This is a genomic window from Haloferax sp. Atlit-4N (assembly GCF_003383025.1).
Lineage (GTDB): Archaea > Halobacteriota > Halobacteria > Halobacteriales > Haloferacaceae > Haloferax > Haloferax gibbonsii.
In genome coordinates this window covers 1651394-1704126 of the sequence record NZ_PSYY01000001.1, presented here as the reverse complement: position 1 = coordinate 1704126, position 52733 = coordinate 1651394, and the positions used below count along the sequence as shown (strand labels likewise).

The following is a 52733-nucleotide window of genomic DNA, read 5'->3' as shown; positions in this document are numbered from 1 at the left end:
TCGCCGCCCTCCACGCCCATCGCACGGAAGAGCTTGCGCTTTACCGCTTCCTCGGTGAGTTGGAGGAGCGTGTCGCGGTTGTCGTCGTTGGATTCGATGCCCGTGAAGATGCCGAGCGGAATCTCGACGGACCCCTGCGTGGAGTGGCCGCCGGCCTCGCCGATGCCGGTGAAGGCGTCGCTCAGAATCTTCCCGATGTTCATCCGGATGTCCTTCGACCGCGCCGCGAGGTAGATGGTGTCGTCGGCGATGCCGAAGACGGCGGTCGTGGTGATGCCCTCCAGGTTGAGGAGGTGTTGGGCCGCCTGCGTCAGCGCGTCGCGGTCGCGGATGAACCCCGCGTTCGAGACGAGGTGCGAGCCCTGCACGTCGCGGTTCTGGATGGCCTCGGCGAGCACGTCCAGCGTCTCGGGCGACATCGACGGCGACTCGACCTTCTCCAGCGTGTCGTGGTCGGCGAAGGGGTAGAGGTACGCCGCGGCGGTCAGGTCCGCGGGCGTCGTATCGCGCTTGAAGTCGAGCGTCTCGGCGCGGATGCCGTAGAGGAGTGCCGTTGCCACCGCCTGCGACGGGCTGAGGTCGAACTCCTGGATGTACTTCGTGAGAATCGTCGAGGTCGAAGAGACGTTCGGCCGCACGTCGGTAAAGCGGGCGTCGATGCCGTCGTCGGGCTCGAAGTGGTCGATGAAGACCGTGATATCGGCGTCACCGAGGTCGGGCATTCCCGACTTCATGTGGTCGACGAGCGCGACCGCGCCGTACTCTTCGAGCGGCTTCGAGTCGGCCCGCGGGGTGAGTTCGATGCCGAGGATGTTCACGAACGCCCGGTTCTCCTGGTGGCCCATGTCGCCCGAATAGAGGATGTCGGCCTCGACGTCGTATTCGCGGGCGATGGCCTGTAAGGCGACCGCCGACGCGAGCGAGTCGGGGTCGGGGTTGTCGTGGGTGAGGATGGCCATCCCGTGGTCGGTGTCGCGCAGGAGGTCGGCCAGTTGGCGGGCCTTGTATTCGAGTTCGCCGGACTCGACGCTCCGGAGCGCCGAGTCGGCGATGACCTCGGAGGGGTTGATGACCACGTCGGCACCGAGTTTCGTCAGTTCGTCCTCGGAGACGGGGTCCGACGCGCGGACGACGATGAACTGGTCTTCGCCGCGGTCGCGGATGGTCGAGACGGCGGCTTTGTTGGCCTCGACGTCCGACGAGAGGATGAGAATCACGTCGCGTCCGGTGACGGCGCCGGCCAGTTCCGGGTCGGTGATGTCCGTCGTCTGCGCGTTCAAGTCCTGGTCGCGCAAGGCTTCGACGCGGCTTTCGTCCTTGTCGAGGATGAGGACGTCTTTTCCCTCGTCTGTCAGTTCCTCGGCTACCGCGTGCCCGACGCTCCCACAGCCGAGTATCGCGTACGTAGACATCGAGGAAATGCTGACCCCTGCGCTCATCGTTGCCCGCTACTCCGGTCGGCCGCCACTTAACACCCACCGTTTGTCCGTTGTTTCGTGCGTGTGCGTCCCTCCCGTCGTCGTACAGAAAGGAAAGTCATTTTACCTACCGGCAGTTACGAGAGATTGCAAGGGCCGGTAGCTCAGTTAGGCAGAGCGTCTGACTCTTAATCAGACGGTCGCGTGTTCAAATCGCGTCCGGCCCACTACCTTTCCGATGGAATCACAGTCCCCAGAGAGCGGCTGGGCTTTCAGTGTGTGCCCACGTGGACTGTGCGATTTGAACTAGGGAGCGAAGCGAACGAAGTGAGCGGAGAGAGTGGAGTTCAAATCGCGTCCGGCCCATTCCTTCATCCCAGACTTACTCCGGCAGTCGGGGCTCCGGCTCGGCCGTTCGTGTCGGCTCCCCGACTCGCTCGCCACCCTCGGGTGTTTTATGTCCCGCTCCGAACGCTACCGAGTATGAACCAGAGCGACAGGACCGAACTGGTCCTCGTCTTCATCACGCTTCTCGTCGCCGTCGTCTTCGGGCTGGCTACGGGCGTCGGGGAGCGCTTCGACCCCGACCGGTTCGTCGCCGCGCTCACCCCGGACTTCGGTGTGTTGTTCGGGGCCGACGTCGTCGCCGGCGCGGTGCTCGTGACGCTCTTCGGCGGCCTCGCGGTCGGCGCAAAACTCCTGTTCGATTCCTGACTCAGCGCCCGAGTGCGACCCACGAGTTCCCGCGGCCCGGCGAGGGCGCGAGCCGTAACGGGAACTCCGACCCTACCGTCGCCGAGGCCAGTCGGGCCCGAAGGTCGGAGGTCGCACACGCCACCACGGTGCGGAGCTCTCCGGTTTCGGCCACGCGGACGGTCATCGCCCCGTGGTCGTTCATCTCCCGTTCCACTCGGATGAGGCGCGTCTCCACACCTCTCGCCACCGTTTCACCATCCACCAGTTCCATGGTAATATGTCTCTCGCCGTGAAGGATAAAGCTCACCACCGTTATCCGGGGGCTTTAGGTCAGCTTCGTCGACGGCCGGTTCCGGAACTTCTTTTCGCCGGTTAGCCGCACACAGCCCATGGACCGCACCCGTCTCAGGTTTTGGACGCTGTATCTCACTCGGTTCGCCGGCGGCTTCGGCTTTATTACGCTCGTCACCCTCCTCCCGAAGTACATCAACGAACTCGACCCGGGTGCGGTCGCCGTCCCCGAACTCGCGCTCGGCGGACTCGCGCTCGGCGGCTTCTCCCTCTCTCGCGGCTTCGTCATCGGGATGTTCACCACCGGCTTCACGCTCGCCCAGACCGTCGCCGTCGTGCCCTTGTCGTGGGCCGGCGACCGCTACGACAAACGTCTCGTGCTCGCGGGGACGGTCGGCCTCGGTGCGGTCGTCTACGCCGCGTTCCCGCTCGTCGACTCCAGTCTCTCGTTTATTCTCGTCCGAGCCGCACAGGGCGTCGCCGTCACCGGCGCGGGGCTGATGTCGCTCGCGCTCGTCGGCGAACTCGCCCGCGAGGGAACGCGCGCGAACCACATCGGGAAGGCGAACGCCGCCCGCTTCGCGGCCTCCATCCTCGGGAGCATCAGCGCCGGTATCCTCTACGACCTGTTCGGCTTCACGCCCATCTTCATCGTCATCACGATTCTCCTGACCATCGCCGTCGTCGCCATCTGGGTGTTTCTCCCGCCGGACGAGACCCGCGTCCACGGCTTTCCGTTCACGGACCTCGCGCTCAACGAGCGCATCCTGACGATGGCGACGTTCCGCGTCCAGTACGCCGTCGCGGTCACGCTCGTCCGGACGTGGGTCCCCATCTACGCCGGCGTTTCCGCGGCCTCCGGTGGCCTCGAATACGGCGGCATCGCCGTCGCCGCAACCGTCGTCGCCGAGAAGTTCACCAACATGCTCTGTCAGCCGTACACCGGGCGCATCTCCGATTCGTACGGCCGGGCGCGGTTCGTCTTCGTCGGCGGCGGCCTCTACGGCCTCATCGCGCTCGCCGTCCCCTTCTCGCCCGCGGTCGGCGAGGCGCTCGCGCTCCCTGCCGCCTTCCCCTTCCTCGGTCCGCTTTCGCCCGCGTTCCTCCCGCTCGTCGGTCTCGCCGGCTTGCTCGGCGTCGCCGACAGCCTCCGCGAACCGGCCAGCATGGCGTTGTTCGCCGACGAGGGTTCCGGCGGCGCGGGGGTCGCCAGTAGCTTCGGTATCCGCGAACTCCTCTGGCGGCCCGGCAGCGTCGTCGCGCCCCTCCTCGGCGGCTACCTCATGGCCGAAGTCGGCATGGAGTGGGTGTTCTTCGTCGGCGGCGCGTCGGCCATCACCGGCGTCCTCGCCTTCCTCGCCGCTCTGACGTGGTCCCACGGGACCGACGCGCTCACGACGTGGTAGGGCTCAGCGCTTACTCTCTCGCGGCCCCTCTTTCTCTCATGCCCGACGACGCGCCGCCCGCGACGACCCGCGACCGCCCGGTGACCGAACCGAGTTACGGCATCCCCGAATCGGAAGCGGGGCTCTTGGAGTGGCGCGTCGTCGAGACCGCGTTCGCCGACGACGAGGTGTTCTGGGTCACGACCACCCGCCCCGACGGCCGACCGCACGCCCGCCCGGTCTGGGGCGTCTGGGTCGACGGCGCGTTCCACTGCGGCGGCGGCGAGCGAACCAGATGGGTCAGGAACCTCGCGCGCGACCCGCGCCTCGCGGTCCACACCGAAAGCGGGACCGACGTAGTCATCCTCGAAGGCGTCGCCGAGCGACTGGACGAGGAGACCGCCGACGACGCCACGCTCACCCGCGTCGACGACGCCTACGAGGCGAAGTACGGGATTCGCCACGGGACGCCGGTGTTTCGGATTCGACCCGAGCGCGTGCTGGCGTGGTCCGGTTTTCCCGCCGACGCGACGCGGTGGCGGTTCGATTCGGCCTGAGCGCCGTCGTCTCGTTCCGCTTCGATTCGTCTGTTTTCCCCGCGAATCGGATTTCATATCGCGCTATTTGATTTAGTAGTTCGAGAGGCCGGTCCCGGTACCACTCCGGCCGTTCTCACTCCCTGACATGCGGGCCTAGGGTCATTATCGTGTCACTCGTATCACACTGCATGGACCACCTCGAAACCCCGGCGGTACACCGGTTGCTCACCTCGCCCGCCGGCCGATTGTTGACCTCGCGCCCGTTCGAGGCGTTCAAGACTCGCTCGCTCCCCCGCGAGTTCGGCGTCGTCCGCGCTCGCGCCGCGGCCGACGTCGCGCTCTCGGAGGGCCCGGAAGCGTACCTCCGCGAAGTCGGCTCGCCGCCGGCACCGCACCTCCACGACCGAATCGAACGCGCCCTCGCGCAGTACGCCCGCCTCCGCGGCGCGTACGACGAAACGATGGAACGTTGGGACAGCGTCTTCTGGGGCGACGCCGAGTCGACGCCCGACGAGCGCGTCGCCGTCGAGCGCGAGCGCCGCGAGGTGTCGGAACGGCGGGCCAAGCCGACCGACATCTTCGGCTTCCTCCCGAAGGAACACCTCGTGCCGCCGGTGAAGTTCGAGACGCCCTCGCCCGAGGACGCGCGGACCCGCTGGCACCACGAACTCGCCGAACCCGAGCGACTGTACGGCTTCGCCGAATCCAGCGCGGCCGAGGAGTTCCCCCGCGTCGAGCGCTCTGCGACGGTTCGCGGGCCGGGAACCGTCGAGTATCTGCTTCGCTTCCGCTCACCGTCGCCGCATCTCAGCGACCGGGCGACCGCGCGGGTGTACGAACCCGTCGACGCCGCCGACGACCTGCCGACGCTCGTCTTCCACTCCGGCTGGGGGATGTTCGACGACCAACTCACCTACTGGCCCGAAGAGGAGTACGTCGCCCGCGCGCTCGCCCCCGAGGGGTACCGGGTCGTCCTCCCCGACGCGCCGTGGCACGGCCGGCGCGAGCTACTCGGTCGATACAGCGGCGAGCCCTACATCGCCCGCGCGCCCGTCGGCCTGTTCACGCTCTACTCGGCGGCCGCGCTGGAGACCGCCGTCCTCACCGACTGGGCGCGGACCGAGGGCGCGCCGGCCGTCGGCGTCGGCGGCGTCAGCCTCGGCGGAACCGTCGCGCTCCACGTCGGCGGTCGGTGCGGCGACTGGCCCGAATCGATGCGCCCCGACCTGCTGTTTCCCGCGGGGATGCCCGGCGCAATCGACCAGACGCTCCTCGCTGGCGGCCTCACGAAACTGCTCGACATCGACGCCGCCCTCGACGCGGCCGGCTGGACCGGCGAGGCGCTCCACGAGTTCGCGCCGCTGTTGAATCCGCCCAAAGACCCGTGTCTCGCGCCCGAACGCGTCTTCCCGTTCGTCGGGACCCGCGACGAGATGGCTCCCGCGTCCACGGCCCGCGGGCTCCTCGACGAGTGGGGCGTCCCGAGGCCGAACCGCCGCGAGTGGGACTGCGGACACTTCGGCGTGCTCGCGAACCTCATCAGAGACGAGTCGTTCCGGACGACGGTCCGGCGAGAGTTGGACGCGGCGGCGCGGAACCGCCGGAACAGAAAATCAGTTACTGCCTGAGTCGGCCGCGTTCCTCACTCCGCGTCGGCGAGGAAGTCGGGCTCGGGGCGCTTTTCGTCGTACTCGCTCCGGAGGTGGTCGCGGAACGCCTCGACGCTCACGTCCTTGGCCTCGCGCTCCTTGCGGTCGCGGACGGAGATGGTCCCGTCTTCTTCCTCGTCGCCGCCGACGATGACCATGTACGGGACGCGGTCGGTCTGGGCCTCGCGAATCTTCCGGCCGAGCGTCCACGAGCGGTCCTCGATGTCGACCCGGAAGTCGCCGAGTTCGTACTGGAGCTTCTTCGCGTAGCCCATCTGGTCGTCCGAGATGGGCAGGATGCGGACCTGCTCGGGCGCGAGCCAGAACGGGAACTTGCCGTTGAAGTGCTCGATGAGCACCATGAAGAAGCGCTCGTAGCTGCCGTAGAGCGCGCGGTGAATCATCACCGGCTGGTGGTCCTCGTTGTCCTCGCCCGTGTACGTCAGGTCGAAGCGGTCGGGCATGTTGAAGTCGAGCTGGACCGTCGGGCCGTCCCACTTGCGACCGAGGGCGTCCTTGAACGCGAAGTCGATTTTCGGGCCGTAGAACGCGCCGTCGCCGGCCTCGATGCCGTAGTCGATGCCGCTGTCGTCGAGGACCGCGCGGAGCTGCGTCTCCGCCTGCTCCCAGATTTCGTCGCTCCCGACGGACTTCTCGGGCCGCGTCGCGAGCGCGACTTCGGCGTCGAGCCCGAACGTGTCGAAGACCGTCAGGATGTTGTCGATGATGAGGTTGATCTCGTCTTCTATCTGGTCGGGGCGGACGAACAGGTGGCCGTCGTCGATGGTAAAGGACCAGACGCGCGAGAGGCCCGACAGCTCGCCGCGCTGTTCCTTCCGGTAGACCTTCCCGTCCTCGAAGTAGCGCACCGGCAGGTCGCGGTAGGACCACGACTGCTGGTCGAAGATGGTCGCGTGGCCGGGGCAGTTCATCGGCTTCAGGCCGTACTCCTCGTCGTTCACGTCGAGGAGGAACATGTCGTCGACGTAGTTCTCGTAGTGGCCCGACTTCTTCCACAGCTCCGTCCGGAACAGGTGGGGCGTTTCCACGGGGTCGTAGCCCGCGTCGAGGTTGAGTTGCTTCGCGTAGTCCGCGAGCTCGTCGAGGATGCGCTTGCCGTTCGGCTGGTACAGCGGCAGGCCCGGTCCGGTCGTCTCGTCGATGGCGAACAGGTTCAGTTCCTGTCCGAGCTTCCGGTGGTCGCGCTCCTTGGCCTCCTCGCGCATGTCGAGGAACGCTTCGAGGTCGGACTCGGACTCGAACGCCGTGCCGTAGACCCGGGTCAGCGTGTCGTTTTCCTCGTCGCCGCGCCAGTAGGCCGCGGAGATGTTCAGCAGTTTGACCGCGCCGATTTCGTCCGTCGATTCGACGTGCGGGCCCTTACAGAGGTCCTCGAACTCGCCCTGCTGGTAGAACGACAGCTCGTCGTCGCCGGCGGCCTCGTCCTCGAGGATGTCGCGCTTGTAGGGGTTGTCGGCGTACTTTTCGAGGGCCTCCTCGCGGTCGACGAGGACGCGCTCGATGTCGAGGTCCTCCTCGATGATGTCGCGCATCTCGTCTTCGATGGCTTCGAGGTCCTCCTGTTCGAGGTCGACGCTCGTCACGTCGTAGTAGAAGCCGTCGTCCGTCCACGGGCCGATGGTCAGTTTGGCCTCGGGGTGGAGCCGCTGGAGGGCCTGCGCGAAGACGTGGGCCGCCGAGTGGCGAAGCACGTCGAGATACTCGTCGGACTGGTCGGTGACGATGACGAGGTCCGCGCCGTCGTGGAGCGGCGTCTCCTTGTCCACGAGTTCGCCATCGACGACGCCGGCGACGGTGTCCTTGCCGAGGCCGGGGCCGATTGCGAACGCGGCGTCTCGCACCGTCGCACCCTCCTCGACGGAGAGTTCCGTCCCGTCGGGGAGGATGACAGCGATATCACTCATACGCGCACGGAACGGACGGGGGAGAATAAGTGTTGTTGAGACGAGCGCGAGCGACGCCCGCTCGCGACCGATTTCGTGCTGTTTGCTAGCACGACAGAGAGTGAGTCGGCGGTCCGACGTGGCCCCGTCCCCGCGCTCGCGGTCTCCTCGTCGGCCCGCTGTTTCGACCCAAAGTACCAATTGGGTCGCACGCGGACCCTGTGGGTATGCGACTTTCTCGACAGAGCGGGGTGTTCATGCACGTCACCTCGGTCCCGGGGCCCCACGGCATCGGCGACCTCGGCGACGGCGCCCGCGCCTTCGTTGACTTCCTCTCCGACGCCGAACAGTCGATGTGGCAGTTCTGCCCCCTCGGGCCGACGGAGCCGGCCATGGCGAACTCGCCGTATCAATCGAACTCCTCGTTCGCCGGCAATCCGCTTCTCATCGACCTCACGGACCTCGTAAAGCGCGGTTGGCTCACCGAGGACGACCTCGAACCCGTTCCCGACTTCGACCCCCACGCGGTCGACTACGAGCGCGTCGGCGAGTACAAGCGCTCGCGGCTCCGCACCGCCTTCGACCGCTTCGAGGCCGAGGCCGCCGAGGACGACCGCGCCGCCCTCGACGCCTTCCGCGAGCGCGAGGCCGGGTGGCTCGAAGACTACGCGCTGTTCGCCGCCCTCAAAGACGAGTTTCGGCGGGCGTGGATAGACTGGCCGACCGAGTTGAAGACCCGCGACCCCGACGCGCTCGCCGACGCCCGCGAGGAGTACGCCGACGAGATTCGCTACCGCGAGTTCGTCCAGTTCTGCTTCGACGAGCAGTGGCGCGCCCTCGCCGACTACGCCGACGAGAAGGGCGTCACCCTCGTTGGCGACCTCCCCATCTACGTCGCGCTCGACAGCGCAGACGTGTGGGCCGCGCCCGAGGCGTTCGACCTCACCGAGTCGAACGAACCCGCCGTCGTCGCCGGCGTCCCGCCGAACCCGAACGACTCCGGCCAGCGCTGGGGGAACCCGCTGTACGACTGGGAGACGCTCCGCGAGGACGGCTACGGCTGGTGGCTCGACCGCCTCCGCCGCCTGTTCGACCTCGTGGACGTGACCCGCATCGACCACTTCAAAGGCTTCGACGAGTTCTGGGCCATCGACGCCGACTCCGACGACCCCGGAAACGGCGAGTGGCGCGACGCCCCCGGCCACGACTTCTTCGAGACGGTCGAGCGCGAACTGGGCGACCTCCCCTTCATCGTCGAGGACCTCGGCTTCCTCGACGCCTCGCTCGTGGACCTCCGCGACCGGTTCGCCTTCCCCGGCATGCGCGTCCCGCAGTACGCCGACTGGTGCAGCGAGGGCGACATGTACCAGCCGATGCACTACCCGGAGAACTCCGTCGCCTACACCTCGACCCACGACACCGACACGTTCGTCGGCTACTACCGCGACCTCGACGACCGCACCCGCGACTGTCTCCACTACAACATCGGCGCGGACGGCTCGGAGATTCACTGGTCCATCATCGACGCCGTCTGGAACTCCGCGTCCGTCCTCGCGTTCACGACGACGCAGGACCTCCTCGGACTCGGCTCCGACGCCCGGTTCAACACGCCCGGCACGCAGACCGGAAACTGGGAGTGGCGCGTCACCCGCGAGGGCCTCGACGACGGCGTCGCCGACCGCCTCGCGAACCTCACGGACCTCCACATCCGCAACTGAGGCCGCCGCCGACCCTCGGCTCGGTTCGACTACACCTTTTTCAGTCGCCCACCCGACGGCAACGGTATGTCTCGCCGCCTCGGCCTCGGCGCGTTCGCCGCCGGGCTCATCGCTGCGGTTCTCTCGGCGCTCGTCCGCGCGACGACCCCCCTTTCGGACTTCGACGTGCCCAACGCCGACCTGCTCCTCTCGAAGGGGCTGTCCGCCGCCGCGGTCGCGCTCGTCGCCTACGGCGTCTACCGGTTTCTCGCCGCGTTCTTCGTCGGGCGCATCGCCGACCGCCGCCGGGCCCACGACGTTCGGAACGTCCTCCGACTCACGCTCGGCGGGGTCGCGCTCGTCGGCGTCCTCGGGGCGTTCACGGAGCAGTGGCTCGGCCTGTTGGTCTCGTTCGGCGTCATCGGCTTCGCCGTCACCTTCGCGCTCCAACAGCCGATTCTCTCCTTCATCGGCTGGTTCTACATCCTCGCGAAGCGACCGTACGCGGTCGGCGACCGCGTCAACATCGGCTCGGTCTCCGGCGACGTGGCCGAGGTCGACTTCCTCGTCACGACGCTCTGGGAGACCGGCGGCACCCTCGCGTCGAACCAGCCGTCCGGCCGGACCGTCACCGTCCCGAACTCGCTCGTCCTCTCGTCCGAGGTCGTCAACTACGGCGCGCTGTTCGACCGCGTCTGGACCGAGGTACCGGTGCAGGTGTCCTACGAGACGGACCTCCCGTTCGTCCGCCAACTCCTCTTGGACGTGGCCGACGAGGAACTCGGCGACGACATGGACGCCGCGATGAAACGCTACCGGGCCAGGCTCGCCGAGTCGCCGCTGGACCTCGACGTGGCCGGCGGCCCGACCGTCAACGTCGCACAGGAGGAGTCGTGGGTCGTCTTCCGACTCCGCGTGCTCGTCCCGCCGACCCGCGCCCAGCGCGTCAAAAACCGGCTCTACGAGCGCATCCTCGACCGGCTGGGCGACCACCCCGACCGCGTCAGTTTCCCGGTGAGCCGAAACCGCTGAGCGCGACGCGGCTCGACGTGGCGCGACGCGGCGCGCCGGCATCGAAACCCGCAAATCCCCCGCGCCCAACGTCGAAGCGATGGAAACGGGTGTTATCGACCTCGCGAGCCTCGACGGAGCGTTCGACCTCCAATCGACGCTGGAGAGCGGCCAGTCGTACCTCTGGGACCGCCCCGACGGCCGGATGTACGAGCGCGACGCGGCCCACGGCGGCGACGCGTGGTACCAGACGGTCGTCCCGCCGCTCGACGGCGTCGCCGACGAGTCGGCCGTCGTCAGGGTCCGCCAGACCGACGGCGCGCTGGAGTGGGAGTCGAACCTCGACGCCGTCCCGCTTCTCACCCACCTGCTCCGCCTCGACGACGACCTCGACGCCATCGTCTCGGAGATGCCAGACGAACCGCTGGTCCGGCGGGCCTACGAGGCGTACCCGGGCATGCGACTCGTCCGCGACCCGCCGTTCGGCTGTCTCGTCTCGTTCATCTGCTCGGCGCAGATGCGCGTCTCGCGCATCTTCGGGATGCAGTCGCGGCTCAGAGAGACCTACGGCGAGCGCGTGGAGTTCGACGGCGAGACGTACTTCGCGTACCCGACGCCCGAGCGACTGGCCGAGGCCACCGAAGACGAACTCCGCGACCTCAGCCTCGGCTACCGCGCGCCCTACGTCCGGCGGACGGCCGAGATGGTCGCCACGGGCGAGGCGACGCCCGCCGAGGCCCGCGGCCGCGACTACGAGGACGCCCGCGACTTCCTGACGACGTTCGTCGGCGTCGGCGACAAGGTCGCGGACTGCGTCCTGCTGTTTTCGCTCGACTACCTCGAAGCCGTCCCGCTGGACACGTGGATTCGGTCGGCCATCGAGGAGCACTACCCCGACTGCGACCGGGGGAACTACGCCGACACCTCGCGGGCCATCCGCGAGCGCCTCGGCGGTCGCTACGCCGGCTACACCCAGACGTACGTCTTCCACCACCTCCGCTCTGGCGGGGAGTGAGCGGGCGCGAGACGGAGTGGCAAGAAGGTTGATACCCTTCGGCACACAACCTCATCGTAACCATGGACTGCAGAGTCGTCGTCGAGGCCGCGGTCCCGGTGTACGACGTGGAAACCGTCGACGAGGCGATTCGTATCGCCATCTCGAAGACCGGCGAGATGCTCAATCCCGACCTGAAGTACGTCGAGATTAACATGGGCTCTCGGACCTCGCCCGGCGGCGAGGAACTCCCCCCCGCGTTCATCGCCGCGGACGAGGCGCTCGTCGCCCTCGAACTGGAGATGACCGTCTTCAACGTCGAACAGGAGGAACACGCCTCGCGCATCGCCCGCAAGGAGATCGGCCAACGCCTCGAAAATATCCCGCTGAAGGTGCTGTCGGTCGAACGAGTCGACGACGATTCGGTCGAGACGGACGGCGAGGGCGACACCCGCGCCGAGACCGGCGCTTCGGACGACGACGCGCTCGTCGACTTCGACGACCTCGTCGACGACCGCTGAGGCCGTCGCGTCCCGCGTCGTCGCGTCGTCGTCCCGGCCCCGCCCGACTGTTGTTTCTACCCGCGCGTGGAACTCATCCAATTAGCTCGGCACGGCGGTCGCTCGGGAGCGTCGTCGCGCGAGAGAACGGCGCGGTCGCTCTCGGATGTGTAGGGTCGTAGAGGAGAACGCGTTTCTTTTCTCGGTTCAGTCGGCTTGCGGTGCGAGCGGCTCTGGTTCTGCCTCGCGCATCGCTCCGGTGATTCCTTTCGCCAGTTTAAACACGGCTGCTTTGTGGTCCGTTTTGGACTTGTGGATGGATGTCGGTCGTACGCCGAGTTCGTTGTACTCGACGAGACTGATTTCCTCGTCCTCCCAGGCCTCAATCTGGGTGTGGACTTCTGCGAGCAGACCGTGCAGGTGGATGAGTTCCTGCTTCTTCATGAGCAACCACGGCTTGAGACCGGAGGGATATAGTATTATCTTGAGTCACGTTAGCATCCGACTCCCTTAAACCGCCGATTATGGGGGTCTCAGCGGAAATTTCGTGTTCGAACGTTTTCAATTCGTTTGTTGTTTCGCTCCTCGATAGCGAGCGTCGGCGGAATCTCACGAGTGGTTTATATAGCTATGTAGGGCGCGCGCCGAGCGCCGGTCGCGCGCGCCGGGGGTCGTGAGAATTTTACCCCGGCGTGTGCGTACTGTCGCGCATGGACTACGACGACCAACTGGACCGCGCGCTCTCGGAGTCGCCGGACGTCGCGGAAGGTGGCGACCGCTTCAGCGTTCCGGAGCCGACGGTCCGCCAGGAGGGGAACGTCACGGTCTACGAGAACTTCGCGGCGACCCACGACCGCCTCGCGCGCGAGGCGGCGCACGTGCTGAAGTTCTTCCAGACGGAGTTGGGGACGAGCGCCCAGATCGACGACAGGGGCCGCGCGCGCTTTACCGGCGAGTTCCGCCAGCGCCGCATCGCCGACGCGCTCGACGAGTACGTCGAGTCGTTCGTGCTGTGTAGCGAGTGCGGGTCTCCGGACACGAAACTCGTCACCGAACAGGGTGCCGAGGTGTTGAAGTGCGACGCGTGCGGCGCGCTCTCGGCGATTCCCGACATCTAAAAAACGAACGCCAGCCGGGGCCGCCCCGGTCGTGCGGCGACCCCTCTCTCGCTCCTCGCTACTCGAACTGTTTGAGCGTCTGGAGGTCGCGCTCCGTCCGCATGAACTCGGCCGTGCGCCGCGTCGCGCCGCATCCCTGACACGAGTAGTTGTCGCGGTGAGCGGGGAGGTCGGTCGGATTCGTCTCCCAGTCCTTTCCACATTCGGGGCACAAGAGTCGGACGAACGCTTCAACCATACCCCGTATATGCTTCGGGGGTGCGGATAAATGTTGTTACGGTTTGGCACGACCGAGAAAAAGTGCGGGCCACCGAGCCCACCGAGCGTTTACGCGAACAGGGTACCGTCTTGGACTTCGAGCAGCTCCTTGTAGCGGTTGCGGATGGTGACCTCGGAGATGTCCGCGACCGTCGAGACCTCGCTTTGGGTCACCTTCTCGTTGGTGAGGAGGGCGGCGGCGTAGACGGCGGCGGCGGCGAGGCCGACCGGCGACTTGCCGGAGTGGATACCCGTCTCCTTCGCGTCGCGGAGGAGCTTGCGGGCCTGCCGCTCGGCCTCGTCGGAGAGGCCGAGTTCGCTGGCGAACCGCGGGACGTACTGCTCGGGGTCGGCGGGCTTGATTTCGAGTTTTAGCTCGCGGACGACGTAGCGGTACGTCCGGGTGAGTTCCATCTTATCGACGCGCGAGACCTTCTCCAGTTCGTCGAGCGAGCGGGGAGTGCCCGCCATCCGGGCCGACGCGTACAGCGCCGCGGTGGCGACGCCCTCGATGGAGCGGCCGGGGAGCAGGTCGTCGTTGAGCGCGCGGCGGTAGATGACCGAGGCGGTCTCGCGGACGTTCTCCGGGAGACCGAGGGCCGAGGCCATGCGGTCGATTTCGCCGAGCGCCTGCTTGAGGTTGCGCTCCTTGGAGTCGCGGGTGCGGAACCGCTCGTTCCACGTGCGGAGCCGCTGCATCTGCTCGCGCTGGCGCGGCGAGAGGGACTTGCCGTAGGCGTCCTTGTTCTGCCAGCCGATGTTGGTCGACAGCCCCTTGTCGTGCATCATCTTCGTCGTCGGCGCGCCGACGCGGGACTTGCTGTCGCGCTCTGCGGAGTCGAACGCGCGCCACTCCGGGCCGCGGTCGACCACGGTGTCCTCGACGACGAGGCCGCAGTCCTCGCAAATCGTCTCGCCGTGTTCCTCGTCGGTGACGAGGTGGCCGCTACACTCGGGGCAGACCTGCGCTTCGTCCTGCTGTTTTTCGTCTCGCTCGGACTCGCGGGGACGGACGTCCCTGGCCTTTGCGTCGGTACTGTAGGTTCGGGTGGTTATGGTGTCGCTCATGGTGGGGTGGAAGGCGCGGATACGTCTCGGCCGGGAAGACCACAGAAGACGAAAGAATAATCCGGCTTGGACTGGCCTTACCATCAGTAAGTCCGAAAAGCATATAAACCTTTCGCCGAAGTCATGCGGGTCAATCGCACGATGTAGCCGCTCTGTCGTCACCTCGCCGACGCGAACCGAGCGCCAGACGTGAGCAATCGGGTAGTATATCTCTTTCGTCGCTCAGAGCCAGCTCTCCCGTCGGAAGTAGACGAGCAGGACGACGGAGACGAGCGCCATGCCGAGCATCGTCGCCGGATAGCCGTAGGCCCAGCCGAGTTCGGGCATGTTGAACGCCGACGCGCCGGGGTCGAAGTTCATGCCGTAGATGCCGACGACGAGCGTGAGCGGGAGGATGATGGTCGCGACGACGGTGAGCGTCTTCATCACCTCGTTCGTCGACTGCGAGAGCGTGTTGAGGTAGATGTCCCGCGCGCCGCGCGCGAGGTCGCGGTACGTCTCCGTGAGGTCGACCAACTCGACGAGGTGGTCGTACACGTCGCGGTAGTACTTCTCCGTCGACTCGCGGACGTAGTCGGGGTCGCCGCGGGAGAGCACGCCGACCGCCTCCCGCGTCGGCCACACGGTCTTTCGGAACGACAGCAGGTCGCGCCGGACCGCGTTCAGCCCTTCGAGCACCTCCGGGTCGGGCCCCTCGAGGATGATGTCCTCGATGAGTTCTATCTCCTCGCCGACCTCGTCCAACAGGCCGAAGTACTCGTCGACGATGCGGTCGATGACGCGGTAGGCCACGAAGTCCGGCCCGAACCGGAGCATCCGGGGCTCCTCCCGCTCGATGGCGTTCCACACGTAGTTTATCGGCTCTAACTCCCGGCGCGTCAGCGTCACGAGCCAGTCGTCGCCGAAGCAGAGTCCCACGGGTCTGGTCTGGACCTCCTCTTCGAACACCTGTTCGCCGGCGCGGAGCGTCGCCACCCGGACGACGACGAACGTGTAGTCGTCGTACTCCTCGGCCTTCGGGCGGGCGTCGTTCCGAACGTCCTCGACCGAAAGCGGGTGGACGCCGAACGCCTCGGCGACGCGCTCGAACTCCTCCGCGGCGGTCGCGCGGACCCACGTGGTCCCGTCGGCGTCGCGCGCCGCGTCCAACGCGGTCTCCTCGTAGGCCGACACGCCGTCGTCGCCGTAGACGAGCGCCGAAATCACCGCACGTCACCCCCGATTGCCCAGAGCGTGATGCCGACCATGACGGCCGTCACCGAGAACGCCCGGCCCGGGTAGGCAACGAGCGACCCGACGCCGTAGCCGACGACGCCGAGCGCCGTCACCGCGATACCTGCGGTCCGTACGCGAGTCATGAAACCACCGACCCGCGGCGACGAGAAAAAGGCTCGCCCGAGGCGGCTTACGCTTCAGACGGGTGTTCGACCGACCGAATCAGTTCGAGGACGTTCTCCTCCTCGCCGTCGAGCTGTTGGGGGTACAGCCCGATTGCGATGACGAAGTCCTCGTTGTGCTGGACTTTCGTCACGTGGACGTACACGTCGACTTCCTGGCCGCCGAACCGCGCGGTGGCGCTGTACTTCGTGACGTTGGTCGTCTGCCCGAGCATCTGGACGTTCCGCGAACTGACCTGCTGGACGTCGCTGAGGCCCTGATACCGGTTGTCCACGAGGCGGATGAGGTCGTCGTTCGAGTAGTCGCCGATGGGGTTCCGGGGCTGGCCGGCGACCTCGACCGCGGGCGTCGAGATGACGCTGAACGAGCCGAGTTTGGCCTCGCCGAAGAAGCCGAGGTCCAGCGTCTTCTCGTACGTCGTGATGTGGTTGCTGGCGGCGATTTTACGCTCCTGTCCGCCGAACGAGAGCGTGCGGTTCACTGCGAACGTCTCGGTCCCGTTCGTCTCGTAGCCGGCGTTCTCGGCGACGGTCGCGTCCGTCGTGGCCGGTTCGGATTCGAACGTCAGCGTCTCCTCGCCCGTCAGAAAGCCGATACAGCCGCTCGTGAGCACGAGCGCGGCGAGCGCGAGCACCGCGACTACGCGTCTGGAAGTCATTGCCCCGCCATTTCCCCTCGCCGGGCATAAGTTCGGTGGCCGGGCCGCCGCACCCTCGACGCGACCTCTCCGAGCGGTCCGCGGGTTTTCGCCTCAGTCGTCGAGGTTCCGCGACTCGTTTTCGCGGCGAATCACGCGGCCGCTGTAGAGGTAGTAGGCGGGCGCGACGAACGGGAGCGCGAACGCCGCGCCGAACCAGAGGTGCCGCGACGCGCCCCAGCCGATGCCCTGCCCGCGGAGCGACTTGATGTCCGCGCGGATGAGGCCCGCGTAGAAGACGTGGGTGACGAGGTAGACTGCGAACGCCGGCTCCGGCCCGATGTACAGCGAGACGCCGGTGAACATGACGAACCCGATGGCGTAAATGACCGGCAACACCCCGCGGTAGCGGCCGCGCGCCGGGCGCTGTTTCTGCTGACGCTCGCGCTCGACCGCCGTCCCGCGGCGGTACTCGTCGGTGCTCATGTCGCTACGGTGTGCCCCGCGGGGAAAAAAGTGGTTCGCTCAGCCGAGGTACTTGACGTCGACCTCGTGCGGGCCGTCGTCCGTCGGGAGGGCGACGGCCTCGCAGAGGTGCTCGCGGACCGCCGAGCGCCACGCTCGGACCGCCTCGGTGTGGCGCTCGTGGTGCGTTTCGACCTCGTACGGCTCGGGGCGCGTCTCGTCGGGTTCGGGGTACGCGGGGGCGTCGTCGGCGACGAAGACCCGCGGGTCGAGGTGTATCGGCTCGGGGTCGGCGTAGTCCGAGGCCTCGCCGCCGGTGCGGTGAATTCGCGCCCGCATCCGCCCGTAGAACGGCGGGGTGACGCGAAGAACGACTGGGTCGTCGCCCCGGCGGTTCGCCTCGAGGGCGGTCACGAGGTCGTCGGTCGTGACTGCGAGCGAGCGGACGGCGCTCGGGTCGGACGACCCGCGCGCGTCGTTCAATCTCCGGCGCGTCGGCGGCTCGTCACCGACGTGGGCCGAAGCTCACCGCTGCACTCGGGGCAGGTCGAACGGTACGACGCGGCGCTCACGGTCGTTTGACACTCACGACAGACGTACGAAGCGCGTTCCATCGAGCATTCGTACGAGACATGGTGTGTTAAAACTTACCACAGTATGCCGCGAGCGCCGAACCGCGCCCGCGGGTCCGTGTCCTTTTACCCGAACGGGGCGCAATCCGCCAGTATGACAGACGCATGGTTCGCCGGCGCGGACCCCGACGACCCCGAATCCGGGGCGACGCGAGTCCGAACGGGCCGCGCCTCCGCCCCCGCCGATTGGCCGGCCGAGGCCGTCGACGCCGGGTTCGCCGCCGACGACACCGACTACTACGCCAAGCTTCGCTCGGCGACGCTCGCCGCCGCCAGCGAGGCCGTCGCGGAGCGCGAGCGCGCCGACGACGTGCAACTCGCCCACGCCGTGCGCGCGATGGACGACGCCGAACGGACCGCGAACGAACTCGCCGAGCGGGTCGTCGAGTGGGCCGGCACGCTCTACGAGGACGTCCCGCGCGGCCTCGACGGCGTCCGCGACATCGCCGCCCGCGACCCGAAGACCGCCGCCGAAGAGCGCGTCGTCTCCTACGCCACCCGCGCGGTGGACCTGCTCGACGAGCGCGACGACCTCCGGGCGTTCATCGAGGAGCGCGCGCCCACGACCGCGCCGAACCTCGCCGAGATGGCCGGGCCCGTCCTCGCGGCGCGGCTCATCGCGCTTGCGGGCGGCCTCGAAAGCCTCGCCAAGAAACCGAGCGGAACGGTCCAGGTGCTCGGGGCCGAAGACGCCCTCTTCGCGCACCTGAAGGGTCGCGCCACGTCGCCCAAACACGGCGTCATCTTCACTCACGAGTACGTCCGCGGGACGCGCCCGCAGGACCGCGGGTCGGCCGCCCGCGCGCTCGCCGGGAAGCTCTCTATCGCCGCGCGCATCGACCACTACTCGGGCGACTACCGGCCGGACCTGCACGACGAACTCGCCGACCGGATGGCGACGATTCGCGCCCGCGCCGACGAGGAGGCCGACGAATGAGCGACGACTCCGCCGCCGGGGCCGAGGCCGACCTCCCCGAAGGCGTCGAGCGCCGGACGTTCGGCGGCCGCGAGCGCCTCTCGACCCGGGGCGCGCAGGTCTACGGCGAACCCGTGGACGCCGAGGGCTGGCGCGCGTGGGACGCCGGGCGCTCGAAGCTCGGCGCGATGCTCGAACTCGGGATGGACACGGGTCTCGTCGGCGACGAGTCGGTCCTCTATCTCGGGGCCGCCTCGGGAACGACCGTCTCGCACGTCGCCGACTTCGCCGGGCCGACCTACGCCGTGGAGTTCGCGCCGCGACCCGTCCGCGACCTCGTCGGCGTCGCCGAGGACCGCACCAATCTCTTCCCGCTCCTGAAGGACGCGCGCGACCCCGAATCATACGCGCACGTGGTCGAATCCGGCATCGATTGCCTCGTCATGGACGTGGCGACCCGCGGGCAGGCGACCGTCGCCGTCCGCAACCGACAGTTCCTCGCGGACGACGGTCGGCTCCTGATGGCCGTCAAGGCGCGGAGCGAGGACGTGACCGCCGAGCCGGACGACGTGTTCGACGACGTGGTCGCCGAACTGGAATCCGCGTACGAAATCCTCGACACAGCCCGTCTCGACCGCTTCCACGCCGACCACCTCGGTATCGTCGCCCGCCCGAAGTAGACGGGCGGCGGCGTCACCGTCATCGCTCCGTCTGACGACCGTTCCGAGAGACCTGATTTTCGACCGTCACTATCGTCCGATTCGCTTGCCCGCGGTCGTGCGACGCGTTCGCCGGCTCCCACGGTGTTTTTAATTCGGCGCAACTTACGCCGTTGCGATGGAACTAGGGTCGGCGGACGCCTTCGACCGAATGGGGACGCTCGGCGTCGAAGAGGAATTCTACATCGTCGATGCCGACGGCCGCCCCACCTCGGGCATCGACGACTTAGTCTACGGACCGGAGCCTCCGGAACCGCTCGCCGGACGGCTCGACCACGAGCTGTTCAAGTTCACTATCGAGACGCAGACGCCGCTCATCGAGGTCCCCGACGAGGCCGGCGCGGCCGTCGAGACGGTCCGCGAGGCGCTCGTCGACCACGCCGCGAACCACGGCTACCGCATCGCCGCGGCCGGGCTCCACCCCGCCGCCAAGTGGCGCGAACTCGACCACGCGACGAAGCCCCGGTATCAGGCGCAACTCGACCGAATCCAGTACCCGCAACACCGGAACACGACCGCCGGCCTGCACGTCCACGTCGGCGTCGACGACGCCGACAAGGCCGTCTGGGTCGCCAACGAACTCCGCTGGTATCTCGCGCCCCTGCTCGCGCTCTCTGCGAACTCCCCGTTCTGGAACGGCTTCGATACCGGTCTCGCCTCCGCCCGCGCCAAGGTGTTCGAGAACCTCCCGAACACCGGCATGCCGACCGCCTTCGACGACTTCGAGGACTTCCAGCGCTTCGAGCGCCGGATGGTCGAGTACGGCTCGATAGACGACCGAGGGGAACTCTGGTACGACGTGCGCCCACACACGGGCCACGGGACGGTCGAAATCCGAACCCCCGACGCCCAGACCGACCCCGAGCGCGTCGCCGACTTCGTCGAGTACGTCCACGCGCTCGTCTTGGACCTCGCCGACCGCTACGAGTCCGGCGAATCGGGAACGACGGTCCGTCGGGAACTCCTCGACGAGAACAAGTGGCGCGCGACCCGCTACGGGCGAGACACCGACTTCGTCGCCCCGGATTCCGAGGGCGTCGTGAGCCTCGAATCGTTCGTCGAAAGCGAGTCCGACCGCCTCGGCGTCGACGGCCTCCGGTCGCTTCTCGACGCCGAATCCGGCACCGCCGTCCAGCGACGGATTCACGAGGAGTCCGGGCTCGACGCCCTGTGCGAACACTTGACGCTGGACTGAGTCGCACGCCGACGACCGACAGGAAACATTTTTTAGCGCCCCAGTTTTGACCTTTGCCGTAGCACAAATGTCTGCGGACCAGAGCACAGAGGGGAGCGCGGAGTCGACGGACGAAGAACACTCGGGCGGCGCGGCCGACTGCGCTGTCTCCGAGTTCGACGACGGGTTGGTGGACCTGCTCGCGTGGATTCTCGACACGGAGACCCGCGCGCGAATCTACGTCTACCTCCGACAGCACCCCCACTCGACGAGCGAGGAAGTCGCCGAGGGGACCGGCCTCTACCCCAGTACGGTTCGGGAGGCGCTGGCCGAACTCACCGACGACGAGACGGTCGAGCGCCGCAAGCGGAAGAGTTCCGGCGCGGGCAACAACCCCTACGAGTACGTCGCAATCGCGCCGAGCGACCTCGTGAAGGGCGTCTCCGGACAGGTGCAAGAGCAGTTGAACGCCGTGTTCAACCTCGACCGACACCTCGGAACCGACCGCACCGACGAGACCGAACCGGTCACGATTACGGTCCGCGAGGAGTAGCTCCGCGGTCTGCCGGCTGCTGCGGTGCCTCGCCCGATTTCGGGAGCCCTTCGCTCGCCGCGGGTGCTGGTCCGTTAGGCTAACCCGACCCGCTTAAGTCGCGCCGCATCCACCGCGAGAGTATGCACGTCGCGCTGGGCGGGACGTTCGACCCTGTCCACGATGGACACCTCGCGCTGTTCGAGCGAGCGTTCGAATTGGGTGATGTCACGGTCGGACTCACGAGCGACGAACTCGCGCCGAAGACGCGACACGTCGACCGCTACGTCCGGCCCTTCGACGACCGCAAGGCCGACCTCGAATCCGAACTCCGACCGCTCGCCGGGGAGTACGACCGCGAGTTCGAGGTCCGCGAACTCGACAAACCGACCGGCATCGCGACCGAGGAGGGCTTCGACGTCCTCATCGTCTCGCCCGAGACGCGGGGCGGCGGCGAGCGCGTCAACGAGATTCGAGAGGAGAAAGGCCTCAAACCCCTCCGTATCGAGGTCGTCGAGCACGTTCCCGCAGAAGACGGCGAGCGAATCTCCTCGACCCGAATCGTCTCCGGGGAGATAGACCGCCACGGCAACCTCACGCCCGACCGCGAGGGTCGCGGCCGGACGCCCCCGAGCGACGAATAGTTTTCACGCTCACCGTCGTATCGCCGCCCATGCGACACCCGCTTTTCGCCAGCTTCGCCGTCGGCGTCGTCGCCGCGGTCCTCGTCGGTATCGCCGTCACCGAACTGGCCGCTCGGTGGATTTTCTTCTCGCTTTTCGTCGGTATCCCGGCGGGCCTCGTCGCCGGCGTTCTCGCCGTCGCGGTGACCTACGCGGTCTTGACCCGGCGGATGGCACCGACGCGCTCCTCGGAGTGACCGGCTACCAACTCGGGGGTCGGAAGCCGGCCTCCCGCAGGAGGTCCTTCCAGCGCTGTTGGATGCTGAGCCGCGATACGTCCATCGCCTCGGCGACGGCGGTCTGCGAGCGCTCCTCGCCGGCGATGAGCGCGCCGGCGTAGAGGCTGGCGGCGGCGACGGCCTTCTTCGAGCGGTCCTCGTCGGGCAACTGCGTGAGAAACATGTCCGAGGCGTACGAGCGGGCCTCGCTACCGAGTTCGAGGCCGTCGGCGGCGGCGTCGATGCGGGCCAGCCACTCCTGATTGTCTCGCTGGTCTCGGGCGCTGTACATGGTCGTCGTTGCGGCCGCGGGAGCATAATCCCCGCGGCGAGCCCTCGTGACGTTTATATATCGTTGCGGGAAATGTCAGGCCGAAGGGCGAGCGTCGCCCGATTGCGCGCGGGTAGCCAAGTGGCCAAAGGCGCAGCGCTTAGGACGCTGTGGTGTAGACCTTCGCAGGTTCGAACCCTGTCCCGCGCATACCGTCTCGAACACCGTGAGAGACGTGTCTGCGCGACAGAAGGGTTCGAATCAGGGAGCAACGCGACGCGTTGCGACCGCGGTTCGAACCCTGTCCCGCGCACTGACCAAACGAGCTAAGCGAGGGAGCAGACAGGTTCGAACCCTGTCCCGCGCGCCTTCTATCGACGGCGAGCAACGTGTCGCGGCCGCGGCCGAACCCGGTGGGTAGAAAGTGACACTACAGGCCCCAAGCGTTCGTCATCGAATCGTGTGCTCGCGGACCTCGATGCTCCCGTTTTCGAGGACGGTGAGTTCGAATGACTCCGTGGTACCGACCGGCCGTTCCCACTGTACCGTTCCGTTCACCGCGACGGAGACCGTCTGGCGGGTCGGCGCGAACTGGTCGGTCAGGTCGACCCCGTCGTCACCACCGTAGTCTGAGAACGTCTCGTTGAAGACCTCTTCACCGCCTACTGCGACAGCGACGCGCCCTGTGAACCCGGTCTCTGGATAGAGTGACAGTCGGGTCTCGGGTGTCCGGTCGGTGAGCGCTCCCGTCCGCTCGCGTGCCGAGGTCGACTCAGTCGGAGACTGTGTGGTCGCCGCGGACGGAGGGGTTGTTTCGGCTGTCGTCGTGTCGCGGGCTCCGACTCCCGAGCACCCCGCGAGAATAATCAGAAGAGCCGTCAGCACGACAGGGACCGAATTACGCATCTCTCTAATCACCAACGTCGCAACAGGCTGTCAAACCTCTTGTGGGCCCCCAACCGCGGGGGGTTCAAACAGAACGACCTCTCACCCCCGTCGTGCCCCGCACTCCACGCTTAAACACCCCGAATACGTTCGGAGGAAATCTTACCATCGAGCCGTCCAACTCCCCGACGGATGTCTGCGCAGTCACTCTACGCTCGCATCGGCGGCCGCGAGGCCGTCGAAGCAGTCGTCTCGGACTTCTACGACCGCGTCCTCGCCGACGACTCGGTCGCCCACTACTTCGACGACATCGACATGGTCGAACAGCGCGCCCATCAGGTCAAGTTCATCAGCGCCGTCGCGGGCGGTCCCGTCGAGTACGACGGGGCCGACATGCGGGCGGCCCACGACCACCTCGACCTCTCCGGTGAGGACTTCGACGCCATCGCCGAACACCTCGCGGCGGCGCTCGACGAAAACGGCGTCGCCCCGGAAGACGCCGATGCGATTCTCGACGAAGTCGCCGCGCTCAGAGCCCCGATTCTGGGGCAGTAAGCTCCGTTCGGCCCCCCTCGGGGAGAATCAGTCGCCGGTTTCGACCGGCCGAATCGCGCACGCCACGCGTCAGACGCGACACAACCCTTTTTCTCACCCGGTGTGTCTCTCCACCAATGGCGGCGTTATCCGAGTTATTGGGCGACCTCGTGGCGGACGTCGATGGGCTGTTTCTGTTCACGCCGAGTCACTCCCACTACGAGCAGTTCGCTGAGACGGACGTTCCGACGGTGGTCATCGCGCCGGAGAACACGGTCGAAGCCGAGACGTTCGTGGAACTGCCCCTCCAGTTCCAGAACGTCAAGGACCGCATCCGGTTCGGCGTCGAGGGCGCGATGGAACAGAGTATCGTCGAGGCGGGAGATACCATCGCCTGCAACGTCGGGGTCTTCGGCGGCGACCTCGACTCGCTCGTCCGGGTTCGCGTCGACGAGAACATGCGGTCGGGCATCTACGACCTCTTTGCGAACTCCCGGGCGGACCCCGGCGTCATCCGCGACGTGTTCGAGGTGGCCATCGAACTGGGCAAGAAGGGGCAGAAGGGCGAACCCGTCGGCGCGCTGTTCATCGTCGGCGACGCGGGGAAGGTGATGAACAAGTCGCGGCCGCTTTCGTACAATCCCTTCGAGAAGTCCCACGTCTACGTCGGCGACCCCATCGTCAACGTGATGCTCAAGGAGTTCTCGCGGCTCGACGGCGCGTTCGTCATCTCCGACTCGGGGAAAATCGTCTCGGCGTACCGCTACCTCGAACCCTCCGCGGAGGGCGTCGACATCCCGAAGGGGCTGGGCGCGCGCCACATGGCCGGCGGCGCCATCACCCGCGACACCAACGCCACCGCCATCGTCCTCTCGGAGTCCGACGGACTCGTCCGGGCGTTCAAAGGCGGCAAGATGATTCTCGAAATCGACCCGGAGGCGTACTGAGATGCCGGGGCCCGTTTCGGCGTCCCTCGTCCACTCGTCGGTCGGTCCCGCGCCAGCGTCCACAGCCGCATCCGCCTCCGCCTCCGTCGTCCCGCTCCAGACAGTCGGCGGCGCCGTCGACGACATCGTCCGGATAGTCGGGCTCCGGTTTCTCGGCGTGCTCGCCATCCTGCTTCTCGGGTTGGTGCTCGCGTACGTCGCGGGGACGCTCGTCCGGCGACTCCTCGTCAGCGTCGGCGTCCCGGAGGCCATCGAGGGGACCGCCTTCGAGCGGACCGCCCGCGACTTCGAGACATCGACGGTCGAAATCCTGTCGTGGCTGACGCGGTATTTCGTCCTCGGCATCAGCGTCTTCGCCGCCCTCTCGTTCGCCGGGGTCAACTACGCCGACCGCTTCTGGGGGCTCGTCATCGCCATCCTGCCGCAACTGTTCATCGCCATCTTGGTCCTCATCATCGGCGTCGTCGTCGGCGACAAGGTCGAACTCCTCGTCGCCGAGCGGTTCCGCGCGGTCAAACTCCCGCAGGTGAACGTCCTCCCGTCGCTCGCCAAATACACCGTCTTCTTTCTCGCCACGCTGGTCGCGCTTTCGCAGGTCGGCGTCGCCACGCTCGCACTCATCGTCCTCCTCGCGTCGTACATGCTGGGGCTCATCGTGCTCAGCGCCGTCGCGTTCCGCGACCTGCTCCGCTCGGGCGCGGCGGGGACGTACCTCCTTTTCACCCAACCGTACAGCATCGGCGACGAGATCGTCGTCGGCGAGGTCAGCGGCGTCGTTCAGGAACTCGACATGTTCGTCACCCACGTCGAATCCGAGGACACCGAGTTCGTCATCCCGAACGCCCGCGTCCTCGACAAGGGCGTGGGTCGTGTTCGATAGGTAAACAATACTGACGACTGATGTTTCCGGAAATTTTGTCATACCGTTACCATAACAGTTTAGAAGTGGTCCGAAGATTGTCTCATATCGGCTCCCCCTGAAGACGATGACGGAGAACCTCCCCACCCTCGACGTTACTGCCCCCTCAACCCGAGCGTTTGAGGTTGCAGAGACGCTACTCCGAGGGTTTCACTTTCAGGATATGCGGGAGACACATCTTCTCAGCTGCGACTTCGACGCCGCGATGACCGCCGCGGAGCGTGCGGTACATCATATGTCCGAGGCGTTCGTCGCCGAGTTTCCCGACGTTCCCACCGAGCGCGCCGAGCACGCCGGCGAACTGTTCATGCGCGCGCTCTTCCTCCAGGACGAAATCGAAAACCGAGACGCCTTCGACGCCTGCTTCGAACACGACGTCCCGCCCGGAGCGTTCGTCTCGTCCGTTCCCGACGACTCCGAGTCGGACGCGATAAACGACGACCCGCGGTGGCGGGACGTTCGAGAACTCCTCGGCACCGTCTGTGACGAACTCGACATAAATCCGGAATACGCGACGCTCCACACCCGCTTTTGGCGACTCCACGGACAGGAAGTCGACGGCTGGGAGACCGTCGCTCGGCGGGCCCACCGCATCAAAGTCGCACGGATGGCCCCCTCGGCAGACGGAAAAACCATCGATAACCTCGCACAGTATTTCGTCGTCGGCGTCACCCGTCACGACGAGTGGGTCCGAGAGAGCCCCGAGTGCGATGTTTCTTCCGCAATCGACATCGTCGCACACTATTACCAACGGCTGTTCGACCTCAGAGACGAGTCATAAAGGGGTCATAAACCAGGCATAAACGAACGCCGTTTGTGATATATAGATGATATATTTTCGGTGGTGAAACGACCGCCGAAAATAAGTATTGGTGGTAGAATTATCTCTGCAGACCGAACATGGAGGATACCGACCCGGAACTGTATCGCGAGGCTTTCCGAAGTGCGGATATCCCCATGTTGATTGCGGATACGAATTTCGCTTTTCGTGACATTAACGACGCCGGATTGGAGTTCCTCGGCTACGACTACGACGACATCGTCGGCGAGTCGGTCGGACTCATCGCCGCCGACGAGGAGATATACTACGAAATCGTCGAGCAGATGATCGCCGGCGAGACGTGGTCCGGGGAGTTCATGGCGCGGCGGAAGGACCAGCAGGTCGTCTACGGGCAGGGGTTCGCCAGCCCGATGGTCGTCGACGGCGACGTTGAGGGGTTTCTCGCCTTCTTCGTCGACACGACCAAACAGCGCCGCTACGAGAACGCCTCGGAGGTGCTCAACCGCCTCCTCCGGCACGACCTGCGGAACGAACTCAACGTCGTCTACGGTTACACCCAGCAGGTGGCCAGCCGAATCGACGACGAGCAGGCGCTGGAGGAACTCGACCTCGTCCAGGAGAAGGTCCTCGAAATCGTCCACAAGTCCGAGCGCGCCCGCGACCTCCGCGAGCACCTCGAACGCTCCCACGACGTGTCCAACCACCCGGTCCGTCTCGACGTGGTGTTGAACAACAAAATCGTCGACGCCATGATAGAGTTCCCGGACGCCGAGTTCGAGTTCGGGTCGTTCCCCGAGGTCGAGGTCGTCGGCGACGACCTCCTCGGCGAGGCAATCGAGTGTCTGCTGGAAAACGCGGTCATGCACAACGACAAGGAGACCCCGCGGGTCGAGGTCTCGGCCGACCGCGACGGCGGCTTCGTCATCGTCCGCGTCGCCGACAACGGCCCGGGCGTCCCCGAGGAGCACCGCGACCTCATCTTCGGCCGCGAGGAGTACGACCAACTGCACCACGGCACGGGAATCAGCCTCTTTTTCGCCGACAACGTCATCTCGTCGTACAACGGCACCATCTGGGTCGAAGACCGGGAAGACGGCGATGGCGCGGTCTTCTGCGTCCGTCTCCAGGAACAGTCCACGGTCGACGACTGACGCAGACCGCAGCCCGCGGGTCGCGACGACGACCGATTACTCTCCGCCAGTCTCGTCCCCGGACATCGGTCTCGCGGGAACCCCTGCGACCGTCTCACCCGCGGGCACGTCGCGCGTGACGAGCGAGTTCGCCGCGACCTGCGCGCCCTCGCCGATGCGGACGCCCGGCAGGACGGTCGCTTTCGCGCCTATCATGGCCCGCTCGCCGACGACGACCTCGCCGGTCCGGTACTCGTCCTGCAGGAACTCGTGACAGAGGATGACCGAGTCGTAGCCGATGATGGCGTCGTCTTCGATGGTGACGAGTTCCGGCCAGAACACGTCGGGGGTCGCTTCGAGGCCCCACGAGACGCCCGCCCCGACGGTGACGCCGATGCGCCGGAGCGCCCAGTTTCTGACCCGGAGCGACGGCGCGATGCGGGCGACGAGGACGAACACGTAGTTGAGCATCACGCGCCAGACGGGCTTGGCGTCGGTCCAGTACTGCAGCGAGTTCCGCGGGCCGGGCGTCGGGTGGTGCTGGATTCGGTCGTGTCGGCGGGCGTCGCCGTCCGCCGGTGCGGCATCGTCGTCGGTCACGTCCGTCGATTGGGCCGCGAGGGTAAAAGCGCCCTCGCCGCGGCGGCGACGAGAGAATCAGAAAATCGGTCTCGGTGGTCGGTTGTCGCTTACTCGCCGCGGAGTTCGGCCATGTGGTCGATGCGACGCTGGACGAGCGCCGCCGTGCCGATGTCGTGGCGGATGTGGAAGCCCTCGCCGGCGTCGGCGAGCGCGTCCTCCGCGAGTTCCTCCGCCTCGGCGATGCTGTCGGCGACGCCGACCACGGCGAACGACCGGGAGGTCGTCGTGTAGAGGCCGTCCTCGCGGTCGTCGACGCTCGCGTAGAACAGCAGCGCGCCGGCGTCCTCGTCCACCTCGACCGTGATTTCCGCGCCGGCTTCGGGGTCCGTCGGGTAGCCCTCGGGGACGGCGTACTTACAGACCGTGGCGGCTTCGGCGAAGTCGAGTTCGGGCAGCGACTCGCCCTCGCGGGCGGCCGTGAGCACGTCGATGAAGGGCGTTTCGAGGACCGGCAGGGTGTTCATCGCCTCGGGGTCGCCGAAGCGGGCGTTGAACTCGATGACCTTCGGGCCCTCGGTCGTGAGCATGAACTGGCCGTAGAGGATGCCCTTGTAGTCGGGGAGCGCCTCCACGACGGCCTCGATGACCTCGACCGCGGCCTCGTAGTCGCCGTCGGCCATGAACGGCAGGGAGGGCGTCACGTCGGTGTAGCTTCCCATGCCGCCGGTGTTCGGTCCCTCGTCGCCCTCGTAGGCGCGCTTGTGGTCCTGCACGGCGGGGCTGACGCGGAACTCGCCGTTGGCGACGAACGCCTGAATCGTGAACTCCTCGCCGACGAGGCGCTCTTCGAGGACCACGCGCTCGTAGTCCGAGTCGCGGAGGTACGCCTTCGCCTCCTCGGGCGTCACCTGGTCGCCGATGACCTTCACGCCCTTGCCGCCGGTGAGGCCCGCGGGCTTGACCGCGAGGTCGCCGTCGTAGTCGTCGATGTAGTCGCAGGCGGCCTCCATGTCGTCGAAGGTGGCGAAGTCGGGGTTGCCCGGAATCTCCTCGTCGCGCATGAACTGCCGCTGGAACGCCTTGTCCGTCTCGATGCGCGCCTCGGCCGCCTGCGGGCCGAAGGTGTAGACGCCGGCGTCGTCGAGGGCGTCGGAGACGCCCGCCGCGAGGCCGGACTCGGGGCCGACGACCGCGAGCGTCGCGCCGACCGACTCGGCGTAGGCGACGATGTCCTCGGCGGCGGTCTCCGAAATCGTCTCGAAGTCCTCGGCGAGGGCGGCGATGCCGGGGTTTCGGTTGCTGGCGCAGGCGTACAGGTCGCAGTCGGGGGCCAGCGCGCGGGCAATCGCGTGCTCGCGGCCGCCGCCGCCGACGAGAAGGACGGTCTCGCTCATGGTCGCATACCCTGCGCACGGGAGTGTAAAGATTGCTCTTTATCGGCGACGAAATGGGCACGATTGTGGTTATGAACGGTCGCCAACGAACGGGACTCGCCGTCCGACCCGCTCCCCGAGTCGGCCGCGTCGGCCGTCTCCACGCCGCTTTAGTTCCCGGAGCGCCGACTGCGACGCATGTCCGACCCGGTGGGACGCAACCGACTCGACGAGGAGCAGAGCCCGTACCTCCGCCAGCACGCCGACAACCCGGTCAACTGGCAACCGTGGGACGAGACGGCGCTCGACGCCGCCCGCGAGGCGGACAAGCCCATCTTCCTCTCGGTCGGCTACTCGGCGTGCCACTGGTGTCACGTCATGGCCGACGAGAGCTTCTCGGACCCAGACATCGCCGAGGTGCTCAACGAGCACTTCGTCCCCGTGAAAGTCGACCGCGAGGAGCGCCCCGACCTCGACCGCATCTACCAGACCATCTGTCAGCTCGTCACCGGCGGCGGCGGCTGGCCGCTTTCCGTCTGGCTCACGCCCGAGGGCAAGCCCTTCTTCGTCGGCACCTACTTCCCGCCGGAACCCCGCCGCGGCGCGCCCGGATTCCGCGACCTCGTCGAGAGCTTCGCCGAGTCGTGGCGGACCGACCGCGACGAGATAGAAAACCGCGCCGAGCAGTGGACGAGCGCCATCACCGACCGACTGGAGGAGACGCCCGACGTACCCGGCGAAGCTCCCGGTTCGGACGTCCTCGACAGCACTGTGCAGGCGGCTCTCCGCGGGGCTGACCGCGACCACGGCGGCTTCGGCGGCGACGGGCCGAAGTTCCCCCAACCCGGTCGCATCGACGCTCTGCTCCGCGGCTACGCGGTCTCCGGTCGCCGCGAGGCGCTCGACGTGGCGCGGCAAAGTCTCGACGCGATGGCCAACGGCGGCCTCCGCGACCACCTCGGCGGCGGCTTCCACCGCTACTGCGTCGACCGCGAGTGGACCGTCCCGCACTTCGAGAAGATGCTGTACGACCAGGCCGGCCTCGCCTCGCGGTACCTCGACGCCGCCCGCCTCACCGGCAACGAGTCCTATGCGACCGTCGCCGCCGAGACGTTCGAGTTCGTCCGACGGGAACTCACCCACGACGACGGCGGCTTCTTCGCCACCCTCGACGCCCAGTCCGGCGGCGAGGAGGGCACCTTCTACGTCTGGACGCCCGACGACGTGCGCGACCTCCTCCCCGAACTCGACGCCGACCTCTTTTGCGACCGCTACGGCGTCACGCCCGGCGGCAACTTCGAGCGCAAGACGACCGTCCTGAACGTCTCGGCGACGACCGCCGAACTCGCGGAGGAGTACGAGCTCGACGAATCCGAGGTGGAAGACCGCCTCGAAAAGGCCCGGAAAGCCCTGTTCGCCGCCCGCGAGGGGCGCGAGCGCCCCGCCCGCGACGAGAAGGTGCTCGCCGGCTGGAACGGCCTGATGATTTCGGCGTTCGCGCAGGGGTCTGTCGTCCTCGAAGACGACTCGCTCGCTTCCGACGCCCGCCGGGCCCTCGACTTCGTGCGCGAGCGCCTCTGGGACGACGAGACCGAGACGCTCTCGCGGCGCGTGATGAACGGCGAGGTGAAAGGCGACGGCTACCTCGAAGACTACGCCTTCCTCGCGCGCGGCGCGTTCGACCTCTATCAGGCGACCGGCGACCTCGCCCCGCTCTCGTTCGCGCTCGACCTCGCGCGGGCGACCCGCCGCGAGTTCTACGACGCCGACGCGGGCACGCTCTACTTCACCCCCGAGAGCGGCGAATCGCTCGTCACCCGGCCGCAGGAGCCGACCGACCAGTCCACGCCGTCGAGCCTCGGCGTCGCCACGTCGCTGTTCTTGGACCTCGAACAGTTCGCGCCGGACGCCGACTTCGGCGGCGTCGCGGACGCGGTCCTCGGGTCGTTCGCCAACCGCGTCCGCGGCAGCCCGCTCGAACACGTCTCGCTCGCGCTCGCCGCCGAGAAGGCCGCCAGCGGCGTCCCCGAACTCACCATCGCGGCCGACGAGGTGCCCGACGAGTGGCGCGAGACGCTCGCCTCGCGGTACCTCCCCGGCCTCGTCGTCTCCCGCCGCCCCGGCACCGACGAGGAACTCGACGCGTGGCTTGACGAGCTCGGACTGGACGAGGCCCCGCCAATCTGGGCCGGCCGCGAGGCGGCCGACGGCGAACCGACCGTCTACGCCTGCGAGAACTTCACCTGCTCCGCGCCGACCCACGACCTCGACGAGGCGCTGGCGTGGTTCACGGCGGGCGAACCCGCAGGCGCGGGCAACGACAACTAAGCAGGTCCGCCGACTCAGAGCCGCGTCCCGTCGTACCGCCACCGCAACGACCGCACCGTGTTTGCGACTCGTTCGGCGCGCTCGCGGGTCACGCACGGGACGACTTTCTCACCCGTCGGCGTGTCGAAGACGAGCGTCGTTCCGTCGACGACGTCGAGACCCCGCGCCGAGAGCGCGGAACAGTACGTCAGACTCGTCTTCCGGTCCAGCGTCGATTGCACGATAGCCGTGGTGTCGAAGCGGTAGGCGTGGTCGTCGGTCTCCCAGCGCTCGTGGACCGTCGACGCCACGAACAGACCAACCCGGTTCGCGAGCAGGTCTTGAATCGACGCCACAACTCTCTCGGGGAGCGGCGGCGACTCGCCCCAGAGCATCGACTCGTGGGGAATCGTCGTGAGCAGGTCGTCCCCGCGGTCGTCGAGGAGCGTGAGACGAAACACGAAGTTCTCCCCGACCATCGTCGTCGCGGCGTCGAGAAGCGCGAACAGCGCGTCCTCGCCGTCGCGGTCGAGAGGGAAGACGCGGGTCCCGTCGTCCGGGCGCTCGGGGTCGAGTGCTTCGACGGTTGTGAGCGCCTCGACACATCGCTCGATGTCGTCTTCTCCGTACGCTCCGTCGAGACAGCTCTCGTCGAGTTCGGCTCGAACCGCGCTTGCGACGGGGACGGCTTCGGAGAACACCGGAACGAGGTCGCGGCGGTAGTCGTCGCTGTCGAGGAGATAGTGCCGCGGTTCGTCACCGTCGTCCGGGCGCTCACCCGCGTCCCCACCGCGTTTCTCAGGCATCTTCCGACTCCCGCGACAACTGCGCTCGTCGCATCGCATCGCCGTACCCGCGGGTGTCGTATCACGGTTTCGGCGGATTCGGCAGGCCCGGCTTCGTTGGCGGATTCGACGGGCCGACGAAAACGAGAAAATCGGAGCTGGCGCTCAGTTCGAGAGCCGCTCTGCGAGGTAGGCCGCAATCGGAACGTCTTCTTCCTCCACGAAGCGGGCGACCTCTTCGCCGTCGAGTTCGACGACGACCGTCGGGATGAGTTCGATGTCGTACGCCTCGACGAGCGGGCCGACCTTCGAGCCGTCGTCGGCCTTCTCGACGGGGTAGTGGTCGATTCGCTCGGCGGGGACGCCGGCGGCGTCGAGGGCCGCCGCGAAGTCGGGAAGCTGTCCGCGGCAGTCGCCGCACCAGTCGCCGCCCCAGACTTTGAACGTGTAGTCTTCGGCCGCGAGGGCGTCGACCACGTCGGGGTAGGACGCCGCGTCCCACGCGGGGTTCGGTTGCATCGTTTCGAGCGTCTCGGCTTCGGCCATGGGAGGGCGTACCGGCCGCGCGGATTTAACGGGTGCGCTCGCGGCGGGGCTCGCCGTCCGCCCCGAGACGGTGGCCGTATCGTCCGCCTCCGCCAGTCGTTTAGTGTCGCACCGTCAACGGAGGGTCGATGGACGACAGTATCCTCGACGCTATCGGGTCGCCGCTGGTCCGCGTCGACTCCCCCGAGGGGTCGACAATCGCGGCGAAGATAGAGTCGAAGAACCCGGGCGGGTCGGCGAAGGACCGCCCCGCGCTGGCGATGGTCGAGGCGGCCGAGGAGGCGGGCGACATCTCGCCGGGCGACCACCTCGTCGAACCCACGTCCGGGAACACCGGTATCGGACTCGCGGTCGTCGCGGCGGCGAAGGGCTACGACCTGACTATCGTCATGCCGGACTCGATGTCGCCCGAGCGCCGCGAAATCATGCGCGCCTACGGGGCGACCATCGAACTCGTCGAGGGGGATATCTCCGCCGCGAAAGACCGCGCGGACGAACTCGAAGCCGAGGGCATGTACCAACTCCGGCAGTTCGAGAACCCCGCGAACCCGGAGGCGCACTACCGGACGACCGCCGAGGAGATTCTCGAACAGGTGGGCGACCGCCGCATCGACGCCCTCGTCGCCGGTATCGGCACCGGCGGCACGATTTCGGGCAACGGCCGCCGCCTCGTCGAGGAGTTCCCCTCGATGCGCGTCGTCGGCGTCGAACCCGCCGAGAGCGCCGTCCTCTCGGGCCACGAGGTCGGCAACAACGACTTCCAGGGGATGGGGCCGGGCTTCGTCAGCCCCAACCTCGACACCGACCTCATCGACGACGTGGAAATCGTCGAACTCGCGGACGCCGAGGCCGAGTGTCGTCGCCTCGCCCGCGAGGAAGGCATCCTCGTCGGGCAATCGTCGGGCGCGTCGCTCCTCGCGGCCAAGCGCGTCGCCGAGCGACTCGCCGACCCCGACGCGGACGAGGAAGACCGACCGCTCGTTGTGACGGTTTTCTGGGACTCCGGCGAGCGCTACATGTCCACCGGGATGTTCGACGCCGAGGAATAGCGGTCTCTCGACGGCCGGCTCTCACCGACCGAACTCGTCTTCCGCGACTCTGACGACGAGCGTTCGCTCCACGTCTCTGAGGTCGTAGTCGGGGACCGAGCCGTCGACGCGCGTCACGTACATCGGCTCGACGAGGCGGCCGTCTTCGACGCCGTAGATGGCGAGGTGGTCGCCGGTGTCTTCCGGCTGGACCGCCCCGTCTCGAATCTGTCGGGCGAGGTCGCGAGAGAGCCACTCGTCGGGCGAGACGGAGGGCTCGCGGACCAGCGAGAAGTCGGCGAAACGGACGAGATACCAGTTGAGGTCGTTGAGAAGCGAGACGGCCGCGCCGAGGCTCACCGTGTCGACCGAAAGCGAGTTGTCGAACGGTTCTGCGATGTCGTAGGTCGAAAGCGCCGCGCGGGCGGTGTCGCGCGACAGCAGTTCGTACTGGAGGTGGACGTCCTCCGCGCCGACGATACAGACCTGCGTCACGTCGAGAGGGAGGGTCCGGACTCGGTAAAGCGGTTCCGGTACTCAGGCGGTCGATTCCCACTCGGCGGCGCAGGACTCGTCGCAGAAGACGACGCGCTCGCGTTCGAGGGTTATCTTACCGGGCTTATCGATGTCCCGCTCGAGGAGGACCTGGTAGTGGGCTTCGCTCATGTCGACGCGGGCGCGGCAGGCCGCGCACCGCTCGACGGTGTCGCTCCAGTCGGTCCGCGACGCCCGGTGGCTGACGCGCCACTCGGGGCCGGGGCGGCCGTGACCGGGATGCGATGTTTTCGACATGAGAGAACCCTAGCGCTCACGGTAAATAAAGCCATTTTTGTGCAATTTTTCATTCGAAACGAATCTAAACGTTTGAAGAATCGTGACTATGTTGGTCGTTTGCACGGTTCGTATGTGCGTCGGTACCGCACCTCGGTGGGCCTGACGACGGACCGCGCTTCGGGCCTCTCGCCGGCGGCTTCCACCTCGCGCTCTCGCGCTCAGTCGCCGTCGGGGGACACGACGACGCGTTCGCGGGCGGCCTCGACCGCGAGGTCGAACAGGTCGTCGGGTTCCGCGGCCTCGACGGCCGACAGCGAGGCGTTCGTCTCGGGGAAACTCGGTGCGACGCGCTCGCAACCGACCGGGAGCGTCGAGTCGTCGTAGGTGCCGAGGTCGCGGGCGGCCGCGACGATATCGGTCTTGTCGCGGGTCAAAAGCGGGCGGTGGACGGGGTAGTCGACCGCGGCCTCGGTGACGGCGAGGTTCTCGCCGGTCTGACTCGACTTCTGGCCGAGCGATTCCCCGGTCACGACGGAGTGGGCGTGCTCGTCGGTGGCGACCTCGGCGGCGATGGCGAGCATCGCGCGCCGAAGCGAGAGCATCCGGGTGTCCTCGACGCTCTCCATCAGTCGCTCGACCACGTCGCCGGCGGGGACGACGTGGACCCGCATGTCCGCGTTCGGGGCGCGGCGGGCGATGGTCCGCACGGTCTCGATGGCTCGCGCGCGGTGGTCCGCACCGCCGTAGTCGCCCAGGTCGACGTAGACGGGGACGATTTCGCAGCCCCGGCGCATCAGCTCCCACGTCGCCACCGGCGAGTCGATGCCGCCGGAGACGAGCGAGACGGCTCGGCCCTGCGTCCCGAGCGGGAGTCCGCCGGGCCCGTCGAACCGCCGCACGGAGAGATAGGCCGTCTCCTCGCGGCACTCGATTCGGTAGGTTCGGTCGGGGTCGTCGAGGTCGACGGGCGCGCCGGTCGCGTCGACGACGGCGCTCCCGGCCTCGCGTTCGAGGTCGGAACTGGTGAACCCGTGTTGGTCGGCGTCGCCGACGCGGTCGGCGTCGACGGCGAAACTCGCCCCGTCGGGGTGGTCGGACGCGAGGGTTCGGCAGGTCGCGACGATGTCGTCGAGGACGGGGTCGCAGGCGACGCAGGGGCGCGCCCAGACGACGCCCGGCACCTCGGCGCAGGCGGCCGCGACGGCGTCGGCGTCGGCCGCGTCGCGGACGAGCAGGCGGGACCACTCCCGCTCGACGCGGCCCGGAAGCGAGCGGTCGTCGAGGACCGCCTGGAGGTTCGTCCGCAGTCTGGCCTCCATCTTCGCCCGGACGCTCGAACTCTTCGTGCCCACCTCGCCGTAGCCGACGAGGACGACGTGCGCCGTCTGATTCACGGTCGACGTTCTCTGCGGGAACCCTTCAGCGTCTCGTTTCGCGGGGCGTCCGCGCCCGACTCGACGCGATTCCCCCGTCGCTATTAGTGTTATATATCTGTAAATAGTACAATTTACTGAACTGTAGACAGACGGCGAAACAATATAAACCACTTAATAGATTTCACCCCGTTTCCCTCTCGTACAACCGCCGACCGCCCCGCGGCCGCTCTCGACGAACAACTGCCGCCACCTCGATGCCCACTCGATGCCAATGACCGACGAGTCGCCAGCCGATATCGACCTCGCAGCCCCGCAGTACTATCTCAACCGCGAGCTGAGCGAACTGGAGTTCCAGTCCCGCGTGCTCAACGAAGCGCTCGACGACCGGAACCCGCTTCTCGAACGGGTCCGCTTTCTGTCCATCTTCACGAAGAACTTAGACGAGTTCTTCATGAAGCGCGTCGGCGGGCTGAAACAGCAGATTGAGGCCGGCGTGACGGAGCGGACGACCGACGGTCGGACGCCCCGCGAGCAGTGGGAGGAAGCCATCGACAGGGCCCGCCCCATGTTCGAGCGACAGGCGGCGTGCTACCGCGAGGAGATTCGCCCGGCGCTCGCCGACGCGGGAATCCGCATCTGCGACTACGACGAGCTGACGCCCGACCAGCGGACGGAGATGCGCGACTACTTCGAACTCTCGGTGCTGCCGACGCTCACGCCGCTGTCGTTCGACCCGGCGCACCCGTTCCCGTTCATCTCGAACCTCTCGCTGTCGCTCGCGGTCATCACGCGGGACGACGACGGCGACCAGACGTTCACCCGCGTGAAGATTCCGCAGAACCGCCCGCGGCTCGTCGAGGTCGAGACCGACGGCGACGAGGTCCGCTACGTCCTCCTTGAGGAGGTCATCCGCGCCAACCTCGACCTCCTGTTCCCGAACGTCGAGGTCGTCGACACCGCGGTGTTCAAGCTGACCCGGAACGCCGAAGTTCGCCGGAACGAGGAGGTCGCGGAGGACCTCATCGACATGATAGAGGAGGTGCTCGAACAGCGCCGCTTCGCCACCGTCGTCCGCCTCGAAATCGAGGCCGACGCGCCCGAGGCGGCGCGGGACCTCCTCGTCGAGCAGTTGGACCTCGCCGACCGCGAGGTGTTCGAACTCCGCGGACCGCTCGACTACCGCGAGCTGATGGACCTCACGGACCTCGACCGGCCGGACCTCTCGCTGGAGTCGTGGACGCCGCAGCCGCACCCGCGGTTTTCGGACCTCGACGCGACCGACGCGGGCATCGGCTCGGGCGCGTCTCCCCCCGAGACAGCCGCCGAGGACGGCGACACCATCTTCGACGAGATTCGCCGTAAGGACGTGCTGTTGCACCACCCGTACCACTCGTTCGGCGACACCGTCCAGGAGTTCCTCGACGAGGCCGCCAACGACCCCAACGTGCTGGCCATCAAGGCCGCCATCTACCGGACGGCGTCGGACTCGAAAATCATCGAGGCGCTCATCGACGCCGCCGACAACGGCAAGCAGGTCGCGGCGATGGTCGAACTCAAAGCGCGGTTCGACGAGCAGAACAACCTCGAATGGGTCCGCCGCCTCGAAGAGGAAGGCATCCACGTCGCCTACGGCACCATCGGGCTGAAGACGCACACGAAGACCGCGCTCGTCGTCCGCGAGGAGGAAGACGGCGTCCGCCTCTACTCCCACGTCGCCACGGGGAACTACCACTCCGGGACCGCGAAGGGCTACGTCGACCTCGGCGTCCTCACCGCCGACCGCGACATCGGGCAGGACCTCGTGAAGGTGTTCAACTTCTTCACCGGCCCCTCGCTGGACGAGGAGTTCCGGAAGCTCCTCATCGCGCCCGTGACGATGCGAAACGAGTTCACGAAGTGCATCCGCCGGGAGGCCGAACACGCCCGCGCCGGCCGCGACGCCCGCATCGTCGCCAAGATGAACGCGCTCGAAGACCCCGGTATCGTCGAGGAACTGTACGAGGCCTCGATGGCCGGCGTCGACATCGACCTGCTCGTCCGCGACATCTGTCGGCTCCGCCCCGGTCTGGAGGGCGTCTCGGAGACCGTCACGGTCCGGAGCGTCGTCGACCGCTTCCTCGAACACTCCCGCATCTTCTACTTCGAGAACGCGGGCGACCCCGACTACTACATCGGCTCCGCGGACTGGATGACCCGCAACCTCGACAAGCGCGTCGAGGCCGTCGCGCCCGTCGAGGACACCGACATCCGTGAACAGTTGCGGTTCATCCTCGAACTCGGTTTCGCGGACAACCGGAAGGCGTGGGAGATGAACGCCGACGGCACCTACGACCAGCGCGCGCCGGGCGACGACCACGAGATTAGCATGCAGCGAATCCTGATGGAACAGACCCTCGCGGCGTCGAACACGCCCGGCGTCCACCGCGGTATCTCGGCGTCACACCCCGACGTGCCCGAGACGCTCCTCGTGGAGTCCGACCCGTCCGTGATGTCCCCCAGAGACGGCGCGGCGACTGCGGATGCGGACGAGGGCGAGGATAAGGCCGAAGCCGGGGACGAGAGCGACATCGAAGCCGTCGCCGGCGCCGCCACCGAATCTGCCGCCGAATCTGCCGCCGAACCCACCGTTGAGGCGGGCACGGGCGCGCCGAAGAACGGCGACCCACAGCATATCCTCGACGACTTCCCCGAGAAGTGGTACGTGCCGAGCAGTCGGCACTACGAGTACGCGGTTCGGACGCCGGACGGCGACCGCGACTACCGGAAGACGGCCGAGGCGGCCGCGCGGCTGGTCGAGAAGTACTACGGCGAGGAATAATCGCACCGCCCTCGCGGGCGAAGCGGTGTTCTGTTTTCGCGGCCCTGCGAGTCGCGCCGATTAGAACGTGCTGAGTTCGCCTTCGATGGTCCGACGGGTGATGTCGGTCACGTTCGCGAGTTCGCGGTCGACGATGGCGACGACCTCGTCTTCGATGTCGGCGACGGTGACGCCCTCGTCCGTGATGACTTTCGCGTCGGCGACGTGCGGCTCGTCGATGGGGCGACCGATCTGCGAGAGCAGGCGGACCTGCAGGTCGCGGATGCCGTCGACCTCGGCGACGACCGTCTCGGCGATGTGGGTCGAAAGCAGGTTGTAAATCTTCCCGATGTGGTTGACGGGGTTCTTGCCGGAGGTCGCCTCCATACTCATCGGGCGGTTCGGCGTGATGAGGCCGTTGGCGCGGTTGCCGCGGCCGACGGAGCCGTCGTCGCCCTGCTCGGCGGACGTGCCGGTCGTGGTGAGGTAGATGGAGCCCTCCTCGTAGTCGTCGGCGGTGTTGACCTCGACGTTGACCTCGCGGTCGGTGTAGTCGGTGGCGAGGTCGGAGACGAACTCGCGGACGTCGTCGACGGCGGCGACGTAGTCGTCGATGTCCTCGATGTGTTTGTCGACCATGGCGGCGGCGACGGTCACGTCGATGACGTCGCCCTCGCGCTTGCCCATGAGCTTGATGTCCTGTCCGAGTTCGGGGTGGTCGTCGCCGTAGGCCGCGCCGTTGAGGGCGCGCTCGGCTTCGAGGACGATTTGTTCCGTCTCGGTCAGGGGGGCGTGGCCGACGCCGAAGCTCGTGTCGTTCGCCATCGGGACCTGCTGGGTCTCCTCGCCGAACACGTCCTGGAGGTCGCCGGAGCCCTCGCCGAGCTTCACGTCGACGATGATGTCCGTGCCCACGTCGAGCCCGGGGATGTTCTCGTTGAGGTACTCGCGGGCGGCCCGGAGCGCCGTCGAATCCACGGGAATCTTCTCGCCGTCGTACTCCTTCGTGGCGCGGCCGACGATGAGGAGATAGATGGGTTCGATGACCTCGCCGCCGCCGAAGGCGGGCGCGGCCGTGCCGGCGACGAGCTGGGTCTCGTCGGTGTTGTAGTGAAGCACCTTGCCGACGCGGTCGAGATAGAGGTTCGAGAGGGCGCGGGAGACGCTCTCGGCGATACCGTCGGAGATGGAGTCAGGGTGCCCGATGCCCTTTCGCTCGACGATTTCGACCTCCTGGTCCTCGACCGCGCGCTTGTCGGCGGATTCGAGGCGGATATTTCGGTCGCTCATTGGCGGGACGTACCCGGCGGGCGGTTCTATAACTTGCGGAAACCTTTGGCCACACTCGTATTACCTGAGAGTATGCTCGGGCAGTATCTGCCGAGAGAACGGACGCCTGCGGGAGCCGACGACCCGACTACTCCTCGGGCGCGCCCAGCAGCATCCCGAGGTAGGAGGTCCGAATCTGGTCGTCGGGGTCGAGACCGAGGTCGCGGAGGACGGCGAACGCCCCCTCGCGGGCGTCGTCGACGCCGGACTCGACCTCGACTTCGACCTCCACGAACTCGCCGAGTCCCGCCACCGAATCGAGCGAGACGGTGTAGCCGTCGAGGGCGAACCGCTCGCGGTCCTTCTCGACGGTCGCGGCGGAGTCGAAACCGACGGCCTCGCAGATGGCGTCCATCGTCTCGCCGTCCTCGACGCCCGTCTCGTACTCCCGGCGGGTCTTCGACGACTCGTCGACGAGCGGTCCCTTGTAGGTGACGACGGTCTCCTCGTCGGCGAGGTCGCCGCCCTCGTAGCGCGACTCGCGCCGGAGTCGAAGCGCCTCGTCGGTCTCGGCGAAGTCCCTGTGCGGGGCGTCGTAGTAGGTGTCCGTCTGGGCGACGCGGTTGACCTGCTCGGCTTCGGTCGCGTCGAGTCGCTCCCGAACCGCGTCGTGGTCCGCGCGCACCTTGACCTCGACTTCGTACATGCTTCGACCGGCGCGTCCGGGGGGCAAAAACCTCGGTGACTCGCGCCGGCGACCCCTCAGTATCGAGGTATTTGTTACCCTTTATCATGCAAGACCGCGTAGTACGACGGGAGTATGAGCCAAGAGACGCCGAACCCGGCCACCGCAGTAGAACAGCGCGTCGGCGAGGCCGCCGACTACGAAATCACGGGTCGCGTCATCCTCACCGCGATGGCGAGCGGGTTCGTCGGGACGGTGTTGATGCTCCCCGTCCTCGTCGGCATCCCCGAACTCCTCGGCCTCTTCACGACCGGGCCGATTACGCGATTCGCCGGGATGGCGGCGTTCTTCGGCTACGAACCGACGCTCGCCCTCGGTGCGTTCCTCTTCGGCATCGGCGGGGTCATCGTCCTCCCGGTGACGTTCGTCGTCGTCGGGGCGTTCCTCCCGCCGGAGTCGCCGGAGTACCTCCGCGGCGTGTCGTTCGCGACGCTCTACTGGGTCGGGTTCGTGCCGGCGTTCTGGCCGCAGGCCGACGCGTTCGTCATCCTCTCGTTCCTCGTGTTCTCGCTTCTGGCCCACTGGGTGTACGGCCTCTCGCTCGGCTACCTGCTCGACCTGTTCGCGGGCATCCCGCAACACGAGGTCTGACCGGGCGTCGCCGGCGGTCGGGCTCTCCGTCGTCCACCGTCGCCCGCGACCCCGACCGCCGTCCGTTCTGTTCTCTTCTTTCGCCGAGCGACCGGAAACGTCCGTTCGAGGCCGGTCACCACCGACTTCTCCGAAACAATAATCATCACGAACGTTAATTATACTATTTGGGTGGTGTTATCAATGGTCACGGAACTCGTACCGGCGGCCGCGTTCCCGCTCCAGTCGGGGTTGGTCCCGCGAGGGACGCGCACGTTCGTCTTCGAAAGCATCTTCGAGGTGTTCCTGCTCTTGGGGACGCTCGTCGGGGTCGTCGTCGTGGGGTACATGCTCTACAACGCGTACAAGTATCGCTCCGGCTCCGGAAACGGTCACATCGACGACGAGGACCGCCTCGTCCTCGGGGAACTCCCGTCGGGGAGCGGCGGCGGGCGAAAGCTGTTCACTTCGTTTTTCATGAGCATGATAATCGTCGTCTCGCTGGTCTCGTGGACGTACCTGACGCTCCTGTACGTCGAGGAGGGCCCCTCCGACGCCGAGTCGCTCGACGTCGAGGTCGAGGGCTACCAGTTCGGCTGGCGCTTTACCTATCCGAACGGCCATACCACCGACGGCGTGCTCCGGGTCCCCGCTGACCGGCCCGTCCAGCTGACGATTACCACCGCGGACGTGTTCCACAACTTCGGCATCACGGAGTTACGCGTCAAGTCCGACGCCATCCCCGGCCAGGAGACCGAGACGTGGTTCACCGCCGACGAGCCCGGGACCTACACCGCCCAGTGTTACGAACTCTGCGGGGCGGGCCACTCCTACATGTCCGCCGAGGTCATCGTGATGCCGCCCGACGAGTACGAGGCGTGGTACGCGAACACGACCGCGGATAACGCGACCGCGAGCGAGTCGAGCGCCGATGAATCGGTCGCCGCGAAATCGAGTCTCCGACCGGCGGTGGTCCCATGACCGACGCGTCTCCCGGAGGGGACGCCGCGGCCGACGGGGGCCACGAGGTCGCCCGCGGCGGCGACGACCACGGCCACGACTTCCCCGGCACGGGGAGCATCAAGCGCTGGTTCGTCACGACGAACCACAAGGACGTCGGCATCCTCTACATCGTCACGTCGCTTTTCTTCCTCGTGCTCGGCGGCGTCCTCGCGTGGCTGATGCGCATCCAACTGCTCGCCCCGCGGGCGCTCGGCGAGGGGATTCTCGCGCCCGTCGCGTACAACCAGGCCGTCTCGGCCCACGGGCTGTTGATGGTGTTCTGGTTCCTCTCGCCGTTCGCGTTCGGCTTCGCCAACTACGTCGTCCCGCTCCAACTCGGCGCGAAGGACCTCGCGTTCCCGCGGCTCAACGCGCTGTCGTACTGGCTCTACCTCTTTTCTGGCATCCTGTTCGGCGTCTCGTTCTTCCAAGGGGGGACGTTCTCCGGCGGGTGGACGATGTACGCCCCGCTGAACGTCCCGACGTTCACGCCGGACGTGGGGGCGTCGACGGCCGTGTTGGCGCTCGTGTTGTTCGTCGCCTCGGTCACCGTCTCGTCGGTCAACTTCCTGACGACGATGCACCGAATGCGCGCCGAGGGGCTGACGCTCCGGAACGTCCCGCTGTTTAGCTGGACGATTCTCCTGACGGCGTGGATGATGCTGTTCGCCTTCGCGGCGCTTCTGGCGGCGCTCTTGGTGCTCTCGTCGGACCGCCTGCTCGGGACGACCTACTTCGCCATGGAGTCGCCGGCGGGGGCGCTCCTGTGGACGCACCTGTTTTGGTTCTTCGGCCACCCCGAGGTGTACATCGTCTTCTTCCCGGCGCTCGGCGTCATGGCGGAGGTGTTCCAGACGTTCACCGGCCGCCGCATCGTCGGCCGCAAGTGGTTCATCCTCGCGATGGTGCTCGTCGCCATCCAGAGCTTCGCCGTCTGGATGCACCACATGTTCCTGACGAGCATCAACCTGCAGGTGAAGACCCTGTTCATGATTACCACCATCGGAATCTCCCTGCCGTTCGACCTGATGGTGTTCGCGCTCATCTACACGATGCTGAAGGGGAAGATACGCTTCACGACGCCGTTCCTGTTCGTCTTCGGGGCGCTCCTGTTGTTCATCATCGGCGGCATCACCGGCGTCTTCCTCGGCGCGGTCGTCCTCGACTACGAGTTCCGCGGCACCTACTGGGTCGTCGCCCACTTCCACTACGTGATGGTCGGCGGGGTGACGGCCCTCGTCGGCGGCCTCTACTACTGGTTCCCGAAGATGACCGGCCGGATGTACGACGAGTTCCTCGGCAAACTCCACTTCGCCGTCTACTTCGTCGGCTTCAACCTGCTGTACTTCCCGCTTTTCGTCGCGTGGGAGACGCCCCGCCGCGTGTTCGACTACGCGCCCGAACTCGCGCCGTGGCACCAGCTCGCCACCGTCGGCGGGTTCGTCCTCGGGCTGTCGTTCCTCATCATGTTCTACAACCTGTTCAAGAGCGCCTTCGTCGGCGACCCCGCGCCCGACAACCCGTGGGAGTACGCGACCACGGCCGAGTGGGCCGTCTCGTCGCCGCCGCCGCTTGAGAACTTCGACGGGACGCCGACCTACCGCGACGGCCACCTCGAATTCATCGACGACGGCGAGGTCGCGCCGAGCGAGGAGCGTTCCGGCGGGCCGACCGGTGCGGCCGTCTCCGACGGCGGCGTCACCGCGTCGGCGACGAGAGCGGTCACGGCGGACGCGGAACTGCCGACCGCCGAAGCGACCGAAGTCGAGGGACCGAGTCACGCGAGCATCTGGCCGTTCGTCCTCTCGGCCGGCGCGTTCCTCGTCCTCCTCGGCCTCTCGCCGCTCCAAGACGCCGCGTTCCCCGAGGGGATGGTCGGGGCCGCCTACGCGACCACGGCGGTCGCGGGCGGCGTCGTCACCCTCGGGTCGCTCGTCGCCATGGGGCTCGAACCGTTCCACGGCCCGGTCTTCGAGGAGGGCGAGGCGTGGCCCTTCGCCGGCATCGACAACGGCAAGGTCGGGATGTGGATATTCCTCGCGTCCGACGTGGTGCTGTTCGGCGGCTTCCTCGGGGCCTACGTGTTCACCCGGGTCGCCTTCGGCTGGACTGGCTGGGAGCCGATTCCGTCGGACCCGATTCCCGGGCTCGTGAACACCTACATCCTGCTCACGAGCAGTTTCACGGTCGTGCTCGCGCTCGTCGCGGCCGAGAAGAAACATAAGTGGGGGCTCGTGACGAGCCTCGGGGCCACGTTCGTCCTCGGCATCGGCTTCCTCGTCAACAAGGGGCTGGAGTGGCAGCACCTGTTCCACGAGGGGCTGTGGCTCTCGACGAACGTCCGCGCCTCGACGTTCTTCCTCACGACGGGCCTCCACGCCGCTCACGTCATCGCGGGGCTCGTCGTCGCACTGTACCTGACCGCGCGTGCCTGGCGGGGCGCGTACCTCGAAGACAGCCGCTCGGTGGAGTACTTCGGCCTCTACTGGCACTTCGTCGACATCGTCTGGCTGTTCCTGTTCCCGCTGTTCTACATCCTGTGAGGTGACAGAAATGGTATCAACGAAACTCTATACGGCGATTTACGCGGTGTTGTTCGTCTCGGCGACCGTCCAGGTGCTGGTCGAGTTCGCCGGGCTGAGTTACTGGCTGGCCTTCGGCGTCATCATGGTCCTGTCGGCCGCGAAGGCGGTGCTGGTCGCGGCGTACTTCCAGCACCTCCGGTTCGAGCCGCGCTCGCTGACGTATCTGGTCGGCATCGGCCTCGTGGCCGCGCTGGCGCTCACGCTCGCGGCGTCGTACTCGCTCCTGTGACCGTGCGAGCCGACTCCCATTCCCGCTGGCGCTCCCGCGAAACCCTCACCGCGGTCGGCTACGCCCTCCTGTTTTCGGTCCCCGTCGGCGTCGGCGTGACCGTCATGATGACCCGCGTCGCGCCCGGGAGACTCACCGACCCGCTTGTCGTCGGCCCCGGTCTCGTGATCGCGGTGGCAGTCTTCGCGCTCGTCGTCGCCGCCGCGACGACCGGCGAGAACGCGGCCTGACTGGGCGCTATTCGTCTCTTTCTGTGGCTCTGTCGAACTCGTTAGAAGCTGATAGAACTGTGTGATACAGGCAGGGAACGCATTTACTATTGAAGTCAGTAATTGACATATGAACGAGAGCCGTCATTTCGGCTTAGAGAATCCGTGGGTATTCGTCTTCACGAACGTTGTTGTCTGGGTAGTAGTCGTTAGCTCCATCCAAACGGTTCTCTTCGGCGGTGGGTTGACTGGTGCTGTCATCGAGGGAACTGCAGGTGGCTTGGCTTGTGGAATTGCGATGTTCTATCTCAAGAAGAACGACTGGTTCTAACACAGTCAATAAATCCGCGCCCTCTATTCAGCACGACCGCAGAAAACTATCCGTAACTGAGGGCTTCGACAGAATCTCTTTTTCCTCCTCCGCACTCGCACGTACCTTCTTTGACTTTGCCGTGGTAACACTACGCATGAATCGGACTACCGTCGCACTCGCGGCCGCCTTCGGAGCCGTCGTCCTCGGACTCGCGGTCCTCCTCGTCTCGGAGGCGGTCGGCGCAAGCGAATCGTTCGTCGTGGTCGGCGGCGTCGTCGCGCTGGCCGGCGTCGGCGTCCTCACCGGCGTCGTGATGCGCCTGCCCGACCCCGCCGAAGGTGAACACGGCGGGGACAGCGGTCACGCCTGAACTCTCCGGCCCCGTCACAGGCTGAACCCGACGACCGCGAGCAGGAACAGCGCCGTGAAGACCACTCCGAGCGCGCCAGCGACCTTCAGGTGATAGACGAACAGCTCTTCGTCCTCTGCCTCGACCGCGGCCTCGTACGCCGCGGCTTCGCCGTCACTCAGTCCCTCGTGCGCGTCGCCGACGTGGAGGTCTCGGAGTCGCTCCCGCCGGAACGGGCGGTCGCAGTAGGGACACGTCGCCGCCGCGGTCTCGCCGTCGGGGACGACGGTCTCGGGGACGACGGCCGATTTCTCGCGGTTCACCCTGCGACACCCCCGACCGTCGGCTGGGCGACGACCCAGAGGCTCGCCATCGTGTAGCCGACCGTGACGGCGACGAAGGGGTACTCGCTCCGGAGCGGTTGCAGGCGACCCGGAAAGAGGTCGAACGCGCGGGCGTGGGCGACCCACACCGAAAGCAGGTGACCGAGGACGACGAACGCCAACTGGAGGCCGCCGAACCACGCCGGAACGACCAGCACCGAGGGGTTCGCGGGCGGCGACAGCGGCGAGGCCGCGACCGCGACCAGCGCGGGCGCGAGGCCGACGACGTAGCCGAGGAAGTGCGCGAGGTGGTAGCCGGCGGCGATGGGGACCAACGCGGGCGCGAACCAACCGGCGACGAAGCCGACGGTCACGTACGTGTCGGCGGTTCCGCGGGCGACTCGCGCCGCCAGCCGGTAGCCGCCGAGGAAGACGAGAAAGCCGGCGACGATTCCGACGAGGTTCGCGAGCCACGCGGGAACCGGAGCCGCGGCGTCGAGGACGCGACCCCACGCGACGGTGACGACGAGGCCGTCGAACGTCGTCACCCAGAGGAGCGCGACGACAAAGGCCACGTCGTCGGCTCCCAGTCGCTCGCGGGCGCGCGCCAGTCCCGCGCCGGGAACCGAAACCGAGAGGCCGCCGTCTTCGCCCCGCTGGACCGGAGCGAGCAGGCCGTACAGCCGGAACACCCGAGCGACGGGGTCGGCGCGGCGGAACCACGCGTCGCCGTAGACGACCGCGCCGCCGACAGTAAGCAGGCTGTACGCGACGACCACGGCCGCGAGCGCCCGCGGGTCCGCCGCGAGCGGGCTGACGACCTCCAGCCAGACGAGTCCGAGCAGGCCGACGACGCTCGGCCACGACCCGAGCCGGTCGGGGTACGACCGTGACAGCCCCAACGTCTCCCTGAACCGACCTCGAAGCGCCGCGCCGAGCGTCCGCCACGGGTTCACGAGCGGCCACGCGTTCCCGACGAGGTAGGTGACCATCGTGAATCCGGCCCACCAGCCGACCCAGACGAGCAGGACGCCGAGGTTGGCGATGCCGACGGGCGGTCCGAACAGCCCGAAGGCGACGACGAGGACGAGCGCGGCGACGCCGAGTAGTTTGAGTGCGACCGCCGCGGTTGCGACGGCCCCGGCGAGTCCTCCGATTCGGACGCCGACCCGCTCGAAGGCGTCGAGCGTCTCGTCGTCGGTGACGAACGCCGACAGCAGGAAGGAGACGCAGACGACGCCGCCGCCGGAGACGACGACGAGCCAGAACGGGGCCGGAACCGAGCGGAGCGACCCGGCCAGCGAGCCGGCGTGCGCGAGCGCCGGAGCCGAACAGATGAGCGACGCGACTGCCAGCGCGACTGTCCAGACGGCACCGCGTCGAACCGCAACGCCGACCGCGGAGCCGTCGCGCTCGCTCATCGTCGCGCCCGCTCCGCAAGCGACGGTCCGAACGCGAGTAGGGCCGCGGCGACGACGAACACCAGCGTCGAGATGTCGACCGAAAGCGCCCGGAGTGCGCTCACGACGCCGGTGCCGCCGGCCGCGCCCGCGACCAGACCGCCGACGAGCGGGAAGGTACAGCCGACACACGAGACGAGCCCGAGCGCCCCCGAGAGCGCGCTCTTCGCCGCGTCGAGGACCGCGGCGTAGACGAGGTACGCGAGCGCGAGGTAGCCGGCGACGCGGTACGGGACGAACATCGCGGAGACGACTTCGCCGGCGTAGCCGACCCGCGGACCCCACCCCGGCGCGGCGAGCGAGAACTGCCAGCCGGTCGGGTGCCGCGCGGTCGCGACGTGTCCGTGGCTCCCGCCGAGGAGCGCAGCGAAGTCAACGGACACCAACCCGGCCAGCGACGCGAGGGTCACGAAGTACGCGACGGCGACTCCCCCGGCGGCGAGTCGCGCTCGGCCGCTCGCTCGCGGCGGGTCGGTCCAGAGAACGGCCGCCGCGCCGACGGTTATCCAGACGAACGGGTAGAACAGGTACCGGAGGCTCTCGACGCGCTCCGGCGCGGCGTAGAGGTACGCCCCGACGGCGAGCGCCTCGACCCAGCAGAGCGCCGCGAGCCACCACAACCGCGGCGCGTGTCGCGGGTCGAGTCGCCCCGCGTACGAGGTCGCCATCTCAGAGGAGGCCCACCAACCTGAGGGCGACGCCGACGACGAACAGCAGGCCGAGGACCCACGAACCGAGGAGCGCCGCCTGCGACCGCGCCAGCCCGTGCCCCCGCGCGGCGTGGTACGTCCCGTAGAAGAGGTACGCGACGACGACCCCGAGCGTCCCGGCGACGAGCGCCGGTCCGGCGACGTTCGTCACGCTCTCGGGGATGGCGCTCCCGCCGACGAACAGCACCGCCATCGCGCCGAAGCCGAGCGCCGCGAGGACGAAGACGAGCGACAGCACCGTCGGGTCGTCGGCCCAGCGACGCGAGTCGCTTCCGCTTCCGCTCCCGCTCCCCGCCGAACCCCCGCCGGTCGGAGTCGGAACGCTCGTGACGGAGTAGTGTCGCCAGCCGCGGCCGGTCAGAAACACGGTGAGCGCCAGCAGTACGACGCCGAGGACGAACCCGAGGAACAAGCCAGTCTGTGCCATGTGAACACGCCTCGTTTTCTATAACTATTGACAATGATATAAGCGATTCGACCCCACAGCGGCCCTCGGGGTCGAGTTCCCGGGCGTCGGCCGCCTCGAACGCGTCGCGGCGGCGAAACGTGATTCTTAAGGGTCGCACGAGTCACGTAGCGTGTATGAGCGACGAACAGCAGGCGGAGGCCGAGCAGGTCGATGAAGAGGTCGAGTCCGGTATTCAGGACGGCGACTTCGTCCGCCTCGCGTACACGGTGCGAACGATCGAGGACGGCGACGTCGTCGACACGACGGACAAAGAAGTGGCCGAAGAGGCCGAGATCGACGTCGAGGGCTACGAGTTCGAGCCCCGCGTCGTCATCGTCGGTGCCGGCCACGTCTTCCCCGAGGTCGACGAGGCACTCATCGGCGCCGAGGCCGGCGACGAGGGGACCGTCGAGATTCCGGCGGTCGACGCCTTCGGCGAGTACGACGAGGACGACGTGCGCACGGTCAGCGCCAACAAGATCGACGAGGACGACCGCTACCCCGGTGCGCAGGTCACCATCGACGGCGAGCAGGGCCGTCTGGAGACCATCATCGGCGGTCGCGCCCGCGTCAACTTCAACCACCCCCTCGCCGGCGAGGACCTCGAATACGAGTACGAAGTGCTCGAACTCGTCGACGACCGCGAGGAGCAGGCCTCCGGCCTCCTCGGCATGTACCTCCAGCAGGCCCCCGAAGTCTGGATTCAGACGGACGAGGTCGAAGAGGAGCAGGTCGTCGAGTCCGACGACGACGAGGATGAGGACGCCGAGCCCGAGACGGAGACCGTCACCGTCGAGAAGGACACGCTCTACATCGAGGCGACGCCCCAGATGACGATGAACCAGCAGTGGATGTTCTCCAAGCAGCAGATCGCGCAGGACATCATGCAGCGGCTGGACATCGACCGCGTCATCGTCCAGGAGACCATCGAGGGCGGCATGGGCGGCATGGGCGGCCTCGGCGGTATGATGGGCGGCGCGGGCGGCGCCGACATCGAAGAGGCCATCGAGGACGTCGACATCGACGCCGACGAACTCGCCGCGGAACTCGACGCCGACGAAGAGTAAGCGAGTCCGCCGCCCTCGCCGTCTCGGCGAATCGGCGGCTTCTTGATACTCGCCTTCCGACCGCCTCGTAGCTATGGCTTCGTCAGACGACGACGCGACGGCCGAGTTCCGCGACCTCACAGACGTGAAAGTCGCACTCGTCGCCGGGCTCTGTACCGTCGCATTGACGCTCTCGCTCAAGTACGGCGCCGGAATCGAGGTGCCGTTCATCTACCGTCTCTCCCCGCTCGCACCGTACTTCGCCTACGTCTTCTCCCGCGGCGCGGCGCTGTCCGCCCGGACGTGGATGGCGCTCATCGCGGCCGTCACGCTCGGCACGTTCGGGTTCTTCGCGCTCTGAGCGGCGACTCGGCCTCGCTCAGGCGATGTCGCGGCTGGTGTCGACGGTGACGCGCTCCGCCAGCCGAAGCTTGATGGTCTCGTCGAGTGCGCGGCCCCCGCGGAACTTGGGGACTGCGAGGCGGTTGACGATTTCCGAGCCGTCTATCTTCGTGTCGAGGTCGAACACCACGTCGGCCATGTGTTCGGTCAGGTCGCGGTTGTCCGGGACTGACTCGCCTTTCAGCCCGTGGAGGACGGTCAGCCCGCGGGTGTTGACCATGTGCGTCTGCAGGTCGTTGAGGAACTTCCGGTAGCGAGCGCCCTCGCTTCGTTCGAGCACGTCCACCACGTCGATGACGAGGTTCGCGCCCTCCGGGAGGTCGCGGACCAGACTGCTCGCCGTGTCGAGCGGCGCGTCGCCGCCCACGTCGCGCACGGTGGGGTTTCCGGTCGGACCGGGGTTCCGTTCGAGCGCGTCGGTGACGGCCTCGGCCGAGCGAATCGTCGTCAGCCACAGCGTCCCCCGCGTGGTCGTCAGTTCGTGTAAGAACAGTTCGGACTGGCTGGCCGGGTCGGCGGCGAGGAGGACGATGCTCCCCGCGGGAATGCCCCCGCCGAGTTGGCGGTCGAGCACGTCGATTCCCGTCGCCAGTCGAGACATACCCCAGTGTAAGGAAGTCGCTCATATTACTTCTTCCCCGGTATCCTGTCGGCGATTCGACGGTACGCGGCCCGAACTGTCGGACGGGTGAGAACTGGCGACGACTCCTCCGGAACGGTCCCGAGCACCGGCGCGCCCACGAGGTCGGACACCGCCTCGGGAGCCATTCGTGACCGCGAGACGACACATCCGACGACGGGGGTGCCGAGCGCCCGCGCCATCGCGGCCGTCTTGGCGGCGTCGCGGAGCGCCGGCGCGCACAGCGGCGACACGACGACCACGGCGTCGGCGACGCGGAGCGGGACGGCGGCATCGGGCCCAGCGCCCGCGGGGCAGTCGACGACCGCGCGACGTTCGTCGTCCGCGGCGGTACGAAGCCACCGCTCGAAGGCGTCGTCGTCGGTTCCGGCGGGTGCCGGGAGCACGGAAACGGTCGAGTCGGTCGGGTGCGACCGAACCGAGGGCTCGCACACCGATTTGCCCGAGACGGCGTCCACTCGGCGCTCCACGCCGGCCATCGCGTGGAGGTTCGGCATGTCCCTGTCGGCGTCGACGGCGAGCACCGGGCCGTCGAGCGCGCTCGCCAGTCCGAGGGTCGTGGTGGTCTTGCCGCTGCCGCCCTTACCGCCCGCGATTGCCAACATAGCCGGGGCTGGCCCCGGCTTGGTACTTGAACCTGCGGCGAAAACGGGCCGCGTCGAGTTGGCCTCAGTCGTTACAGCAGCCGCCGGCCTCGCCGCCGAAGTCGACCGCGAGCGGCTCCGAGATGGCCTCGTTAATCTTCTCCAACTCGCCGACGAGTTCGGCCTGCGCGAGGAGGTACTCCTCCATCACGGGCTCGGAGTGGAGCTCTTCTTGGGCCGCTTGGACCTTTCGGAGCCCCTCTTGGGTCGCTTCGCCCATCTGTCGGGCCACGTTGAACTCCTCGCGGAGCTGGTTGAACTCCGTGATGAGTTCCTGCACGTCGTCGTCGGCTTCGACGGCGGCCTTCGCCTCCTCGTAGGCTTCGTACTTCGGATGGTCGGCGATGGCCTCGCCGAGTTCGCGCCCGAGTTCTTCGAGCCGCGTCGTCTGCGTGCTCATAGCCGCGCGTTGGGGTGCGAGCGGTTTCAACCTGCCGAACAGGGAAGGAGAGGGGGCGAGCGGTCGCCCCTGTGGAGGGCTCAGACGTGGGACTCGACGAACGCGACCACGTCCTGCAGTTCGTCCGGGCTGACGCCGTGGGGCGCGCCGTAGAGGTTCGCGGTCACGTCCGCGCCGAGTTCGCGGAGGCGGTCGGCCGCGCGTTCGACCCGCGAGGACGGGATGATTTGGTCCATCGACCCGCCACCGACGAACACCGGCTTGCCGGCGATGCCCTCGGGTTCGAGGTCGGCGTGGGAGTCCGCGAGATACCCGTGGAGCGCGACGACCCACGCGTAGTCGTCGGGGTCGTCGAGGAGGAGCGAGAGGCTGGTAATCGCGCCCTGGCTGAACCCGAGGAGGCCGATTCGGTCGGGGTCGATGTCGTACGCCTCGACCGCCCCGGCGATAGC

The 52733-nt window shown here is 67.4% G+C and carries 62 protein-coding genes and 2 tRNA genes (2 of these 64 running past the window's edge); 34 read left to right on the top strand and 30 right to left on the bottom strand.

What is annotated here, in order from left to right; all coding sequences use genetic code 11:
- Positions 1 to 1439, bottom strand: the 5' portion of a protein-coding gene (locus C5C07_RS08895) for a DHH family phosphoesterase (protein ID WP_004976579.1). The gene continues 19 nt to the left of window position 1, outside the view; only the first 1439 of its 1458 coding nucleotides appear in the window; it begins with the start codon at positions 1437 to 1439; the stop codon falls past the left edge of the window.
- Positions 1440 to 1571: 132 nt separating this feature from the next.
- Between C5C07_RS08895 and C5C07_RS08890 the strand changes: the two genes are divergently transcribed.
- Positions 1572 to 1645: transfer RNA gene (locus C5C07_RS08890), tRNA-Lys, on the top strand.
- Positions 1646 to 1901: 256 nt separating this feature from the next.
- Positions 1902 to 2132 (top strand): hypothetical protein, encoded by a 231-nt coding sequence (locus C5C07_RS08885; RefSeq protein ID WP_004976582.1) that lies wholly within the window; start codon positions 1902 to 1904, stop codon positions 2130 to 2132.
- A gap of 1 nt (position 2133) precedes the next feature.
- Here C5C07_RS08885 and C5C07_RS08880 read toward each other — a convergent pair whose 3' ends face one another.
- Positions 2134 to 2385 carry a hypothetical protein gene (locus C5C07_RS08880; RefSeq protein WP_049905188.1) on the bottom strand — a complete coding sequence of 84 codons (252 nt, stop codon included), beginning with the start codon at positions 2383 to 2385 and terminating at the stop codon, positions 2134 to 2136.
- Between the two features lie 118 nt (positions 2386 to 2503).
- On the opposite strand from C5C07_RS08880, the gene C5C07_RS08875 reads away from it, so the two are divergent.
- From C5C07_RS08875 to C5C07_RS08865, 3 genes are all read left to right on the top strand, one after another.
- Positions 2504 to 3811, top strand: a complete 1308-nt coding sequence (locus tag C5C07_RS08875; RefSeq protein WP_004976586.1) for an MFS transporter — start codon at positions 2504 to 2506, stop codon at positions 3809 to 3811.
- 38 nt (positions 3812 to 3849) lie between these two features.
- Positions 3850 to 4347 (top strand): pyridoxamine 5'-phosphate oxidase family protein, encoded by a 498-nt coding sequence (locus C5C07_RS08870; RefSeq protein ID WP_004976587.1) that lies wholly within the window; start codon positions 3850 to 3852, stop codon positions 4345 to 4347.
- A 170-nt stretch (positions 4348 to 4517) separates the two neighbouring features.
- Complete coding sequence (locus C5C07_RS08865; protein WP_050459158.1) at positions 4518 to 5957, top strand: alpha/beta hydrolase family protein; 1440 nt, start codon at positions 4518 to 4520, stop codon at positions 5955 to 5957.
- A 14-nt stretch (positions 5958 to 5971) separates the two neighbouring features.
- Here C5C07_RS08865 and thrS read toward each other — a convergent pair whose 3' ends face one another.
- Positions 5972 to 7903, bottom strand: coding sequence for a threonine--tRNA ligase (gene thrS, locus C5C07_RS08860; RefSeq protein WP_115804901.1), 1932 nt, complete (start codon positions 7901 to 7903; stop codon positions 5972 to 5974).
- Positions 7904 to 8109: 206 nt separating this feature from the next.
- Between thrS and malQ the strand changes: the two genes are divergently transcribed.
- The 4 genes from malQ to C5C07_RS08840 all read left to right on the top strand — a co-directional run bounded on the left by malQ (position 8110) and on the right by C5C07_RS08840 (position 12105).
- Entirely contained in the window at positions 8110 to 9600 is a 1491-nt protein-coding gene (gene malQ / locus C5C07_RS08855) for a 4-alpha-glucanotransferase (RefSeq protein ID WP_115804900.1), read from the top strand.
- A 66-nt stretch (positions 9601 to 9666) separates the two neighbouring features.
- Entirely contained in the window at positions 9667 to 10611 is a 945-nt protein-coding gene (locus tag C5C07_RS08850) for a mechanosensitive ion channel family protein (protein ID WP_008093663.1), read from the top strand.
- A gap of 79 nt (positions 10612 to 10690) precedes the next feature.
- Complete coding sequence (locus C5C07_RS08845; RefSeq protein ID WP_004976600.1) at positions 10691 to 11605, top strand: DNA-3-methyladenine glycosylase; 915 nt, start codon at positions 10691 to 10693, stop codon at positions 11603 to 11605.
- A gap of 62 nt (positions 11606 to 11667) precedes the next feature.
- Complete coding sequence (locus C5C07_RS08840) at positions 11668 to 12105, top strand: DUF555 domain-containing protein (RefSeq protein WP_004976603.1); 438 nt, start codon at positions 11668 to 11670, stop codon at positions 12103 to 12105.
- A 186-nt stretch (positions 12106 to 12291) separates the two neighbouring features.
- Here C5C07_RS08840 and C5C07_RS08835 read toward each other — a convergent pair whose 3' ends face one another.
- The gene (locus C5C07_RS08835; protein WP_004041569.1) at positions 12292 to 12528 is read right to left on the bottom strand and encodes a UPF0058 family protein; all 237 of its coding nucleotides are present in this window, start codon (positions 12526 to 12528) and stop codon (positions 12292 to 12294) included.
- A gap of 266 nt (positions 12529 to 12794) precedes the next feature.
- Between C5C07_RS08835 and C5C07_RS08830 the strand changes: the two genes are divergently transcribed.
- Positions 12795 to 13202, top strand: a complete 408-nt coding sequence (locus C5C07_RS08830) for a translation initiation factor IF-2 subunit beta (RefSeq protein ID WP_115804899.1) — start codon at positions 12795 to 12797, stop codon at positions 13200 to 13202.
- Between the two features lie 58 nt (positions 13203 to 13260).
- On the opposite strand, the gene C5C07_RS08825 is transcribed toward C5C07_RS08830, so the two are convergent.
- The 8 genes from C5C07_RS08825 to C5C07_RS22210 all read right to left on the bottom strand — a co-directional run bounded on the left by C5C07_RS08825 (position 13261) and on the right by C5C07_RS22210 (position 17642).
- Positions 13261 to 13440, bottom strand: a complete 180-nt coding sequence (locus tag C5C07_RS08825; protein ID WP_004976607.1) for a hypothetical protein — start codon at positions 13438 to 13440, stop codon at positions 13261 to 13263.
- A gap of 89 nt (positions 13441 to 13529) precedes the next feature.
- Complete coding sequence (locus C5C07_RS08820; protein ID WP_004976608.1) at positions 13530 to 14528, bottom strand: transcription initiation factor IIB family protein; 999 nt, start codon at positions 14526 to 14528, stop codon at positions 13530 to 13532.
- 222 nt (positions 14529 to 14750) lie between these two features.
- Positions 14751 to 15734: a magnesium/cobalt transporter CorA gene (corA, locus tag C5C07_RS08815; RefSeq protein ID WP_004976611.1), complete on the bottom strand. Its 984-nt coding sequence runs from the start codon at positions 15732 to 15734 to the stop codon at positions 14751 to 14753.
- Entirely contained in the window at positions 15731 to 15886 is a 156-nt protein-coding gene (locus tag C5C07_RS21670) for a hypothetical protein (protein ID WP_004976613.1), read from the bottom strand. Before C5C07_RS21670 ends, corA begins: the two co-directional genes overlap by 4 nt.
- 47 nt (positions 15887 to 15933) lie before the next feature.
- Positions 15934 to 16560, bottom strand: a complete 627-nt coding sequence (locus tag C5C07_RS08810; protein WP_004976617.1) for a DUF6517 family protein — start codon at positions 16558 to 16560, stop codon at positions 15934 to 15936.
- A gap of 117 nt (positions 16561 to 16677) precedes the next feature.
- Positions 16678 to 17049, bottom strand: coding sequence for a hypothetical protein (locus C5C07_RS08805; RefSeq protein ID WP_004976619.1), 372 nt, complete (start codon positions 17047 to 17049; stop codon positions 16678 to 16680).
- Positions 17050 to 17088: 39 nt separating this feature from the next.
- On the bottom strand, positions 17089 to 17511 hold the full coding sequence (locus C5C07_RS08800) for a hypothetical protein (RefSeq protein ID WP_004976620.1): 423 nt from the start codon (positions 17509 to 17511) through the stop codon (positions 17089 to 17091).
- Entirely contained in the window at positions 17508 to 17642 is a 135-nt protein-coding gene (locus tag C5C07_RS22210; RefSeq protein ID WP_115804898.1) for a rubrerythrin-like domain-containing protein, read from the bottom strand. Before C5C07_RS22210 ends, C5C07_RS08800 begins: the two co-directional genes overlap by 4 nt.
- A gap of 112 nt (positions 17643 to 17754) precedes the next feature.
- On the opposite strand from C5C07_RS22210, the gene C5C07_RS08790 reads away from it, so the two are divergent.
- The 6 genes from C5C07_RS08790 to C5C07_RS08765 all read left to right on the top strand — a co-directional run bounded on the left by C5C07_RS08790 (position 17755) and on the right by C5C07_RS08765 (position 21881).
- On the top strand, positions 17755 to 18597 hold the full coding sequence (locus tag C5C07_RS08790) for an NOP5/NOP56 family protein (protein WP_004976622.1): 843 nt from the start codon (positions 17755 to 17757) through the stop codon (positions 18595 to 18597).
- Positions 18594 to 19256: a fibrillarin-like rRNA/tRNA 2'-O-methyltransferase gene (locus C5C07_RS08785; protein ID WP_004976623.1), complete on the top strand. Its 663-nt coding sequence runs from the start codon at positions 18594 to 18596 to the stop codon at positions 19254 to 19256. The genes C5C07_RS08790 and C5C07_RS08785 overlap by 4 nt, the downstream gene beginning before the upstream one ends.
- Positions 19257 to 19413: 157 nt before the next feature.
- Positions 19414 to 20490 carry a glutamate--cysteine ligase gene (locus tag C5C07_RS08780; RefSeq protein WP_004976625.1) on the top strand — a complete coding sequence of 359 codons (1077 nt, stop codon included), beginning with the start codon at positions 19414 to 19416 and terminating at the stop codon, positions 20488 to 20490.
- 67 nt (positions 20491 to 20557) lie between these two features.
- Positions 20558 to 21022, top strand: coding sequence for a winged helix-turn-helix domain-containing protein (locus C5C07_RS08775; protein WP_004976627.1), 465 nt, complete (start codon positions 20558 to 20560; stop codon positions 21020 to 21022).
- Positions 21023 to 21144: 122 nt separating this feature from the next.
- Positions 21145 to 21645, top strand: coding sequence for a phosphopantetheine adenylyltransferase (locus C5C07_RS08770; RefSeq protein WP_004976630.1), 501 nt, complete (start codon positions 21145 to 21147; stop codon positions 21643 to 21645).
- Positions 21646 to 21674: 29 nt separating this feature from the next.
- The gene (locus C5C07_RS08765; protein WP_004976638.1) at positions 21675 to 21881 is read left to right on the top strand and encodes a hypothetical protein; all 207 of its coding nucleotides are present in this window, start codon (positions 21675 to 21677) and stop codon (positions 21879 to 21881) included.
- A 4-nt stretch (positions 21882 to 21885) separates the two neighbouring features.
- On the opposite strand, the gene C5C07_RS08760 is transcribed toward C5C07_RS08765, so the two are convergent.
- Positions 21886 to 22194 (bottom strand): transcription factor tfiib repeat-containing protein, encoded by a 309-nt coding sequence (locus C5C07_RS08760; RefSeq protein ID WP_004976640.1) that lies wholly within the window; start codon positions 22192 to 22194, stop codon positions 21886 to 21888.
- A 106-nt stretch (positions 22195 to 22300) separates the two neighbouring features.
- Here C5C07_RS08760 and C5C07_RS08755 point away from each other — a divergent pair.
- The 6 genes from C5C07_RS08755 to C5C07_RS08725 all read left to right on the top strand — a co-directional run bounded on the left by C5C07_RS08755 (position 22301) and on the right by C5C07_RS08725 (position 27390).
- Positions 22301 to 22383 (top strand) — tRNA-Leu (locus C5C07_RS08755).
- Positions 22384 to 23250: 867 nt separating this feature from the next.
- Positions 23251 to 23613 carry a group 1 truncated hemoglobin gene (locus C5C07_RS08745; RefSeq protein ID WP_004976644.1) on the top strand — a complete coding sequence of 121 codons (363 nt, stop codon included), beginning with the start codon at positions 23251 to 23253 and terminating at the stop codon, positions 23611 to 23613.
- Between the two features lie 116 nt (positions 23614 to 23729).
- Positions 23730 to 24539, top strand: coding sequence for a diadenylate cyclase (dacZ, locus tag C5C07_RS08740; protein ID WP_004976646.1), 810 nt, complete (start codon positions 23730 to 23732; stop codon positions 24537 to 24539).
- Between the two features lies 1 nt (position 24540).
- Positions 24541 to 25419 (top strand): mechanosensitive ion channel family protein, encoded by an 879-nt coding sequence (locus C5C07_RS08735; protein ID WP_050459147.1) that lies wholly within the window; start codon positions 24541 to 24543, stop codon positions 25417 to 25419.
- Between the two features lie 202 nt (positions 25420 to 25621).
- Positions 25622 to 26239, top strand: a complete 618-nt coding sequence (locus tag C5C07_RS08730) for a hypothetical protein (RefSeq protein ID WP_115804897.1) — start codon at positions 25622 to 25624, stop codon at positions 26237 to 26239.
- A 119-nt stretch (positions 26240 to 26358) separates the two neighbouring features.
- Positions 26359 to 27390: a sensor histidine kinase gene (locus C5C07_RS08725; RefSeq protein WP_115804896.1), complete on the top strand. Its 1032-nt coding sequence runs from the start codon at positions 26359 to 26361 to the stop codon at positions 27388 to 27390.
- Between the two features lie 36 nt (positions 27391 to 27426).
- Here the strand turns inward: C5C07_RS08725 and C5C07_RS08720 are convergent, their stop codons facing one another.
- The gene (locus C5C07_RS08720) at positions 27427 to 27969 is read right to left on the bottom strand and encodes a DapH/DapD/GlmU-related protein (protein WP_004976655.1); all 543 of its coding nucleotides are present in this window, start codon (positions 27967 to 27969) and stop codon (positions 27427 to 27429) included.
- A gap of 89 nt (positions 27970 to 28058) precedes the next feature.
- Positions 28059 to 29345: a phosphoribosylamine--glycine ligase gene (purD, locus tag C5C07_RS08715; protein WP_004976657.1), complete on the bottom strand. Its 1287-nt coding sequence runs from the start codon at positions 29343 to 29345 to the stop codon at positions 28059 to 28061.
- Between the two features lie 177 nt (positions 29346 to 29522).
- Here purD and C5C07_RS08710 point away from each other — a divergent pair, with 177 nt between their 5' ends.
- Positions 29523 to 31652, top strand: a complete 2130-nt coding sequence (locus C5C07_RS08710) for a thioredoxin domain-containing protein (RefSeq protein WP_115804895.1) — start codon at positions 29523 to 29525, stop codon at positions 31650 to 31652.
- Between the two features lie 14 nt (positions 31653 to 31666).
- On the opposite strand, the gene C5C07_RS08705 is transcribed toward C5C07_RS08710, so the two are convergent.
- Both C5C07_RS08705 and C5C07_RS08700 read right to left on the bottom strand, forming a co-directional pair.
- Positions 31667 to 32437 carry a hypothetical protein gene (locus C5C07_RS08705; RefSeq protein WP_115804894.1) on the bottom strand — a complete coding sequence of 257 codons (771 nt, stop codon included), beginning with the start codon at positions 32435 to 32437 and terminating at the stop codon, positions 31667 to 31669.
- Positions 32438 to 32581: 144 nt separating this feature from the next.
- Positions 32582 to 32962 (bottom strand): thioredoxin family protein, encoded by a 381-nt coding sequence (locus C5C07_RS08700; protein ID WP_004976664.1) that lies wholly within the window; start codon positions 32960 to 32962, stop codon positions 32582 to 32584.
- Positions 32963 to 33090: 128 nt separating this feature from the next.
- Here C5C07_RS08700 and C5C07_RS08695 point away from each other — a divergent pair, with 128 nt between their 5' ends.
- Positions 33091 to 34011 (top strand): PLP-dependent cysteine synthase family protein, encoded by a 921-nt coding sequence (locus C5C07_RS08695; RefSeq protein WP_115804893.1) that lies wholly within the window; start codon positions 33091 to 33093, stop codon positions 34009 to 34011.
- Positions 34012 to 34032: 21 nt separating this feature from the next.
- Here C5C07_RS08695 and C5C07_RS08690 read toward each other — a convergent pair whose 3' ends face one another.
- The 3 genes from C5C07_RS08690 to thiI all read right to left on the bottom strand — a co-directional run bounded on the left by C5C07_RS08690 (position 34033) and on the right by thiI (position 36158).
- Positions 34033 to 34485 carry a DUF5804 family protein gene (locus C5C07_RS08690; RefSeq protein ID WP_004976670.1) on the bottom strand — a complete coding sequence of 151 codons (453 nt, stop codon included), beginning with the start codon at positions 34483 to 34485 and terminating at the stop codon, positions 34033 to 34035.
- 42 nt (positions 34486 to 34527) lie between these two features.
- Entirely contained in the window at positions 34528 to 34782 is a 255-nt protein-coding gene (locus tag C5C07_RS08685) for a hypothetical protein (RefSeq protein ID WP_004976672.1), read from the bottom strand.
- A gap of 200 nt (positions 34783 to 34982) precedes the next feature.
- Positions 34983 to 36158, bottom strand: a complete 1176-nt coding sequence (gene thiI, locus C5C07_RS08680) for a tRNA uracil 4-sulfurtransferase ThiI (RefSeq protein ID WP_115804892.1) — start codon at positions 36156 to 36158, stop codon at positions 34983 to 34985.
- 253 nt (positions 36159 to 36411) lie between these two features.
- On the opposite strand from thiI, the gene ppk1 reads away from it, so the two are divergent.
- Positions 36412 to 38958, top strand: a complete 2547-nt coding sequence (gene ppk1 / locus C5C07_RS08675) for a polyphosphate kinase 1 (RefSeq protein ID WP_115804891.1) — start codon at positions 36412 to 36414, stop codon at positions 38956 to 38958.
- Between the two features lie 60 nt (positions 38959 to 39018).
- Here ppk1 and C5C07_RS08670 read toward each other — a convergent pair whose 3' ends face one another.
- Together C5C07_RS08670 and cyaB are read right to left on the bottom strand one after the other, a co-directional pair.
- Positions 39019 to 40227 (bottom strand): methionine adenosyltransferase, encoded by a 1209-nt coding sequence (locus tag C5C07_RS08670; RefSeq protein ID WP_050459138.1) that lies wholly within the window; start codon positions 40225 to 40227, stop codon positions 39019 to 39021.
- Between the two features lie 127 nt (positions 40228 to 40354).
- Entirely contained in the window at positions 40355 to 40912 is a 558-nt protein-coding gene (gene cyaB / locus C5C07_RS08665) for a class IV adenylate cyclase (protein WP_004976687.1), read from the bottom strand.
- Between the two features lie 114 nt (positions 40913 to 41026).
- On the opposite strand from cyaB, the gene C5C07_RS08660 reads away from it, so the two are divergent.
- The 7 genes from C5C07_RS08660 (at position 41027) to C5C07_RS08630 (ending at position 46229) form a co-directional block, all read left to right on the top strand.
- Positions 41027 to 41542 carry a DUF6789 family protein gene (locus C5C07_RS08660; RefSeq protein ID WP_004976689.1) on the top strand — a complete coding sequence of 172 codons (516 nt, stop codon included), beginning with the start codon at positions 41027 to 41029 and terminating at the stop codon, positions 41540 to 41542.
- A 183-nt stretch (positions 41543 to 41725) separates the two neighbouring features.
- Positions 41726 to 42502 (top strand): cytochrome c oxidase subunit II, encoded by a 777-nt coding sequence (gene coxB, locus C5C07_RS08655; RefSeq protein WP_004976692.1) that lies wholly within the window; start codon positions 41726 to 41728, stop codon positions 42500 to 42502.
- The gene (locus C5C07_RS08650) at positions 42499 to 45066 is read left to right on the top strand and encodes a cbb3-type cytochrome c oxidase subunit I (protein ID WP_050459135.1); all 2568 of its coding nucleotides are present in this window, start codon (positions 42499 to 42501) and stop codon (positions 45064 to 45066) included. The genes coxB and C5C07_RS08650 overlap by 4 nt, the downstream gene beginning before the upstream one ends.
- Positions 45067 to 45076: 10 nt before the next feature.
- The gene (locus tag C5C07_RS08645; RefSeq protein WP_004976702.1) at positions 45077 to 45337 is read left to right on the top strand and encodes a cytochrome C oxidase subunit IV family protein; all 261 of its coding nucleotides are present in this window, start codon (positions 45077 to 45079) and stop codon (positions 45335 to 45337) included.
- Positions 45334 to 45567 (top strand): hypothetical protein, encoded by a 234-nt coding sequence (locus C5C07_RS08640; RefSeq protein ID WP_115804890.1) that lies wholly within the window; start codon positions 45334 to 45336, stop codon positions 45565 to 45567. The genes C5C07_RS08645 and C5C07_RS08640 overlap by 4 nt, the downstream gene beginning before the upstream one ends.
- Positions 45568 to 45676: 109 nt before the next feature.
- On the top strand, positions 45677 to 45877 hold the full coding sequence (locus C5C07_RS08635) for a hypothetical protein (RefSeq protein WP_115804889.1): 201 nt from the start codon (positions 45677 to 45679) through the stop codon (positions 45875 to 45877).
- A gap of 136 nt (positions 45878 to 46013) precedes the next feature.
- Positions 46014 to 46229 carry a hypothetical protein gene (locus C5C07_RS08630; protein WP_115804888.1) on the top strand — a complete coding sequence of 72 codons (216 nt, stop codon included), beginning with the start codon at positions 46014 to 46016 and terminating at the stop codon, positions 46227 to 46229.
- Positions 46230 to 46243: 14 nt separating this feature from the next.
- Here the strand turns inward: C5C07_RS08630 and C5C07_RS08625 are convergent, their stop codons facing one another.
- The 4 genes from C5C07_RS08625 to C5C07_RS08610 are packed head-to-tail and all read right to left on the bottom strand — an operon-like array spanning position 46244 to position 49128.
- Entirely contained in the window at positions 46244 to 46531 is a 288-nt protein-coding gene (locus C5C07_RS08625) for a hypothetical protein (protein ID WP_050459133.1), read from the bottom strand.
- On the bottom strand, positions 46528 to 47952 hold the full coding sequence (locus C5C07_RS08620; protein WP_115804887.1) for a hypothetical protein: 1425 nt from the start codon (positions 47950 to 47952) through the stop codon (positions 46528 to 46530). Before C5C07_RS08620 ends, C5C07_RS08625 begins: the two co-directional genes overlap by 4 nt.
- Positions 47949 to 48659, bottom strand: coding sequence for a hypothetical protein (locus C5C07_RS08615; protein WP_115804886.1), 711 nt, complete (start codon positions 48657 to 48659; stop codon positions 47949 to 47951). The genes C5C07_RS08620 and C5C07_RS08615 overlap by 4 nt, the downstream gene beginning before the upstream one ends.
- A 1-nt stretch (position 48660) precedes the next feature.
- Positions 48661 to 49128, bottom strand: a complete 468-nt coding sequence (locus tag C5C07_RS08610) for a hypothetical protein (RefSeq protein ID WP_115804885.1) — start codon at positions 49126 to 49128, stop codon at positions 48661 to 48663.
- Positions 49129 to 49283: 155 nt separating this feature from the next.
- On the opposite strand from C5C07_RS08610, the gene C5C07_RS08605 reads away from it, so the two are divergent.
- Both C5C07_RS08605 and C5C07_RS08600 read left to right on the top strand, forming a co-directional pair.
- Positions 49284 to 50216 carry a peptidylprolyl isomerase gene (locus C5C07_RS08605; RefSeq protein WP_004976719.1) on the top strand — a complete coding sequence of 311 codons (933 nt, stop codon included), beginning with the start codon at positions 49284 to 49286 and terminating at the stop codon, positions 50214 to 50216.
- 73 nt (positions 50217 to 50289) lie between these two features.
- Positions 50290 to 50556, top strand: coding sequence for a hypothetical protein (locus tag C5C07_RS08600; protein WP_004976721.1), 267 nt, complete (start codon positions 50290 to 50292; stop codon positions 50554 to 50556).
- Positions 50557 to 50574: 18 nt separating this feature from the next.
- Here the strand turns inward: C5C07_RS08600 and C5C07_RS08595 are convergent, their stop codons facing one another.
- From C5C07_RS08595 to C5C07_RS08580, 4 genes are all read right to left on the bottom strand, one after another.
- Positions 50575 to 51198: a hypothetical protein gene (locus C5C07_RS08595; RefSeq protein ID WP_004976723.1), complete on the bottom strand. Its 624-nt coding sequence runs from the start codon at positions 51196 to 51198 to the stop codon at positions 50575 to 50577.
- A gap of 26 nt (positions 51199 to 51224) precedes the next feature.
- Positions 51225 to 51842: a division plane positioning ATPase MipZ gene (locus C5C07_RS08590; RefSeq protein ID WP_050459128.1), complete on the bottom strand. Its 618-nt coding sequence runs from the start codon at positions 51840 to 51842 to the stop codon at positions 51225 to 51227.
- 64 nt (positions 51843 to 51906) lie between these two features.
- Positions 51907 to 52281 (bottom strand): YlbF family regulator, encoded by a 375-nt coding sequence (locus tag C5C07_RS08585; RefSeq protein ID WP_004976728.1) that lies wholly within the window; start codon positions 52279 to 52281, stop codon positions 51907 to 51909.
- Between the two features lie 80 nt (positions 52282 to 52361).
- Positions 52362 to 52733: the 3' portion of an alpha/beta hydrolase gene (locus tag C5C07_RS08580; protein ID WP_004976730.1), read on the bottom strand. It continues 282 nt past the right edge of the window; 372 of the gene's 654 nt are visible here — the last part of the coding sequence; its start codon lies beyond the right edge, outside the window; its stop codon occupies positions 52362 to 52364.

What these genes read in the sequence shown, in the direction of transcription:
- C5C07_RS08725 (WP_115804896.1), top strand. Translation starts at nt 26,359, where the DNA reads ATGGAGGATACCGACCCGGAACTGTATCGCGAGGCTTTCCGAAGTGCG.
- ppk1 (WP_115804891.1), top strand. Translation starts at nt 36,412, where the DNA reads ATGACCGACGAGTCGCCAGCCGATATCGACCTCGCAGCCCCGCAGTAC.
- C5C07_RS08705 (WP_115804894.1), bottom strand. Translation starts at nt 32,437, where the DNA reads ATGCCTGAGAAACGCGGTGGGGACGCGGGTGAGCGCCCGGACGACGGT.
- C5C07_RS08785 (WP_004976623.1), top strand. Translation starts at nt 18,594, where the DNA reads ATGAGCGACGACTCCGCCGCCGGGGCCGAGGCCGACCTCCCCGAAGGC.
- C5C07_RS08830 (WP_115804899.1), top strand. Translation starts at nt 12,795, where the DNA reads ATGGACTACGACGACCAACTGGACCGCGCGCTCTCGGAGTCGCCGGAC.
- C5C07_RS08805 (WP_004976619.1), bottom strand. Translation starts at nt 17,049, where the DNA reads ATGAGCACCGACGAGTACCGCCGCGGGACGGCGGTCGAGCGCGAGCGT.
- C5C07_RS08645 (WP_004976702.1), top strand. Translation starts at nt 45,077, where the DNA reads ATGGTATCAACGAAACTCTATACGGCGATTTACGCGGTGTTGTTCGTC.
- C5C07_RS08710 (WP_115804895.1), top strand. Translation starts at nt 29,523, where the DNA reads ATGTCCGACCCGGTGGGACGCAACCGACTCGACGAGGAGCAGAGCCCG.
- C5C07_RS08875 (WP_004976586.1), top strand. Translation starts at nt 2,504, where the DNA reads ATGGACCGCACCCGTCTCAGGTTTTGGACGCTGTATCTCACTCGGTTC.
- C5C07_RS08835 (WP_004041569.1), bottom strand. Translation starts at nt 12,528, where the DNA reads ATGAAGAAGCAGGAACTCATCCACCTGCACGGTCTGCTCGCAGAAGTC.
- C5C07_RS08685 (WP_004976672.1), bottom strand. Translation starts at nt 34,782, where the DNA reads ATGTCGAAAACATCGCATCCCGGTCACGGCCGCCCCGGCCCCGAGTGG.
- cyaB (WP_004976687.1), bottom strand. Translation starts at nt 40,912, where the DNA reads ATGTACGAAGTCGAGGTCAAGGTGCGCGCGGACCACGACGCGGTTCGG.
- C5C07_RS08670 (WP_050459138.1), bottom strand. Translation starts at nt 40,227, where the DNA reads ATGAGCGACCGAAATATCCGCCTCGAATCCGCCGACAAGCGCGCGGTC.
- C5C07_RS08840 (WP_004976603.1), top strand. Translation starts at nt 11,668, where the DNA reads ATGGACTGCAGAGTCGTCGTCGAGGCCGCGGTCCCGGTGTACGACGTG.
- C5C07_RS08770 (WP_004976630.1), top strand. Translation starts at nt 21,145, where the DNA reads ATGCACGTCGCGCTGGGCGGGACGTTCGACCCTGTCCACGATGGACAC.
- dacZ (WP_004976646.1), top strand. Translation starts at nt 23,730, where the DNA reads ATGGCGGCGTTATCCGAGTTATTGGGCGACCTCGTGGCGGACGTCGAT.
- C5C07_RS08620 (WP_115804887.1), bottom strand. Translation starts at nt 47,952, where the DNA reads ATGAGCGAGCGCGACGGCTCCGCGGTCGGCGTTGCGGTTCGACGCGGT.
- C5C07_RS22210 (WP_115804898.1), bottom strand. Translation starts at nt 17,642, where the DNA reads ATGGAACGCGCTTCGTACGTCTGTCGTGAGTGTCAAACGACCGTGAGC.
- C5C07_RS08850 (WP_008093663.1), top strand. Translation starts at nt 9,667, where the DNA reads ATGTCTCGCCGCCTCGGCCTCGGCGCGTTCGCCGCCGGGCTCATCGCT.
- C5C07_RS08595 (WP_004976723.1), bottom strand. Translation starts at nt 51,198, where the DNA reads ATGTCTCGACTGGCGACGGGAATCGACGTGCTCGACCGCCAACTCGGC.
- C5C07_RS08885 (WP_004976582.1), top strand. Translation starts at nt 1,902, where the DNA reads ATGAACCAGAGCGACAGGACCGAACTGGTCCTCGTCTTCATCACGCTT.
- C5C07_RS08870 (WP_004976587.1), top strand. Translation starts at nt 3,850, where the DNA reads ATGCCCGACGACGCGCCGCCCGCGACGACCCGCGACCGCCCGGTGACC.
- C5C07_RS08845 (WP_004976600.1), top strand. Translation starts at nt 10,691, where the DNA reads ATGGAAACGGGTGTTATCGACCTCGCGAGCCTCGACGGAGCGTTCGAC.
- coxB (WP_004976692.1), top strand. Translation starts at nt 41,726, where the DNA reads ATGGTCACGGAACTCGTACCGGCGGCCGCGTTCCCGCTCCAGTCGGGG.
- purD (WP_004976657.1), bottom strand. Translation starts at nt 29,345, where the DNA reads ATGAGCGAGACCGTCCTTCTCGTCGGCGGCGGCGGCCGCGAGCACGCG.
- C5C07_RS08760 (WP_004976640.1), bottom strand. Translation starts at nt 22,194, where the DNA reads ATGTACAGCGCCCGAGACCAGCGAGACAATCAGGAGTGGCTGGCCCGC.
- C5C07_RS08730 (WP_115804897.1), top strand. Translation starts at nt 25,622, where the DNA reads ATGCGGGAGACACATCTTCTCAGCTGCGACTTCGACGCCGCGATGACC.
- C5C07_RS08650 (WP_050459135.1), top strand. Translation starts at nt 42,499, where the DNA reads ATGACCGACGCGTCTCCCGGAGGGGACGCCGCGGCCGACGGGGGCCAC.
- C5C07_RS08605 (WP_004976719.1), top strand. Translation starts at nt 49,284, where the DNA reads ATGAGCGACGAACAGCAGGCGGAGGCCGAGCAGGTCGATGAAGAGGTC.
- C5C07_RS08585 (WP_004976728.1), bottom strand. Translation starts at nt 52,281, where the DNA reads ATGAGCACGCAGACGACGCGGCTCGAAGAACTCGGGCGCGAACTCGGC.
- C5C07_RS08630 (WP_115804888.1), top strand. Translation starts at nt 46,014, where the DNA reads ATGAATCGGACTACCGTCGCACTCGCGGCCGCCTTCGGAGCCGTCGTC.
- C5C07_RS08735 (WP_050459147.1), top strand. Translation starts at nt 24,541, where the DNA reads ATGCCGGGGCCCGTTTCGGCGTCCCTCGTCCACTCGTCGGTCGGTCCC.
- C5C07_RS08820 (WP_004976608.1), bottom strand. Translation starts at nt 14,528, where the DNA reads ATGAGCGACACCATAACCACCCGAACCTACAGTACCGACGCAAAGGCC.
- C5C07_RS08765 (WP_004976638.1), top strand. Translation starts at nt 21,675, where the DNA reads ATGCGACACCCGCTTTTCGCCAGCTTCGCCGTCGGCGTCGTCGCCGCG.
- C5C07_RS08660 (WP_004976689.1), top strand. Translation starts at nt 41,027, where the DNA reads ATGAGCCAAGAGACGCCGAACCCGGCCACCGCAGTAGAACAGCGCGTC.
- C5C07_RS08825 (WP_004976607.1), bottom strand. Translation starts at nt 13,440, where the DNA reads ATGGTTGAAGCGTTCGTCCGACTCTTGTGCCCCGAATGTGGAAAGGAC.
- C5C07_RS08775 (WP_004976627.1), top strand. Translation starts at nt 20,558, where the DNA reads ATGTCTGCGGACCAGAGCACAGAGGGGAGCGCGGAGTCGACGGACGAA.
- C5C07_RS08695 (WP_115804893.1), top strand. Translation starts at nt 33,091, where the DNA reads ATGGACGACAGTATCCTCGACGCTATCGGGTCGCCGCTGGTCCGCGTC.
- C5C07_RS21670 (WP_004976613.1), bottom strand. Translation starts at nt 15,886, where the DNA reads ATGACTCGCGTACGGACCGCAGGTATCGCGGTGACGGCGCTCGGCGTC.
- C5C07_RS08700 (WP_004976664.1), bottom strand. Translation starts at nt 32,962, where the DNA reads ATGGCCGAAGCCGAGACGCTCGAAACGATGCAACCGAACCCCGCGTGG.
- C5C07_RS08745 (WP_004976644.1), top strand. Translation starts at nt 23,251, where the DNA reads ATGTCTGCGCAGTCACTCTACGCTCGCATCGGCGGCCGCGAGGCCGTC.
- C5C07_RS08865 (WP_050459158.1), top strand. Translation starts at nt 4,518, where the DNA reads ATGGACCACCTCGAAACCCCGGCGGTACACCGGTTGCTCACCTCGCCC.
- C5C07_RS08600 (WP_004976721.1), top strand. Translation starts at nt 50,290, where the DNA reads ATGGCTTCGTCAGACGACGACGCGACGGCCGAGTTCCGCGACCTCACA.
- C5C07_RS08590 (WP_050459128.1), bottom strand. Translation starts at nt 51,842, where the DNA reads ATGTTGGCAATCGCGGGCGGTAAGGGCGGCAGCGGCAAGACCACCACG.
- C5C07_RS08790 (WP_004976622.1), top strand. Translation starts at nt 17,755, where the DNA reads ATGACAGACGCATGGTTCGCCGGCGCGGACCCCGACGACCCCGAATCC.
- C5C07_RS08615 (WP_115804886.1), bottom strand. Translation starts at nt 48,659, where the DNA reads ATGGCGACCTCGTACGCGGGGCGACTCGACCCGCGACACGCGCCGCGG.
- C5C07_RS08880 (WP_049905188.1), bottom strand. Translation starts at nt 2,385, where the DNA reads ATGGAACTGGTGGATGGTGAAACGGTGGCGAGAGGTGTGGAGACGCGC.
- C5C07_RS08610 (WP_115804885.1), bottom strand. Translation starts at nt 49,128, where the DNA reads ATGGCACAGACTGGCTTGTTCCTCGGGTTCGTCCTCGGCGTCGTACTG.
- C5C07_RS08635 (WP_115804889.1), top strand. Translation starts at nt 45,677, where the DNA reads ATGAACGAGAGCCGTCATTTCGGCTTAGAGAATCCGTGGGTATTCGTC.
- malQ (WP_115804900.1), top strand. Translation starts at nt 8,110, where the DNA reads ATGCGACTTTCTCGACAGAGCGGGGTGTTCATGCACGTCACCTCGGTC.
- thrS (WP_115804901.1), bottom strand. Translation starts at nt 7,903, where the DNA reads ATGAGTGATATCGCTGTCATCCTCCCCGACGGGACGGAACTCTCCGTC.
- C5C07_RS08780 (WP_004976625.1), top strand. Translation starts at nt 19,414, where the DNA reads ATGGAACTAGGGTCGGCGGACGCCTTCGACCGAATGGGGACGCTCGGC.